At 62.4% G+C, this 52347-nt stretch carries 62 protein-coding genes and 5 pseudogenes (1 of these 67 only partly in view); 25 read left to right on the forward strand and 42 right to left on the reverse strand.

Annotation, left to right across the window (positions count from 1 at the left end; translation table 11 throughout):
* Nucleotides 1-373: glycine--tRNA ligase subunit alpha (locus tag ACQKQA_RS10150; protein ID WP_427556293.1), on the reverse strand; the 373-nt coding region annotated here is incomplete at its 3' end.
* Between the two features lie 81 nt (nucleotides 374-454).
* Here ACQKQA_RS10150 and ACQKQA_RS10155 point away from each other — a divergent pair.
* The 3 genes from ACQKQA_RS10155 (at nucleotide 455) to ACQKQA_RS10165 (ending at nucleotide 2260) form a co-directional block, all read left to right on the forward strand.
* Nucleotides 455-1012: a DNA-3-methyladenine glycosylase I gene (locus tag ACQKQA_RS10155; RefSeq protein ID WP_427556296.1), complete on the forward strand. Its 558-nt coding sequence runs from the start codon at nucleotides 455-457 to the stop codon at nucleotides 1010-1012.
* 49 nt (nucleotides 1013-1061) lie between these two features.
* Nucleotides 1062-1949 (forward strand): lysophospholipid acyltransferase, encoded by an 888-nt coding sequence (locus ACQKQA_RS10160; protein WP_427556299.1) that lies wholly within the window; start codon nucleotides 1062-1064, stop codon nucleotides 1947-1949.
* A gap of 71 nt (nucleotides 1950-2020) precedes the next feature.
* Complete coding sequence (locus ACQKQA_RS10165; RefSeq protein WP_427556302.1) at nucleotides 2021-2260, forward strand: PilZ domain-containing protein; 240 nt, start codon at nucleotides 2021-2023, stop codon at nucleotides 2258-2260.
* A gap of 136 nt (nucleotides 2261-2396) precedes the next feature.
* On the opposite strand, the gene ACQKQA_RS10170 is transcribed toward ACQKQA_RS10165, so the two are convergent.
* From ACQKQA_RS10170 to ACQKQA_RS10185, 4 genes are all read right to left on the reverse strand, one after another.
* Nucleotides 2397-2714: a tetratricopeptide repeat protein gene (locus ACQKQA_RS10170; RefSeq protein ID WP_427556305.1), complete on the reverse strand. Its 318-nt coding sequence runs from the start codon at nucleotides 2712-2714 to the stop codon at nucleotides 2397-2399.
* Nucleotides 2715-2850: 136 nt separating this feature from the next.
* Nucleotides 2851-4308 carry a Trk system potassium transporter TrkA gene (gene trkA, locus ACQKQA_RS10175; protein ID WP_427556308.1) on the reverse strand — a complete coding sequence of 486 codons (1458 nt, stop codon included), beginning with the start codon at nucleotides 4306-4308 and terminating at the stop codon, nucleotides 2851-2853.
* A 30-nt stretch (nucleotides 4309-4338) separates the two neighbouring features.
* On the reverse strand, nucleotides 4339-5316 hold the full coding sequence (locus ACQKQA_RS10180; RefSeq protein WP_427556311.1) for a thiamine pyrophosphate-dependent dehydrogenase E1 component subunit alpha: 978 nt from the start codon (nucleotides 5314-5316) through the stop codon (nucleotides 4339-4341).
* On the reverse strand, nucleotides 5294-6394 hold the full coding sequence (locus ACQKQA_RS10185; protein WP_427556314.1) for an ATP-NAD kinase family protein: 1101 nt from the start codon (nucleotides 6392-6394) through the stop codon (nucleotides 5294-5296). The genes ACQKQA_RS10180 and ACQKQA_RS10185 overlap by 23 nt, the downstream gene beginning before the upstream one ends.
* A gap of 341 nt (nucleotides 6395-6735) precedes the next feature.
* On the opposite strand from ACQKQA_RS10185, the gene ACQKQA_RS10190 reads away from it, so the two are divergent.
* Nucleotides 6736-8604: a sigma-54-dependent Fis family transcriptional regulator gene (locus ACQKQA_RS10190; protein WP_427556316.1), complete on the forward strand. Its 1869-nt coding sequence runs from the start codon at nucleotides 6736-6738 to the stop codon at nucleotides 8602-8604.
* 28 nt (nucleotides 8605-8632) lie between these two features.
* On the opposite strand, the gene ACQKQA_RS10195 is transcribed toward ACQKQA_RS10190, so the two are convergent.
* Nucleotides 8633-9649 (reverse strand): AraC family transcriptional regulator, encoded by a 1017-nt coding sequence (locus ACQKQA_RS10195; protein WP_427556319.1) that lies wholly within the window; start codon nucleotides 9647-9649, stop codon nucleotides 8633-8635.
* Nucleotides 9650-9819: 170 nt separating this feature from the next.
* Between ACQKQA_RS10195 and ACQKQA_RS10200 the strand changes: the two genes are divergently transcribed.
* From ACQKQA_RS10200 to ACQKQA_RS10230, 7 genes are all read left to right on the forward strand, one after another.
* Complete coding sequence (locus ACQKQA_RS10200) at nucleotides 9820-10671, forward strand: 3-hydroxybutyryl-CoA dehydrogenase (protein WP_427556322.1); 852 nt, start codon at nucleotides 9820-9822, stop codon at nucleotides 10669-10671.
* Nucleotides 10664-11260 carry a TetR/AcrR family transcriptional regulator gene (locus ACQKQA_RS10205; protein WP_427556554.1) on the forward strand — a complete coding sequence of 199 codons (597 nt, stop codon included), beginning with the start codon at nucleotides 10664-10666 and terminating at the stop codon, nucleotides 11258-11260. The genes ACQKQA_RS10200 and ACQKQA_RS10205 overlap by 8 nt, the downstream gene beginning before the upstream one ends.
* A gap of 396 nt (nucleotides 11261-11656) precedes the next feature.
* A complete protein-coding gene (locus ACQKQA_RS10210) occupies nucleotides 11657-11845 on the forward strand; it encodes a DUF1843 domain-containing protein (protein WP_427556325.1) in 189 nt (62 codons plus the stop codon).
* Between the two features lie 35 nt (nucleotides 11846-11880).
* A complete protein-coding gene (locus ACQKQA_RS10215) occupies nucleotides 11881-12516 on the forward strand; it encodes a DUF1842 domain-containing protein (protein WP_427556328.1) in 636 nt (211 codons plus the stop codon).
* Between the two features lie 53 nt (nucleotides 12517-12569).
* Nucleotides 12570-13151, forward strand: coding sequence for a DUF1842 domain-containing protein (locus tag ACQKQA_RS10220; protein WP_427556331.1), 582 nt, complete (start codon nucleotides 12570-12572; stop codon nucleotides 13149-13151).
* Between the two features lie 143 nt (nucleotides 13152-13294).
* On the forward strand, nucleotides 13295-14758 hold the full coding sequence (locus ACQKQA_RS10225) for a GDL motif peptide-associated radical SAM/SPASM maturase (RefSeq protein WP_427556334.1): 1464 nt from the start codon (nucleotides 13295-13297) through the stop codon (nucleotides 14756-14758).
* A 217-nt stretch (nucleotides 14759-14975) separates the two neighbouring features.
* Entirely contained in the window at nucleotides 14976-15389 is a 414-nt protein-coding gene (locus ACQKQA_RS10230) for a VOC family protein (protein WP_427556337.1), read from the forward strand.
* A gap of 47 nt (nucleotides 15390-15436) precedes the next feature.
* Here ACQKQA_RS10230 and ACQKQA_RS10235 read toward each other — a convergent pair whose 3' ends face one another.
* Nucleotides 15437-15931, reverse strand: a complete 495-nt coding sequence (locus ACQKQA_RS10235) for a winged helix-turn-helix transcriptional regulator (RefSeq protein WP_427556339.1) — start codon at nucleotides 15929-15931, stop codon at nucleotides 15437-15439.
* A gap of 116 nt (nucleotides 15932-16047) precedes the next feature.
* Here ACQKQA_RS10235 and fabF point away from each other — a divergent pair, with 116 nt between their 5' ends.
* Nucleotides 16048-17316 (forward strand): beta-ketoacyl-ACP synthase II, encoded by a 1269-nt coding sequence (fabF, locus tag ACQKQA_RS10240; RefSeq protein ID WP_427556342.1) that lies wholly within the window; start codon nucleotides 16048-16050, stop codon nucleotides 17314-17316.
* A 353-nt stretch (nucleotides 17317-17669) separates the two neighbouring features.
* Nucleotides 17670-19478 carry a calcium-binding protein gene (locus tag ACQKQA_RS10245; protein WP_427556344.1) on the forward strand — a complete coding sequence of 603 codons (1809 nt, stop codon included), beginning with the start codon at nucleotides 17670-17672 and terminating at the stop codon, nucleotides 19476-19478.
* A gap of 338 nt (nucleotides 19479-19816) precedes the next feature.
* On the opposite strand, the gene ACQKQA_RS10250 is transcribed toward ACQKQA_RS10245, so the two are convergent.
* The 30 genes from ACQKQA_RS10250 to sctW form a co-directional block, all read right to left on the reverse strand.
* The gene (locus tag ACQKQA_RS10250) at nucleotides 19817-20227 is read right to left on the reverse strand and encodes a CesT family type III secretion system chaperone (protein WP_427556347.1); all 411 of its coding nucleotides are present in this window, start codon (nucleotides 20225-20227) and stop codon (nucleotides 19817-19819) included.
* Nucleotides 20228-20232: 5 nt separating this feature from the next.
* Entirely contained in the window at nucleotides 20233-22272 is a 2040-nt protein-coding gene (locus ACQKQA_RS10255) for a patatin-like phospholipase family protein (protein WP_427556350.1), read from the reverse strand.
* A gap of 110 nt (nucleotides 22273-22382) precedes the next feature.
* Nucleotides 22383-23045, reverse strand: a complete 663-nt coding sequence (locus ACQKQA_RS10260) for an HrpE/YscL family type III secretion apparatus protein (protein WP_427556352.1) — start codon at nucleotides 23043-23045, stop codon at nucleotides 22383-22385.
* Nucleotides 23024-23665: a Yop proteins translocation protein K gene (locus ACQKQA_RS10265; RefSeq protein WP_427556355.1), complete on the reverse strand. Its 642-nt coding sequence runs from the start codon at nucleotides 23663-23665 to the stop codon at nucleotides 23024-23026. Before ACQKQA_RS10265 ends, ACQKQA_RS10260 begins: the two co-directional genes overlap by 22 nt.
* Nucleotides 23665-24414 (reverse strand): type III secretion system inner membrane ring lipoprotein SctJ, encoded by a 750-nt coding sequence (sctJ, locus tag ACQKQA_RS10270; protein WP_427556557.1) that lies wholly within the window; start codon nucleotides 24412-24414, stop codon nucleotides 23665-23667. Before sctJ ends, ACQKQA_RS10265 begins: the two co-directional genes overlap by 1 nt.
* Nucleotides 24411-24749 carry a type III secretion system inner rod subunit SctI gene (gene sctI, locus ACQKQA_RS10275; protein ID WP_427556357.1) on the reverse strand — a complete coding sequence of 113 codons (339 nt, stop codon included), beginning with the start codon at nucleotides 24747-24749 and terminating at the stop codon, nucleotides 24411-24413. Before sctI ends, sctJ begins: the two co-directional genes overlap by 4 nt.
* Nucleotides 24749-25330 carry a YopR family T3SS polymerization control protein gene (locus tag ACQKQA_RS10280; RefSeq protein WP_427556360.1) on the reverse strand — a complete coding sequence of 194 codons (582 nt, stop codon included), beginning with the start codon at nucleotides 25328-25330 and terminating at the stop codon, nucleotides 24749-24751. The genes sctI and ACQKQA_RS10280 overlap by 1 nt, the downstream gene beginning before the upstream one ends.
* Nucleotides 25327-25680, reverse strand: coding sequence for a YscG family type III secretion system chaperone (locus tag ACQKQA_RS10285; protein ID WP_427556363.1), 354 nt, complete (start codon nucleotides 25678-25680; stop codon nucleotides 25327-25329). The genes ACQKQA_RS10280 and ACQKQA_RS10285 overlap by 4 nt, the downstream gene beginning before the upstream one ends.
* On the reverse strand, nucleotides 25680-25934 hold the full coding sequence (sctF, locus tag ACQKQA_RS10290) for a type III secretion system needle filament subunit SctF (RefSeq protein ID WP_427556366.1): 255 nt from the start codon (nucleotides 25932-25934) through the stop codon (nucleotides 25680-25682). The genes ACQKQA_RS10285 and sctF overlap by 1 nt, the downstream gene beginning before the upstream one ends.
* The gene (locus ACQKQA_RS10295; RefSeq protein WP_427556369.1) at nucleotides 25934-26140 is read right to left on the reverse strand and encodes an EscE/YscE/SsaE family type III secretion system needle protein co-chaperone; all 207 of its coding nucleotides are present in this window, start codon (nucleotides 26138-26140) and stop codon (nucleotides 25934-25936) included. Before ACQKQA_RS10295 ends, sctF begins: the two co-directional genes overlap by 1 nt.
* Nucleotides 26103-27407 carry a type III secretion system inner membrane ring subunit SctD gene (gene sctD, locus ACQKQA_RS10300; protein WP_427556372.1) on the reverse strand — a complete coding sequence of 435 codons (1305 nt, stop codon included), beginning with the start codon at nucleotides 27405-27407 and terminating at the stop codon, nucleotides 26103-26105. Before sctD ends, ACQKQA_RS10295 begins: the two co-directional genes overlap by 38 nt.
* Nucleotide 27408: 1 nt before the next feature.
* Nucleotides 27409-29235 (reverse strand): type III secretion system outer membrane ring subunit SctC, encoded by a 1827-nt coding sequence (sctC, locus tag ACQKQA_RS10305; protein ID WP_427556375.1) that lies wholly within the window; start codon nucleotides 29233-29235, stop codon nucleotides 27409-27411.
* A complete protein-coding gene (locus ACQKQA_RS10310) occupies nucleotides 29223-29645 on the reverse strand; it encodes a YscB family type III secretion system chaperone (protein WP_427556378.1) in 423 nt (140 codons plus the stop codon). The genes sctC and ACQKQA_RS10310 overlap by 13 nt, the downstream gene beginning before the upstream one ends.
* A 22-nt stretch (nucleotides 29646-29667) precedes the next feature.
* Nucleotides 29668-30501 carry a T3SS regulon anti-activator ExsD domain-containing protein gene (locus ACQKQA_RS10315; protein ID WP_427556381.1) on the reverse strand — a complete coding sequence of 278 codons (834 nt, stop codon included), beginning with the start codon at nucleotides 30499-30501 and terminating at the stop codon, nucleotides 29668-29670.
* Between the two features lie 118 nt (nucleotides 30502-30619).
* Nucleotides 30620-31435, reverse strand: a complete 816-nt coding sequence (locus ACQKQA_RS10320; RefSeq protein WP_427556384.1) for a helix-turn-helix transcriptional regulator — start codon at nucleotides 31433-31435, stop codon at nucleotides 30620-30622.
* Between the two features lie 256 nt (nucleotides 31436-31691).
* A complete protein-coding gene (locus tag ACQKQA_RS10325) occupies nucleotides 31692-32108 on the reverse strand; it encodes a YscW family type III secretion system pilotin (RefSeq protein ID WP_427556386.1) in 417 nt (138 codons plus the stop codon).
* Complete coding sequence (locus ACQKQA_RS10330; protein WP_427556389.1) at nucleotides 32105-32350, reverse strand: T3SS regulon translocated regulator ExsE family protein; 246 nt, start codon at nucleotides 32348-32350, stop codon at nucleotides 32105-32107. The genes ACQKQA_RS10325 and ACQKQA_RS10330 overlap by 4 nt, the downstream gene beginning before the upstream one ends.
* An 8-nt stretch (nucleotides 32351-32358) precedes the next feature.
* Nucleotides 32359-32802 (reverse strand): type III secretion system chaperone, encoded by a 444-nt coding sequence (locus ACQKQA_RS10335; RefSeq protein WP_427556392.1) that lies wholly within the window; start codon nucleotides 32800-32802, stop codon nucleotides 32359-32361.
* A gap of 123 nt (nucleotides 32803-32925) precedes the next feature.
* A complete protein-coding gene (locus ACQKQA_RS10340; RefSeq protein ID WP_427556394.1) occupies nucleotides 32926-33816 on the reverse strand; it encodes a YopD family type III secretion system translocon subunit in 891 nt (296 codons plus the stop codon).
* Between the two features lie 11 nt (nucleotides 33817-33827).
* On the reverse strand, nucleotides 33828-34994 hold the full coding sequence (gene sctE / locus ACQKQA_RS10345) for a type III secretion system translocon subunit SctE (RefSeq protein ID WP_427556396.1): 1167 nt from the start codon (nucleotides 34992-34994) through the stop codon (nucleotides 33828-33830).
* Nucleotides 34975-35481 (reverse strand): SycD/LcrH family type III secretion system chaperone, encoded by a 507-nt coding sequence (locus ACQKQA_RS10350; protein WP_427556399.1) that lies wholly within the window; start codon nucleotides 35479-35481, stop codon nucleotides 34975-34977. The genes sctE and ACQKQA_RS10350 overlap by 20 nt, the downstream gene beginning before the upstream one ends.
* 9 nt (nucleotides 35482-35490) lie before the next feature.
* Nucleotides 35491-36423 carry a virulence-associated V antigen gene (locus tag ACQKQA_RS10355; RefSeq protein WP_427556402.1) on the reverse strand — a complete coding sequence of 311 codons (933 nt, stop codon included), beginning with the start codon at nucleotides 36421-36423 and terminating at the stop codon, nucleotides 35491-35493.
* 9 nt (nucleotides 36424-36432) lie between these two features.
* Nucleotides 36433-36711 carry an LcrG family type III secretion system chaperone gene (locus ACQKQA_RS10360; RefSeq protein WP_427556405.1) on the reverse strand — a complete coding sequence of 93 codons (279 nt, stop codon included), beginning with the start codon at nucleotides 36709-36711 and terminating at the stop codon, nucleotides 36433-36435.
* 42 nt (nucleotides 36712-36753) lie between these two features.
* Nucleotides 36754-37188 carry an LcrR family type III secretion system chaperone gene (locus ACQKQA_RS10365; RefSeq protein ID WP_427556408.1) on the reverse strand — a complete coding sequence of 145 codons (435 nt, stop codon included), beginning with the start codon at nucleotides 37186-37188 and terminating at the stop codon, nucleotides 36754-36756.
* Entirely contained in the window at nucleotides 37185-39311 is a 2127-nt protein-coding gene (gene sctV / locus ACQKQA_RS10370) for a type III secretion system export apparatus subunit SctV (protein WP_427556410.1), read from the reverse strand. Before sctV ends, ACQKQA_RS10365 begins: the two co-directional genes overlap by 4 nt.
* Nucleotides 39295-39636, reverse strand: a complete 342-nt coding sequence (locus tag ACQKQA_RS10375) for a type III secretion protein (protein ID WP_427556413.1) — start codon at nucleotides 39634-39636, stop codon at nucleotides 39295-39297. The genes sctV and ACQKQA_RS10375 overlap by 17 nt, the downstream gene beginning before the upstream one ends.
* A gap of 5 nt (nucleotides 39637-39641) precedes the next feature.
* Nucleotides 39642-40007, reverse strand: coding sequence for a YscX family type III secretion protein (locus ACQKQA_RS10380; RefSeq protein ID WP_427556415.1), 366 nt, complete (start codon nucleotides 40005-40007; stop codon nucleotides 39642-39644).
* Nucleotides 40004-40375, reverse strand: a complete 372-nt coding sequence (gene sycN, locus ACQKQA_RS10385) for a type III secretion chaperone SycN (RefSeq protein ID WP_427556418.1) — start codon at nucleotides 40373-40375, stop codon at nucleotides 40004-40006. The genes ACQKQA_RS10380 and sycN overlap by 4 nt, the downstream gene beginning before the upstream one ends.
* 9 nt (nucleotides 40376-40384) lie before the next feature.
* A complete protein-coding gene (locus tag ACQKQA_RS10390) occupies nucleotides 40385-40660 on the reverse strand; it encodes a TyeA family type III secretion system gatekeeper subunit (protein WP_427556420.1) in 276 nt (91 codons plus the stop codon).
* Nucleotides 40641-41516: a type III secretion system gatekeeper subunit SctW gene (gene sctW / locus ACQKQA_RS10395; protein ID WP_427556423.1), complete on the reverse strand. Its 876-nt coding sequence runs from the start codon at nucleotides 41514-41516 to the stop codon at nucleotides 40641-40643. The genes ACQKQA_RS10390 and sctW overlap by 20 nt, the downstream gene beginning before the upstream one ends.
* Before the next feature lie 192 nt (nucleotides 41517-41708).
* On the opposite strand from sctW, the gene sctN reads away from it, so the two are divergent.
* The 9 genes and pseudogenes from sctN to ACQKQA_RS10440 all read left to right on the forward strand — a co-directional run.
* Nucleotides 41709-43031, forward strand: coding sequence for a type III secretion system ATPase SctN (sctN, locus tag ACQKQA_RS10400; RefSeq protein WP_427556426.1), 1323 nt, complete (start codon nucleotides 41709-41711; stop codon nucleotides 43029-43031).
* Complete coding sequence (sctO, locus tag ACQKQA_RS10405; protein ID WP_427556428.1) at nucleotides 43028-43495, forward strand: type III secretion system stalk subunit SctO; 468 nt, start codon at nucleotides 43028-43030, stop codon at nucleotides 43493-43495. The genes sctN and sctO overlap by 4 nt, the downstream gene beginning before the upstream one ends.
* The gene (locus ACQKQA_RS10410) at nucleotides 43492-44553 is read left to right on the forward strand and encodes a type III secretion system needle length determinant (protein ID WP_427556431.1); all 1062 of its coding nucleotides are present in this window, start codon (nucleotides 43492-43494) and stop codon (nucleotides 44551-44553) included. The genes sctO and ACQKQA_RS10410 overlap by 4 nt, the downstream gene beginning before the upstream one ends.
* Complete coding sequence (sctQ, locus tag ACQKQA_RS10415) at nucleotides 44550-45482, forward strand: type III secretion system cytoplasmic ring protein SctQ (protein WP_427556433.1); 933 nt, start codon at nucleotides 44550-44552, stop codon at nucleotides 45480-45482. Before ACQKQA_RS10410 ends, sctQ begins: the two co-directional genes overlap by 4 nt.
* On the forward strand, nucleotides 45479-46132 hold the full coding sequence (gene sctR, locus ACQKQA_RS10420; protein WP_094949080.1) for a type III secretion system export apparatus subunit SctR: 654 nt from the start codon (nucleotides 45479-45481) through the stop codon (nucleotides 46130-46132). The genes sctQ and sctR overlap by 4 nt, the downstream gene beginning before the upstream one ends.
* A 2-nt stretch (nucleotides 46133-46134) precedes the next feature.
* A complete protein-coding gene (gene sctS / locus ACQKQA_RS10425) occupies nucleotides 46135-46401 on the forward strand; it encodes a type III secretion system export apparatus subunit SctS (RefSeq protein WP_427556436.1) in 267 nt (88 codons plus the stop codon).
* Nucleotides 46398-47186: a type III secretion system export apparatus subunit SctT gene (gene sctT / locus ACQKQA_RS10430; protein WP_427556439.1), complete on the forward strand. Its 789-nt coding sequence runs from the start codon at nucleotides 46398-46400 to the stop codon at nucleotides 47184-47186. Before sctS ends, sctT begins: the two co-directional genes overlap by 4 nt.
* Entirely contained in the window at nucleotides 47183-48241 is a 1059-nt protein-coding gene (gene sctU, locus ACQKQA_RS10435) for a type III secretion system export apparatus subunit SctU (RefSeq protein WP_427556442.1), read from the forward strand. Before sctT ends, sctU begins: the two co-directional genes overlap by 4 nt.
* A gap of 102 nt (nucleotides 48242-48343) precedes the next feature.
* Nucleotides 48344-48445 (forward strand): annotated as a pseudogene (locus ACQKQA_RS10440) (integrase); the annotation flags it as partial.
* Nucleotides 48446-48734: 289 nt separating this feature from the next.
* On the opposite strand, the gene ACQKQA_RS10445 reads toward ACQKQA_RS10440, so the two are convergent.
* Entirely contained in the window at nucleotides 48735-49067 is a 333-nt protein-coding gene (locus ACQKQA_RS10445) for a hypothetical protein (protein WP_427556444.1), read from the reverse strand.
* Between ACQKQA_RS10445 and ACQKQA_RS10450 the strand changes: the two are divergent.
* Nucleotides 49023-49494, forward strand: a pseudogene (locus tag ACQKQA_RS10450) (SOS response-associated peptidase family protein); the annotation flags it as partial. The gene ACQKQA_RS10445 and the pseudogene ACQKQA_RS10450 overlap by 45 nt on opposite strands.
* Before the next feature lie 287 nt (nucleotides 49495-49781).
* Nucleotides 49782-50114 carry a hypothetical protein gene (locus ACQKQA_RS10455; protein WP_427556447.1) on the forward strand — a complete coding sequence of 111 codons (333 nt, stop codon included), beginning with the start codon at nucleotides 49782-49784 and terminating at the stop codon, nucleotides 50112-50114.
* Nucleotides 50115-50430: 316 nt separating this feature from the next.
* Here the strand turns inward: ACQKQA_RS10455 and ACQKQA_RS10460 are convergent.
* Nucleotides 50431-50679 (reverse strand): annotated as a pseudogene (locus tag ACQKQA_RS10460) (lysis protein); the annotation flags it as partial.
* 225 nt (nucleotides 50680-50904) lie between these two features.
* Between ACQKQA_RS10460 and ACQKQA_RS10465 the strand changes: the two are divergent.
* The gene (locus ACQKQA_RS10465; protein WP_427556449.1) at nucleotides 50905-51168 is read left to right on the forward strand and encodes a hypothetical protein; all 264 of its coding nucleotides are present in this window, start codon (nucleotides 50905-50907) and stop codon (nucleotides 51166-51168) included.
* A 68-nt stretch (nucleotides 51169-51236) separates the two neighbouring features.
* Here the strand turns inward: ACQKQA_RS10465 and ACQKQA_RS10470 are convergent.
* The 3 genes and pseudogenes from ACQKQA_RS10470 to ACQKQA_RS10480 form a co-directional block, all read right to left on the reverse strand.
* A pseudogene (locus tag ACQKQA_RS10470) lies at nucleotides 51237-51748 on the reverse strand (lysis protein).
* Nucleotides 51745-52171, reverse strand: a pseudogene (locus ACQKQA_RS10475) (structural protein). The pseudogenes ACQKQA_RS10470 and ACQKQA_RS10475 overlap by 4 nt, the downstream one beginning before the upstream one ends.
* A gap of 58 nt (nucleotides 52172-52229) precedes the next feature.
* Nucleotides 52230-52347, reverse strand: the 3' end of a protein-coding gene (locus ACQKQA_RS10480) for a phage tail protein (protein ID WP_427556452.1). 239 nt of this gene lie beyond the right edge of the window; only the last 118 of its 357 coding nucleotides appear in the window; its start codon lies off the right edge, out of view; its stop codon occupies nucleotides 52230-52232.

Raw genomic sequence — 52347 nt, forward strand, 5'->3', positions numbered from 1 at the left:
GTACGCCGAACGCCGGGAAGCGGTCCGCCTGTACAACGCCAACAGCCCGATCCTGAAAAAGGGCCTGGCGCTGACCCCGCTCCTGGAAGTTTTCCGGGTTCGGCTTCAAGACCACCTGGAACTGGTAGTAGTGCTGCAGACGGTTCGGGTTTTCGCCGTAGCGGCCGTCAGTCGGGCGGCGACTGGGCTGCACATAAGCGGCGTTCCAGGTTTCCGGGCCGATGGCACGGAGGAATGTAGCGGTGTGGAAAGTGCCGGCGCCTACTTCCATATCGTAGGGCTGAAGTACCACACAACCTTGCTCGGCCCAGTATTGCTGGAGGGCGAGGATCAAGTCTTGGAAGGTACGCACGGCTGGCGTAGGCTGGCTCACGAAATTCACCTGTTACTTGGGCTGCGATTTAAAGAGCGGGAGTATACCCGATTCAGTTGTGCGCACGCCCACTGGAGCCTTATGCCACGCTGCTTTTGGTGCAACGAAGATCCCCTGTACATGGCTTACCACGATCAGGAGTGGGGCGTGCCGCTACGCGATGCGCAACGCTTGTTCGAGTTGTTATTGCTCGAAGGGTTCCAGGCGGGCCTGTCGTGGATCACCGTCCTGAAGAAGCGCGAGCGTTATCGCCAGGTGCTGTTCGGCTTCGATGTGCAGCGCGTGGCGCAGATGAGCGACGCAGAAATCGACGAGTTGATGCTCGATCCCGGCATCATCCGCAACCGCCTGAAACTCAATGCCGCCCGGCGCAACGCCCGGGCCTGGATGGCGCTGGAGGACCCGGTGGGGTTCCTCTGGTCGTTCGTCGGCGGGGTGCCCAGGGTCAATCATTTCAAGGACCGCAGCGAGGTCCCGGCGGTAACCCCGCAGGCCGAGGCGATGAGCAAGGGGTTGAAAAAGGCCGGCTTCACCTTTGTCGGGCCGACCATCTGCTACGCGCTGATGCAGGCTGCGGGCATGGTCATGGATCACACCCGCGACTGTGATCGCTACGCCATCCTGGCGAACGCCCGCTAGAATAGCCGCCTTGCGACTAGGTTCATGACCCAGAGATCAGGAGTCACCTGTGGATAAGTTTAAAGGCGCCCTGCTGGTAGGCGCTCTGCGATTGTTTGCCCTGCTGCCCTGGCGCGCGGTGCAGGCGGTCGGTTCGGCCATCGGCTGGATCATGTGGAAGACCCCCAACCGTTCCCGCGACGTGGTGCGGATCAACCTGGCCAAGTGTTTTCCACAGATGGACGCCGCCGAACGCGAGCGTTTAGTGGGACAGAGCCTGAAAGACATCGGCAAATCCCTGACCGAGAGCGCCTGCGCCTGGATCTGGCCGGCCGAGCGTTCCATCGCCCTGGTGCGTGAAGTCCAGGGCCTCGAGGTGCTGCACGAAGCGCTGGCCTCGGGCAAGGGCGTGGTCGGCATCACCAGCCACCTGGGCAACTGGGAAGTGCTCAACCACTTCTATTGCAGCCAGTGCAAACCGATCATTTTCTACCGCCCGCCGAAACTCAAAGCGGTGGACGACCTGCTGCAGAAGCAGCGGGTACAGCTGGGCAACCGCGTGGCGCCGTCCACCAAGGAAGGCATCCTCAGCGTCATCAAGGAAGTGCGCAAAGGCGGTGCGGTGGGCATTCCCGCCGACCCGGAACCGGCCGAATCCGCCGGGATCTTCGTGCCCTTCTTCGCCACCCAGGCGCTGACCAGCAAGTTCGTGCCGAACATGCTCGCCGGCGGCAAGGCGGTCGGGGTGTTCCTGCATGCGCTGCGCCTGCCCGATGGCTCGGGCTACAAGGTGATCCTGGAAGCCGCGCCCGATGCGATGTACAGCACCGATACCGAAACCTCCTGCGCGGCGATGAGCCAGGTGGTGGAGCGGTATGTGCGGGCTTATCCGAGCCAGTACATGTGGAGCATGAAGCGTTTCAAGAAACGTCCGGCCGGCGAAGAGCGCTGGTACTGACCCGCCTGGCACGATCTGTGGATAACCCATCGTCCGAGGTTATCCACAGAGCCTGAAGCAGAGCCCTGCCTATGTCCGACTCGCGCCAATCCCTGAGGATCAAGATCCAGCACGACAGCTTCGGCGAGTGCCTGGGGCAGACGCGCAACCTGTCCGCCAGCGGGGTGTACGTCAAGCACCCGACGCTGGCGACGCTGCCCAAGGGCGCGGTGGTCTACGGCCAGGTGCAAGGCCTGCCGATGATCGCGCCGCGGGTGAAGATGGAAGTGGTGCTGGTGGATGCCGAAGGTATCGGCCTGCGTTATCTCTGATCCCGATCCCGATCCCGATCCTGTAGCCACTGCCGAGCTGGCGAGGCTGCGATCGACCGCGAAGCGGTCGTAAACCAGGCGCCGCCATCTGCCAGACAATCCTGGCGTGCAGGTCCAGCGAGGACTGCGGCTACGGTCAGCCTTTGGCCTGGCGTTCCAGCTTCTTGAGGAACACCGTCATTTCCTTTTCCGCCTGCTTGTCGCCATGCCCGCGGGCTGCTTCCAGGCCCTGCTCCCAGGCCTGGCGCGCCGCCGGATAGTCCTGCAGCCCCTGGTAGGCCTTGCCCAGCAGCTTCCACGCTGCCGAGTACTTCGGGTCGAAACCGACGCAGCGTTGCAGATGCTCGGCGGCCTTGGCGTATTCGTGCAGGTCCAGGTAACCCTTGCCGAGGCCGAAGCGCAGCAGGGCGTTATCCACACCCTTGGCGAGCATTTTTTCCAGGGATTCGAGCATCGTTGTCACTCCTGTGGACTCTTGTAGCCTCTGCCGTAGGCTGCGATAGGTCCGCAGGAGCTCCTGCGGGTCGGAGATCGCCGCGCCCCTTCGGGGCGATCGCAGCCTGCGGCAGCGGCTACGGGACGGCGCTGGATCAGAAGAAGCTCAACCCCACGTGGAACAGCTTCTCCACATCGCGGATATGTTTTTTATCCACAAGGAACAGAATCACGCGGTCGCCGGCCTCGATCACCGTGTCGTCGTGGGCGATCAGCACTTCCTCGTCGCGGATGATCGCGCCGATGGTGGTGCCCGGCGGCAGCGCGATCTGCTCGATGGCGCGGCCAATCACCTTGCTCGACTTGGCATCGCCGTGGGCAATCGCCTCGATGGCTTCCGCCGCGCCGCGGCGCAGCGAGTGCACGCTGACGATATCGCCCCGGCGCACGTGGGCCAGCAGCGTACCGATGGTGGCCAGCTGCGGGCTGATGGCGATGTCGATGTCGCCGCCCTGGATCAGGTCGACATAGGCCGGGTTGTTGATGATGGTCATCACCTTCTTCGCCCCCAGGCGCTTGGCCAGGAGCGAGGACATGATGTTGGCCTCGTCGTCGTTGGTCAGGGCCAGGAAGATATCGGCGTCGGCGATGTTCTCTTCCATCAGCAGGTCGCGGTCCGAGGCGCTGCCCTGCAGGACCACGGTGCTGTCGAGGTGGTCCGAGAGATGCCGGCAACGGGCCGGGTTCATCTCGATGATCTTCACCTGGTAACGGCTTTCGATGGCTTCGGCCAGGCGTTCGCCGATCTGTCCGCCGCCGGCGATGACGATGCGCTTGTAGGACTCGTCGAGGCGGCGCATCTCGCTCATCACTGCGCGGATGTTGGCCTTGGCGGCGATGAAGAACACTTCGTCGTCGGCTTCGATCACCGTGGTGCCCTGGGGCAGGATCGGCCGGTCGCGGCGGAAGATCGCCGCGACGCGGGTGTCGACATTGGGCATGTGCTCGCGCAGCTGGCGCAGTTGCTGGCCCACCAGCGGTCCGCCGTAATAGGCCTTGACCGCCACCAGCTGGGCCTTGCCTTCGGCGAAGTCGATCACCTGCAGGGCGCCGGGGTGTTCGATCAGGCGCTTGATGTAGTGGGTCACCACCTGTTCCGGGCTGATCAGCACGTCGACCGGGATGGCATCGTTGTCGAACAGGCCGGCGCGGGTCAGGTAGGCCGCTTCCCGTACCCGGGCGATCTTGGTGGGGGTGTGGAACACGCCGAACATGTAGCGGAACTTGGCCGCCTGGTTGAGGATCTGGTCCAGGCAGCAGCCGGCGAAGTCGACGAACATCAATTCGCACACCGGGCGCATGCCGCGGGTCGCCGCGCCCACGGCGGCGCCGACGTAGCCGATTTCCGACAGCGGCGTGTCCAGCACCCGCCCGGGGAATTGGTGGTAGAGGCCCTTGGTCACCCCGAGCACGCCGCCCCAGGCGTCGTTGTCGCCGGGGGCGCCGGCACCGCCGGCAACGTCTTCGCCCATGATGAACACGCTGGGGTCGCGGCGCATTTCCTGGGCCAGGGCTTCATTGATGGCCTGCTGGTAACTGATTTTTCTCGCCATGATGATGATCTCTTGTTATTCCAGGGGGCGTTAGGGATAGGCGACATAGACGTCGCTGAGCAGGTCGGCGGGGCTCGGCTTGGGGTCGGACTTGGCCTTGCGCACCGCGTCCTCGATCAGCGCGTCCACCTCCTGGTCGATCCGCTCCAGCTGGCTGGCCTGGACCCATCCCGAGCGGGTGGTGCGTTCGCGAAACTGCATCAGGCAGTCGTTGTGCTCGCGGTAATGCTTGACCTCGTCGGGGGCGCGGTAGGTCTGGGCATCGCCCTCGAAGTGGCCGTAGTAGCGGGTCAGCTTGACCTCGATCAGCGACGGCCCCTCCCCGGCCCGGGCCCGCTCCACCGCGGCGCCGGCGGCTTCGTGCACGGCGAAGAAATCGAAGCCGTCCACCGTCACCCCGGGCATGCCGAAGCCGGCGGCACGGTCGGCGATGTGATCGCAGGCCACCGACCAGTTGGACGCCGTGGCTTCGGCGTAGCCGTTGTTCTCGGCGACGAACAGGCACGGCAGGTTCCACACCGAGGCCATGTTCATCGCCTCGAACACCGCGCCTTCGTTGGAGCCGCCGTCGCCGAAGAACACCACGGACACCCCGTCGGTGCCTTGCAGCCGCGCCGCCAGGGCCGCGCCCACCACCAGCGGCGCGCCGGCGCCGACGATGCCGTTGGCGCCGAGCATGCCCTTCTCGTAATCGGCGATGTGCATGGAGCCGCCCTTGCCCTGGCAGACCCCGGTCTTCTTGCCGTAGATCTCCGCCATCATCCCGTAGACGTCCACGCCCTTGGCGATGCAATGGCCGTGGCCACGGTGGTTGGAGGCGATGCAGTCATCGTCCCGCAGGTGGGCCATGACCCCGGCGGCCGAGGCTTCTTCGCCGGCGTACAGGTGGACGAAACCGGGGATCTCGCCGGTGGCGAACTCCACGTGCAGGCGCTCTTCGAAGGCGCGGATGGTGCGCATCACCCGGTAGGCATGCAGCAACTGCTCAGTGGTCAAGGGTGTCGACATTTTTATTCTCCTGGGGGGCTTCGGACTGAAGGTTCACGGGGTGTTGCCGGTGCTGGCGGTCGATGGCCAGCAGGCGCTGGCGCGCCGCGTGGGCCAGGACCGCATTGACGTCGATGCTCAGCGGGCCGCCGCCATCGAGGGTGACCGTGGGCCGGTCATGGGCGTTGAATTCGATTTCCCGCTCGCCGTCCAGGGCCAGGGTGCCGGCCCTCAGGCACAGCGGCTGGGGCACGTCGGGCAGCAGGTAGCCGGCGTCCCGCACGCCGCAGCCCTGCAACAGGCCCGGGGCCAGGGGCACCAGCAGCGCCTCGGGGGCTTGCGCATCCAGGCGCATCCAGGCACCGTGGGGTTCCTTGCGGGTGACCGGCAGCCACAGCCCGCACAGGGCGGAAATGCCGATCGACTGGGGCTCGGCGAAGGTCACGAAGACCTCGGCCAGATCGCTGGCGCGGCTGATGGCGCGGGCGCCGACAAAGGCCAGGGGCGACACCGCCACGTCCACCAGGGCCACCTCGCAGAGGCCTCGGGACGGCTCGCGCACCAGCAAGCGCTTGTTACGCCGCAGGGCGATTTCGCCGGGTACCCGGCCGCTGGCGTAAAGGCCGCCGGCCAGCCCGGCGCTGGTGGCTTCGCGCAGCTCCGGGAAGGCGTTGTTGGTGCCGGTGGACAGGGTCAGCAGCGGGATATCGCCGACCTCGGCGGCCACCGCCTTGTGGGTGCCGTCGCCGCCGAGCACGGCAATCAGCGCTACCTCGCGCCGGACCATCCAGCGCGCCGCCTGGCGGGTGTCCTCGACGCTCTGGCGCAGGGGCAGGTCGAGGAACTCCAGGGCCGGCCAGCGATGGTCCCGGGCCTGGCGGCTGCGGCTGTTCTTCTGCACCGCGGCGGCGATCCCGGTCATGTCGGTGGGCATCAGCACCTGCTCGATGCCGGTGGCGCCGAAGGCTGCCAGCAGACGCTGGATCACCGAGACCTTGTCGGTGCTGGAAAACAACCCGGCGTTGGCGGTGAGGCGGCGCACATCGCGGCCCGAGGCCGGGTTGGCGATGATGCCCACGCTCAGGGGACGGCGACTCATAAGGTCACCGCGGGCGGATCACAGGCAGGACACGACATGGAGTACCTCGTTCTTGTTTCTGGATGGGCCAGTCAGGGCTGGTTACCTAGGAATAGAGCAAGGCCGGGGCCAATTGCCCTGGAAAACCCGGACAAGGCCGATCCAGAGCCGTTGCTCGAGTGTCCGGACGGCTTGCCCGACCCCGCCGATGAGACGTCGCATGTCAGCCTGCACGGGGTCTCGGCGAGACCTTGAGACGTTGCGTCTCACGCCCGCCGCCGGTGCAGCCGGCGCTTGTCGCGGCAGGCGGATCGGCGCCTAATTGCGCCCACAATGATAAGAAGCTGCAACCGGAGGCCTTCATGCTTTCCGCACATTCAAGAGCCCACGTGGACTGCGTCAGCCGGGTCCTGAAAAACGCCGCGCACCTGCCCCAGGCGCCGGTCCCGAGCCTGATCCTCGACTCCTGGCGCCGTTCCATGGAGCAGCACCACCTGGACCCCGGTTCGCTGCAGGGGCCACGCATCCTGTCCCAGGACGTGCTCAAGGAATGCCGCGAGCGCTCCGACCTGTTCCTGCGCATTGCCAGCGAAGAAGTGGCCCGCCTCCACGGCCGGGTGCGCGACGCCGACTACTGCGTGCTGCTCACCGACGCCCAGGGCCGGACCATCGACTACCGGGTGGAATCGACCATTCGCAACGACTGCCGCAAGGCCGGCCTGTACCTGGGCACCTGCTGGTCGGAGGGCGAGGAAGGCACCTGTGGCGTGGCCGCGGTGCTCACCGCCCGGGCGCCGATCACGGTGCACAAGCGCGACCACTTTCGCGCGGCCTTCATCGGCCTGACCTGCTCCGCCGCCCCGGTGTTCGATCCCCAGGGCGAGCTGCTGGGGGTGCTCGACGTTTCGGCGGTGCGCTCGCCGGACGAGCGCCGTTCCCAGCACCTGATCCGGCAGCTGGTGGTGCAGAGCGCCCGGGAGATCGAACAGGCGTTCTTCATGAGCAGCGCCCAGGGTTACTGGGTGCTGCGGGCCCACGCCAGCCCGGGCTATGTCGACAGCCAGCCCGACTACCTGCTGGCCTGGGACGACGACGGCTGCCTGCGCGCGCTGAACCCGGCGGCCCGGGCCTACCTGCTGCAACGTTATGGCCAACTGCCCCAGCACATCGCCCAGGTGTTCGACCCGCAACGGCTGCAGCGCGCCCGGGACGAAGCGTTGTGCCCGCTGTCCGCCGAACTGCATGGACGGCTGCGGGCGCCGCGACGGCCCCTGAGCCGCCCGCGCCTGAGCCTGGCCGGCGAGCCACTGGACCCTCGGGTGGAACAGAATCTGCGCCTGGCGGTACGGGTCAAGGACCGCCATCTGCCAGTGCTGATCCAGGGCGAAACCGGTTCCGGCAAGGAGGTCTTCGCCCGCCAGCTGCACCAGGCCAGCCAGCGCCGCGAGCGGCCGTTCGTGGCGGTGAACTGCGCGGCGATCCCGGAAAGCCTGATCGAGAGCGAACTGTTCGGTTATGTCGCCGGGGCCTTTACCGGGGCCTCCGGCAAGGGCATGCAAGGTCTGTTGCAACAGGCCGATGGCGGGACCCTGTTTCTCGACGAGATCGGCGACATGCCCCTGGCCTTGCAGACCCGCTTGCTGCGGGTGCTGGCCGAAGGCGAAGTGGCGCCCCTGGGGGCGTCGCAACGCCGGTCGGTGGATATCCAGGTGATCTGCGCCACGCACCGCGACCTGGAAGGCCTGGTGGCCGAGGGGAGTTTTCGCGAGGATCTGTATTTCCGCCTGGGTGGGGCGCGCTTTCAGTTGCCGCCGCTGCGCGAACGCAGCGACCGGCTGGCGCTGATCACGCGGATTGTCGAGGAGGAGTCCCAGCGCTGCGAGGCGCCGGTGCAGTTGGGCAACGCGGCCCTGGAATGCCTGTTGGGCTATCGCTGGCCGGGCAATGTGCGGCAATTGCGGCATGTCCTGCGCTATGCCTGCGCGGTGTGCGAGGGGCCGTTGATCCAGCTGCATGACCTGCCGGAGTCAGTGCGCGGCGTCGAGCCCGCGGGCGCCCTGCCCGTCCAGGAAACCGGCGGCAGCCCGGAACGCCAGGCATTGCTCGATGCCCTGGTGCGCCACCGCTGGAAGCCGCTGGCGGCGGCCAAGGCCCTGGGTATTTCCCGCGCCACCCTGTACCGCCGCGTGCAACGGCACGGCATCCAGATGCCCGGCCGCAGCCCGGCCTGAGCTGAGTTGGCTACACAGTCGGCAGCGGCTACGGGGTCGGGGGCTGGAAGCGCGCGCGGTAGCGGCCGGGGCTTTCGCCGGTCCATTTCTTGAAGGCGCGGTGGAAGGCGCTGGGTTCCTGGAAGCCGGTGCGTTCGGCGATTTCGCCGATGCTGGCGCGGCTCTCGCGCAGCAGTTCGACGGCCATGGCGCGCCGCACTTCGTCCTTGATTTCCTGGTAGGAAATGCCCTCGCGCTCCAGGCGCCGGCGCAGGGTGCTGGGGCTGATCCCGGCTTCGCCGGCGAAGGCCTCCAGGGTCGGCCACTGGCTGTAATCACTGCGCCGCAGGCGTTGATAGACCTGGGTCGCGGCGCCGTGCTGGTTGCGGAAACGGATCACCAGCCACTGCGGCGCGCTGCGCAAAAACACCTTGAGCGCCGCCAGGTCCTGGACCACCGGCAGGCGCAGGAAGCGGCTGGCGAATTCGATTTCGGTGCGCTCGGCGCCGAAGGTCAGGTTCGGCCCCCAGAGCAAGGCGTCGTCGCTCAGAGGCAGGCGCGGATAGCGAAAGTCGGCGCGGTCGATGGGGATGCGCCGCCCACCGAGCCAACACAGCAGGCTGATCATCAGCACCAGGAAGGTCTCTTCGCCGAAACGCCCGGTGGCCTCGTCGCGGGGCTGGCTGTCGAGGCTCAGCACCGCGCGCTTGCCGCGCACGCTGAGGCTGCCGCGAAAGTCCCGCAGGAACAGGGCGAAGCTGGTCAGGCATTGGCGCAGGGCCTTTTCCAGGGTCGGCTCCTGGATCAGCCCGCGGCAGATCAGGGCGAACGCCCCCGGCGGCAGGCCGTGGGAGTCGAGCTGGAAAAACTCGTCCCGCAGTTCGCGGATCTGGATCAGCCACAGGGCGGCGAAGGCACTGGCCGGGACCCGCTCCTCGGGGTGGGCGAGCACGGCCGGGTCGATGCCCGCCTCGGCCAGCACCGCGGCCAGGCGCTCGGGACGGTCGCGCCAGGCGTGGACCATCACCTGCACGAAGTAGACCGCGACCGAATCCTTTTCCCGCATCGAATGACTGCTCCCTGTGGCTGTGGACATGGCAAAAAACGCCAGCGCGGCTGAACGCTTTTGGCATAGGCCGGGGTCGGCGCGGGCACTAGACTCGCGCCTCGAAGGTTGCATTGCAAGACGCTCCCGCGCCGCTCTGCGACACGCCCGGACGAAGGAAGAGTAGCCAAATGAATCTGCACAACATCGGTGTGATCGGCGCCGGCACCATGGGTAACGGTATCGCGCAGGTCTGTGCCCTGGCCGGGTTCGAAGTGACCTTGCTCGACATCAGCGACAGCGCCCTGCAAAAGGCCGTGGCCACCGTGGGCAAGAACCTCGACCGGCAGATCGCCAAGGACAGCCTGAGCGAAGCGCAAAAACTCGCAGCCCTGGGGCGCATCCGCACCAGCACCGACTACGCCAGCCTTGCCGACGCACAACTGGTGATCGAGGCGGCCACAGAAAACCTCGACCTGAAACTGCGGGTGCTGCAGCAGATCGCCGCCCAGGTCAGCACCCAATGCGTGATCGCCTCCAACACCTCGTCGCTGTCGATTACCCAGCTGGCCGCCAGCGTCAGCGCCCCCGAGCGTTTTATCGGCCTGCACTTCTTCAACCCGGTGCCGCTGATGGGCCTGATCGAAGTGATCCGTGGCCTGCAGACCAGCGACGCGACCCACGCCCTGGCCCTGGACCTGGCCACCCGCCTGGGCAAGACCGCGATCACCGCCGGCAACCGCCCGGGCTTCGTGGTCAACCGCATCCTGGTGCCGATGATCAACGAGGCGATCCTGGTCTTGCAGGAAGGCCTGGCCAGCGCCGAGGACATCGACGCCGGCATGCGCCTGGGCTGCAACCAGCCGATCGGCCCGCTGGCCCTGGCCGACCTGATCGGCCTGGACACCCTGCTGGCGATCCTTGCGGCCTTCTACGACGGCTTCAACGACAGCAAATACCGCCCCGCGCCGCTGCTCAAGGAAATGGTCGCGGCCGGTTACCTGGGGCGCAAAAGCGGTCGTGGGTTCCATGCCTATGGCTGAGCGTTGCTCGAACTTCGCCGAGAGCCGCGACAAGGCCCTGGAGCTGTTCGCCAGCAAGGGCTTCGGCCAGGTCGGCATGCGCGAGTTGGCGAGCCACCTGGGGCTGGCCCCGGGCTCGCTGTACCACCATTACCCGAGCAAGCAGCACCTGCTGCTGGACTTGATCGAAGAGTTTTTCGATGAGCTGTGCTGCACCCTCAAGCGCCTGCAAAAGCGCAAGCTCCAGGGCGACTGCCTGCCGGCGCTGATTCGTGCCCACCTGAAACTGCACCGGGAGCTGCCGCGGCATTTTCGCCTGGTGGAGCGCGACAGCGGCTGCCTGAGCCCCGAGCAGCAACAGCGGGTCGGGCACCTGCACGAACGTTACGAGCTGCAACTGTTGCAACTGCTGGGCACCCCGCCCGGCCTCGGCGAAGCGGCGCAACGGGCCACGGCCCATGCGGTGGCCAGCCTGCTGAACAGCGCCCCCAGCTGGTTCAACGAACAGTCCCTGGGCGAGCGTGAACGGGAAGCCCTCCTGGAAAACCTGTTGAGCGGGGCCATCGAGCGCCTGCTGGGCGGCGCAGCGCCCTGTAGCGCGGTGGCCTGAGCCTCGCAACCGTCCCCTGTAGCCGCTGTCGAGCCTGCGAGGCTGCGATCGCCCCCGCAGGGCGCGCAGGGATATTGAGACCGCTGGAGGACCTTCGGTCCTATCGCAGCCTGCGGCAGCGGCTACAGAGGCGGCAGTTCTGGCCTCGATCAGCAGCAACGTCCAGACAGCAAAGGGCAGCGCCTGCTTGTACCCATTCCTGTTAAGCGCCGTATCGCTGATCGCCAAACGCACTATGTCGGCGCACAGTGCCTTGTTCCGCCTGGATATATTTTTTCCCGATAACGGCTATTCAAAGTTAGTCGTTCACCCCCGTGCCTGCTCCGTGGCCCGCCTGCTTAACTGCAAAAGCTGCCGGATAGCGCAGTCTCTACAACCCCCACGGAAGGCAACGCCATGAGTTCAACCTCGCAACATGTCATTCCGCCCTATGGAGTGGCGATTCAGAAAGCAATCTCCCTCGGCAACCTGCCGCAGATGAAGTCCCTGCTCAAACAGCGCGATTCATCCCAGAAAGAATCCAAAGAATTGAGCAGTGCCTACGAGCAGTTGGCACAGGAAGTCGCCCGTCTGGAGCGGCGCTAACGCTGTTTCCATTTTCTAATGCATTGGAGGCAATCATGTCCGGTTCCACTTCGTCCCCTACTGGCCTGTTTCCCCTCAGCTACCGGATCGGCACTCAGATCCCGGGCGCGCCGAGCCTTGCTCTCAACCTGCTGGTCTACACCCCCGACCAGACCGTGCGCGGCACCTCGCTCATCACCCAGGCCGTCAGCCCGCCCCTGGAATTGCAGTCCGATGTATGGGGGCAATACACCTACCTGACCGTCATGCCGCCCAGCACCAGCAAGATCCTGGTGACCGCCCAGGGCAATCAGGGCGGACCGAGCTCCAACTCGATCGTCACCTTCAAGATCCAGCTGGTGGTGGACGAAGACTGGCAGAGCGGTGTCGCCAACTACCAGTACTACAACGGCAATCAGTGGGTCTCGGTGGAAAACGCTCCGGCCCATCTGGTCGGGCCGGTGCCCTCCTACACCCTGCAAACGCACCAGGAAACCGCTCCGGCCCTGCAGGCGTATCCACCGATCCATCCGCTGTACGCCGCGCCTATCCATGGCGCCATCGCCAGCGGCGACCTGACCCAGATGAAAACCCTGGCCAGCCAGGCCACGCAGCAACTGGAGCAGTTGCCCCAACTGCGCAACGCGCTGGATGCAGCCAAGGACGAAATCGGCAAGCTCGAGCGCCGCTGATCGGCGCGCGCCCCCTGACCCGACTTCCCTGAATACGAACAAGGAGTTGCACCATGCAAACTGGACTGTTCCACACCCGCCTCCACGTCACCACAGCGCTGGTGGGCGCCCCGGTTCTGACCCTCGACCTTCTGGTCAACACCCCACAGAAAAAAGTCAGCGGCGTGGCCCGCGTGTTCAAGAGCACTTATCCGCCGGTGAACTTCTTCGCCGACGTGTGGGGTGAGTATTCCCAGCTCCACCTGCACCCCTCGACCGAAGGCCACATCATCCTGAAGCTCGACGGCAACCCCAGCGGCCCGACCAGCCAGCTCGCCGAGACCTTCCACCTGCAAGGGATTCTCGGGCTCGACTGGGCCAGCGGTTCCGCCAGCTACCGGTACTACTACCAGGGCAGCTGGCAGGACGTGCAGCACGGCACCGTCAGCCAGGCGTCGATCCCGCACCCGGAACCCGTGCCGCATCACCCCATCCCGCTGTATGCCGTGGCGGTGCAGCATGCCCAGGCCAGCGGTGACCTGGCGCAACTCAAGGCGGTGGTCCGCCAGGGCGAACAGCAGCTGGCCAGCAGCGATGCGCTGCGCAGCGCCTTGCAGCAGCTGAACGCCGAGATCGCCCGCCTCGAAGCGCGCTGAGCCGTGGCGTCCGGGCCTGGCTGCCTGCCGCCAGGCCCGGTGCTCCACGGGAACACCCGGTGTCCGCCCGGGCCGGCATCGCCAGGGACGGCGCGGACCTTCACCAGGCTTGTGCCGCGCCTGTGGGCGCCCAAGGACTGTCCATGTCAGCCAATCGCCCCGCCCGCTACCTCAGCGAAACCGATCTCAAGCGTTATGTACCGGTGCACGTGGTCTGGGAAATCACCCTCGCCTGCGACCTCAAGTGCCTGCATTGCGGCTCGCGCGCCGGCCACCGACGCCCCGATGAATTGAACACCCAGGAATGCCTGGAGGTGATCGACGCCCTCGCCGCCCTCGGCACCCGGGAAATTACCCTGATCGGCGGCGAAGCCTACCTGCGCAAGGACTGGACCCGCCTGATCCAGGCCATCCACGACCACGGCATCTACTGCGCGATCCAGACCGGCGGGCGCAACCTCACCCCGGCGAAGATGCAGGCCGCGGTGGACGCCGGGCTCAACGGCGTGGGGGTGTCGCTGGACGGCCTGGCGCCCTTGCATGACGCCGTGCGCAATGTTCCCGGCTCCTTCGACAAGGCCGTGGACACCCTGCGCCGGGCCAAGCAGGCCGGGCTTGCGGTCAGCGTCAACACGCAGATCGGCGCGGCCACCCTGCCCGACCTCGAGGAGCTGATGAACCTGATCATCGAACTGGGCGCCAGCCACTGGCAGATCCAGCTGACGGTGGCCATGGGCAACGCGGTGGATCACCCGGAACTGCTGCTGCAACCCTATCGACTGCTGGAGGTCATGCCGTTGCTGGCCCGCCTCTACCGCGAAGGCCTGGAACGCGGGCTGCTGATGAACATCGGCAACAACATCGGTTATTACGGCCCTTACGAACACATGTGGCGCGGCTTCGGCGACGAGCGCGTGCACTGGAGCGGCTGCGCCGCCGGGCAGACGGTGCTGGCCCTGGAGGCCGACGGCACGGTGAAGGGTTGCCCGTCGCTGGCGACGGTGGGGTTCTCCGGCGGCAATGTGCGCGACATGAGCCTGCACGACATCTGGCACTACAGCGAAGGCATGCATTTCGGCCGCCTGCGCTCGGTGGACGACCTCTGGGGGTATTGCCGCACCTGCTACTACAACGACGTGTGCCGCGGCGGCTGCACCTGGACCTCGCACTCGCTGCTGGGCAAGCCCGGCAACAACCCGTACTGCCACTACCGCGCCCTGGACCTGCAGAAAAAAGGCCTGCGCGAACGCATCGTGAAACTCGAGGACGCCGCCAAGGCCTCGTTCGCGGTCGGCCGTTTCGACCTGATCACCGAACGCATCGACACCGGCGAAACCATCAGCAGCGTCAGCGACAGCGGCCAGGTGATCAAGCTGGCGTGGATCAACCAGGGGCAGAAATCCCCCGAGGAAGGACGCCTGCCCACCCAGCTCGCGCTGTGCCGCAGTTGCCTGCAGTACATCCATGCCCACGAAGTCATCTGCCCGCACTGCTCGGCCGACGTGGCCAGCGCCCAGGCCGACTACCAGGCCGACCGGGCCCGGCAACAGGCGATCATGGACCGCCTGACGAGCCTGCTGGGCATGCCCCAGAGCCGGCTGATGTAGCGCCACTCGGGACCCGTCGCCGCTCTAGCGGCGGGTCCGCCGGGGCTTGTATCAATGGCGATAACCCGCGCCGGGTCCATGAGAAAACCGTCTAAAGACAAGCCCACTGCCACGCCGGTTTGCGGCTTTGCTAGGAGGGTCGTAATCCATCTGGTTGCAGGCGTGGGCACGCTTATCCGGCATGTCCGCCGCCTCTTCGTCCACCCGGGAGTCCAGCATGAAAATCAATCCCTACCTGATCTTCAACGGCGATTGCGCCGCCGCTTTCAAGTTCTACGCCCAGAGCCTGCAAGGCACCCTGGAAATGATGATGACCTTCGGCGAAAGCCCCATCCGCGACCATGTTCCCGCCGCCTGCCACGACCTGATCATGCACACCCGCCTGGTGGTGGGCGACCAGGCCATCATGGGTTCGGACAGCACCCCCGACCGGCCTTACGCGGGTATCCACGGCTGCTCGATCTCGCTGAATGTCGACAGCATCGCCGAGGCCGAACGGGTGTTCGCCGCGCTGGCGGACCAGGGCACGGTCCTGATGCCCCTGGAGGCCACCTTTTGGGCGGCACGCTTCGGCATGTTGATGGACCGCTTCGGCGCTTCGTGGATGGTCAACTGCGAAAAGGATCAGTGACCGACGCCCGCCCTTGACCCAGCGGTGCCCCGCAGCCCCGCGGCGCCTCAGGCCTGGCGCGTTTGCAGGACTGCCAGGCGCTGGCGGATGCCTTCGCTGGCCATCGGCCCGGCCTGGACCGTGCACTGCTCCAGCGGCACCGGGCGGCCATCGGCGACGTCCGCCATCATCGGCCGCACCGGCCGCCCCGTGGCGCGCTCGACAATCTGCACGCTTTCCCCTTCCGGCGCGTAATGGCGATTGCCCCAGGCGACAAAGGCCATCAGCACCACCCGGAAATCCTCGCCCCGGGCGGTCGGCACATATTGGTAGCGCAGCGGCCGCTGGCTGTAGGGCTCGCGCTCCAGCAACCCGGCCTCGACCAGGGAATTCAAGCGCCGGGTGAGCATGTTGGGGGCGATCTCCAGGCTGCGGGAAAACTCCTCGAAACGCCGCAGGCCATGCAGGGCGTCGCGCATGATCAGGATGCTCCACCACTCGCCCACCCGCTCCAGGCTGCGGGCGATCGGGCATTCTTCGTGAAGGAGGGTCTTGCGTTGCATGGCGGTTCCTCGGCTTGCGCTGTTGCGTACTTGTCGTTCGGGCATGTTACTTTCATGATGATAGTGACGTCCATAGAGCGAATTACCCCCACACGAGTTGAAGGAGCTGAAAGGTCATGAACAAACGCATTGTCGTCACCGGCATGGGCGCACTGACCCCGCTGGGCTGCGGCGTCGAGCAGATCTGGCAACGCCTGCTGGCCGGGCAGTCGGGCATCCGCCGGCTGCCGGAAGCGCTGGTCGGCGACCTGCCGATCAGCATCGGCGGCCAGGTTCCCGACCGCCTCGAGGACCCGCAGGCCGGCTTCGATCCGGACGCGCTGCTGGCGCCCAAGGAGCAGCGCAAGATGGACCGCTTCATCCTCTTCGCCCTGGCCGCCGCGCAAGAAGCCCTGGCCCAGGCCGGCTGGGCGCCGCGGACCGCCGAGGAGCAGGAGCGTACCGCCACCATCATCGCCTCGGGCGTGGGCGGCTTCCCGGCCATCGCCGAGGCGGTGCGCACCACCGACAGCAAGGGGCCGCGCCGGCTTTCGCCATTCACCATTCCGTCCTTTCTCAGCAATATGGCCGCCGGCCATGTGTCGATCCAGCACGGTCTCAAGGGGCCGCTGGGGGCGCCGGTCACCGCCTGCGCCGCGGGCGTGCAGGCCATCGGTGACGCCGCGCGGATGATTCGGGCCGGGGAAATCGACGTCGCCGTCTGCGGTGGCACGGAGGCCACGATTCACCGGGTCAGCCTCGCCGGCTTCGCCGCCGCGCGCGCCCTGTCCAGCGATTTCAACGACACCCCGGAACGCGCTTCGCGGCCCTTCGACCAGGCCCGCGACGGTTTCGTGATGGGCGAAGGCGCCGGCCTGCTGGTCATCGAGGAGCTGGAACACGCCCTGGCCCGGGGCGCCACGCCGATCGCCGAACTGGTGGGCTACGGCACCAGCGCCGATGCCTATCACATGACCGCCGGCCCCGAAGACGGCGACGGCGCCCGCCGGGCCATGCAGCAGGCGTTGCGCCAGGCCGGCGTCGATCCGTCCCAGGTGCAGCACCTGAATGCCCACGCCACCTCCACTCCGGTGGGCGACAAAGGCGAGCTGGCGGCGATCAAGCGCGTGTTCGGCAGTGACAGCAAACTGGCCATCGCCTCGACCAAGTCGGCCACCGGCCACCTGCTGGGCGCCGCTGGCGGCATCGAAGCGATCTTCACCGTCCTGGCGCTGCGCGACCAGATCGCCCCCGCCACCCTCAACCTGGAAACCCCCGATGCCAGCGCAGAGGGTCTCAACCTGATTCGTGGCCAGGCACAACCCTTGGCGATGGAATATGCCTTGTCCAATGGCTTCGGCTTTGGCGGGGTGAATGCCAGCGTGCTGTTCCGCCGCTGGGGGTAAGGCGGGGTTGTCATGCCCGGGCGAGTCGAGGCGAGCGCGGCCCCGCCTTGCCTTTGTCCCGGGCTCTTTTTTACCCGCCCGCCCAAGGCCCTGACGCAACTGAATAACGCCCTGGGCACCGCTAACCGAATCGAAATAACGCCGGAATCCATAGCGGACAGATCGGGCTTTTCCCAGGACGATCGTGCCAACTTTTTCTGACGCTACCCACACCCTCCGCCTGAATCGGTAGCTTGAGCGCAGATTTCGGAGCGCGTATTAACCAGGCCCTGGAATCCGAGCGAAGAAGAACAAGAAGACTTCAGCTCTTGTTTTTTTTTCATGACTTTTCAGTTTGTGAGGGAAAACGAACCATGGCGATTTTCGACTACAAAGGCCAAGACGGCCGCGTCCTGATTTCAGATGCCTGGAACCTGGCCACCTATACCAGCGGCGTAGCGACGGTAGGCGCGCTCTACCATTTGCCCGGGGCGGTCCTGGGCGAAGGCAACACCTTTGTCCTGCCCAAGGGCTGGCGCGAGATCAGCGCCAGCGACCTGGGCATCGACGGCAGCCACCTCGACCTGACAGGCAGCTTCAAGGGCGAAAACGTATCCGGCTCCCAGGCCAAGGTATTTGGCCAATACGACGAGAGCGGCAAGCTGGTCAAAATGGGCTTTTCGATTGCCGGCACCAACTCGCCGATGGACTTGCTGGGATACCCGGCCATGATCGACAACTCCTATATCCACGGCTATGACTACCTGCTCGACTCGATCAAGAACTACGCCACCGGCCATAACCTGACGGGCAAGGATGTGCTGGTCACCGGCTACAGCCAGGGCGGCTCCGTGACCAACAGCATGTACCTGGGCAGGGAAAACCTGGCCGGCGGCTTTTTCAAGGATTCGGACTACTTCGGCATGGCATCGCCCAAGGCCAGCAACAGCGATGGCATCTTCAACTTCGGCTTTGAAAACGACATCGTGCACCGGCTCATCGGCGAGCAGACCGACCTGAGCGGCGCCATTCTCGCAGCCCTCAAAGGCAGTGATGCCAGCTACACCTCGACCACCGACAACATTGTGCTATTCGACACGGTCTACTCCCTGCCCACCTGGCCCAACGGCCCCTTCTCCGTGGTCAATCCCAACGGCTGGGTGGCGCACCTGGAAGGCATCTTCATCAACCCTATCCAGCGCATCGGCCAATCGACCTTCTACGACTACATCGAGCGCGACAGCACCATCGTCATCAGCAACCTCGACCCGGTCAGCCGCGGCTTTACCTGGGTCAGCGACAAATACTCCCCCACCTCCAACCACTTCGGCACTCCGGCCTTTCTCCTCGGCACGGACAGCGCGGACAAGCTGCAGGACGGCAGGAACGACGACTTCCTCGACGGATTTGCCGGCAACGACAGCTTCAAGCTCAGCACCGGCACCGACATCGTCGCCGGCGGCGTGGGCGACGACAAAGTCTTCCTGCAGGGGACGGTCACCAGCTACGAAGCCGTGCGCCTGAGCGATGGCAGCCTGTTTCTCAACGACACCACCGGACGTTATGGCCTCAAGGAACTGCATGACGTCGAGCATGTCGAGTTCGAAAGCCTCCTGGGCCAGACCTTGACCCCGGCCTTTACCGTGACCAGCAGCAAGCTCGATTTCGAAGGCCTGTTCGGCTCGGACAAGAGCTACGCCAAAGCCACCGAAGGCACGCAACAGGCAGACACCCTGAAAGGCACCGCCGCCCGCGACCTGATCTTCGGCCAGGGCGGCAACGACCTGATTGACGGGGGCGCCGGCAACGATCTGCTGCACGGCGGAGACGGCAATGACGTCCTGCTCGGCGGCGCTGGCAACGACGCACTCTACGGCGGCGCGCACAACGATATCCTGGTGGGCGGCCAGGGCAACGACACCCTCAGTGGTGGCGTCGGCAGCGATCTGTTCGTCTTCGACCAGGGCGGCTTCGGCCATGACCGGATCACCGACTTCAACGTTCACCAGAACGGATTCGATCAGTTGGTGTTTTCCAAATCCCTGTTCGCCTCCGCGGCTGCCGTCATCAGCGCCACCAGCCAACAAGGCAGCGACAGCCTGATCGTCGCGGGCGACAGCAGCATCACCCTGGTCGGGTTCAACGCCGCGCAGCTGAGCGCGGACATGATCAGCCTGGTCTGATGTTCGATGGCAACACCCTCCTCCAAGGGTGTTGCTCCAGCAGGAAACAAAAAGGGCCCACCTTACGGTGGGCCCTTCCTGATCATCCATTCTTCTGTCTCTCTTCAACCCACGCCAACTACTTAGTTTGATTTTAGAATAAGCGCTATTCACTTTAATAATGTTGGCTTTCATGACAACGGCGCTGTTTTTCATCTACCCGCAACAAAGCCACGGCGTCGCAGCGCCCGCCTCGAAGTAAAGCCACCTGCGTCCTGCCGAAGCCTCGACATGACACCGCCCCCCTCAGGGGGCCTGGTGCGTTTTACTGGCAACCGCGATCACTCGGTGCTGTGCGTTCAGACAAAAATCCCAGCGCGCATAGGCGCATCGGACAGGGTCGCCCCCTGCGCCGTCAACGAGTTGAACAAGGCATGGCCCTGAAGCAACTTGCCGTACCAGGCGTTCAAGGTCTCGACATCCGCCTGCCCTTCACCTGCCTCGACCCACAACACCAGATCGCCCGCGACGTCAGCCGTCAGCCGCACGGGGGCGAGCGGCGAGAACGGGCTGTTGACTTGCAACAACTGCAGCACCACGCCTTGAAGCAGGGTCTTGGGCAACGCGCCCAGGCGCAAGGCGATCAACCAGCCGTCCGGCATCCGCTCCAGCAGCAGTTCCGGCCCCTCGCCAATGCGCAGGCGACAGGTGTGCTGATCCTCGGATGGCAACGCCAGGTCCCATTGGTCCAGCCAGCTCTTCAACGTCATGGGGCTTACTCCGCGATTCGCCAGGCCTTGGCCATCTCGATGGTGGTGGAGCTCAGCGGCTTGCTCCAGGGTTTGTTACGGGCGCCATAGTTGTCGGCAAGGTCGTCCAGCGCCTGATTGATCTGGGCCGGGGTGGTGGCACGCATCAGGCTGTGCTCGACGCGACGCAGCAATGCCAGGTTGGAGTCCGGCTGCCCGACCCGGTAGAGGGACGGCAGAATCACTTCCTTGCGGATGTTGTCGGCGATCACCGCCACATCACGCTTGCGCATCTCGTCGAGCGCCGCCTTCAACACCGGCGACTCCACGGGCGTGCTGCGCAGGGCGCCCAGCAAGCGTTGATGATCGACGTTATCCGTGTTGTTCAGCGTGTTGGTCAGCCATGCCTGACGGTCCGGGGTCGATGCCAGAGCATCCAGGCGCGCGAAGGCCGAATTCATGTCGCCCGTCAGCTTCATCTCGTCGGCCGAAACGATGGCCACCGTCAGCTCGGACAACGCCTCGGCCGCCGCTCGCCGAAACTGCACCACGTCCGCCGTGCGAACCGGGTCCTGCGCCGCGACGCCGGCCAGCATTTCGTCGTCCAGCGCCAGCAGCGCGCCTTCCATCGTGGCAAACGTGTGGGCCTCGCGGGCCTGCAAACGGTTGTCGAGGTGGTTGCCGACTTCATCCTGCAACAGCGATTGCAGCTCGTTCTTGACGTTATCGGGCATGGTGAAATTCAGGGTTCCGCTGAGCATGCCACTGTAATCGCCCGACTCGGTCTTGAGCGGCACCACCACCGTCTGGTCTTCGAACGCGGCAAGCCCCCGTTCCTGCAAGGCCGCTTGCGCTCCCAACGGCGCCCCCACGACCCATTCCTTCAAGTTCAAGGAGCCTTTGCCGGGACCCTGCTCGGCGACCGCCTCCTCGGGAAACTTGAGAATGAGGTTGTCGGCCTGACGCAACGGGCTGCTCGCGAACTGCCGATTGATCATCTCCGGTACCGGGACGTTGAGCATGACGCCGCCATCCTGGAAGAACGTACGCTCGCCCTGTTCCTGGAACGGATGGCTAGTTTCCCCCATCTGCTTGAACACAATCGGGAACGAGCCGGAGATGTGTGCGGCGCGGGCGATGTCCATGTCGGGAGTCAGTTCGCTATTGAACACGACCAACTGCGGACGCCCTTCAAACATTGCCGTGGCGGTGATGTTCAGTTCCTTGATCTGCGGGATCTGCTTGCTGAGCACAGCCAGGTCGCCGAAGGTCACCACGCCGCCCTTCTCCAGTTTTTGCGAAATGGCGCTGACGGCGGGTTGCCGGGCGACCTCGGGATGCGCCGCGATCTGGTTCAGCACAGACTTGCTGGACTCCGTGCGCAGGACTTTCTCCAACGGCGCGGCTTCGGAGCCCAGGCGAGGAAGGATGTTGTAGAGCAAGCGAATGATGCTGCCGACCACCCCCAGCTTGCCCCCGGTCATCAGGGTTCCGGTGGCGGAAACCGCATGCTGGATTTTCTTCTGGAAGCTGTTGCCGCTGTCGAGCAGGGAAATCAGGTCCATGCCGTCCGACAGATTCTTGAACGAACTGGCGTTCATGCCGGACGACAACAATGCAGCAGTGATGGCCCCGGCAGAAGAGCCGGAAATGCTCTTGATACCTTCCAGAGCCCCCTTGTTTTCAAGCGCCGAAATCGCCCCCGGATACGCCGCGCCTTTGGCTCCCCCGCCACTGAGGACCAGGCTGGTCAGGGGTGGCCGGCTCAGCTGCACCTCGGTGACGCCGTTCTCGAAACTGCGCAGCGTGACGTGCCGCTGTCCCGCGCCTTCGGCGATCAGTTGCGACGCGCCTTCAGGCTGCGGTTTCACCAGGCTCGCACGGCCGATATCCGGCAGTTGCGCGCTGACCGCGACGCCGATCGTGCTCTTGAGCGCCGCCGTCAGGCCTTGCCCCACAGGGTCCGTGGACAACGTAGCCTTGGCCGGTTGTTGATCCTTTGGTGGTGTGACTTCCTGCGGCTGGCTGGCACCTGCAAGCGGGTTGACTGACGACTGAATGTGCATAAAAGGCTCCTGTAGAACGTAGGTTCTTTCCTGGAGCAAATACTAAGTGAATGGTTTTTTTGCTTTTTCCAATATCGGGCGCATTTTTATCAATTTAGAACTTCACGCAATCACTCCTCGATCGGGCCGCCAATCGATGACGCAGAAGCTCGGCCGCCCTGCATCCAGGTTTGCTTCAAGGCCGCTTCCAGGGCAGCCAACTGGCCGTCGACACTCGCATCGATGATGCCGATCTCGGTCTCCAGGATGCTGCCGCCCTGGTCCAGCCGCGCGTCGGCGATGACCTCGACATAGCCCACCTCCGGGAAGTCCTTGAGCACCCGGGAAATCTGCTCGCGCACCTCAGGCACCTGATCCGGATGCACATGCAGGATCACCTGCTTCTGGTTGCTGACCAACGACAGCGCCTGTTGCGTCACCTGTAACGTCAGCTCGATGTTGTCGTAGTCCTGGAGAATTTTGCGCACCGCTTGCAGCACCACGTCGCCCATCTGCCGCTCGACCTCGCGGTAGTAGTGATGACACTGCAACAGCGTCTCCTGAATCAGCGTGGCCTGACACTTGCGCGCTTCTTCGACACCGGCCTGCCAGCCCAGCGCCTTCTGTTGCTCGTAGACGTCGTGGGCCGCCTGCTCGATGTCCTCGGCACGCTTGCGGGCGACTTCGACCAGTTCGCCCGCCGTCAGGTAGTCCTGATAGTCGGCACTGCGCAGCAGGACCTGATCCGGCGCCAGTCGGACTTCAGAGGCTTTTATTTCAATAAATGGAAGCATTGCGGGCTCACTTGTCGGGCGATTTTCAGGCACAACGCCTGGGCCAACGGGCGCTGGCTGCGGCTCACCGTCCACTGCATCGCAGGCTCGGATAACCGGGATTCGGAATGCGTCAGGCGCAAGGTGAGGCGGCGGGCAAATCCTGGCTGCACGTCACCGCAGGCCAGCAGCCAGAACGCCAGTGCGCGCTGGCGAAAGCAATCACCGAGCTCGCCTTCAGGCAACGGTTGCTGCCAGCCGTCCGGCCAGGGGCCGATGCTCAGTTCCAGTTGCTCCAGGCAGTAACGATGCCCGGCCTCGCCAATCGCGGCGTGAACCCGTCGCAGGCTGGTTGCGTCCAGCACCTGGCGAATGGCGTGGCCATGCAGCAGCGCGCCCAGATAACCGAGTGTCTTCTCCAGCGCGGCCTGCTCAAAGAACGCCAGGCCACCGAGTGTCGGCGGCAACTCATACTCGATGTCCAGCTGGCACTCAGCCAACAGCCAGGCATTGATCCTGCTGTGTCGACGCCAATGGCCGAGCGTGTCGGCCAGCCTCGTCAACGCAGGCGGAACGTGCGTGAGGTGGATGTAACGGGCCGGGCAAAACCTCAATTGGTAGGGCGTCAGCAACAGCGTCATCACGAAAACCTGCCGCGCTGCCACAAGTACTGGCCGAGGTTGCTGACCAACAGCAGCGCGATCAGCAACCCGAACAACCCCAGCAACCGACCGCGGGACTCCTCTGTCACCTGAATCGAGAACACCGTGTCATAACGCGGGGCGAGCGGGACCTGCCGGACATCGGCCGAAGGCACCAGCACCACGCTGATACGGTCGTAACTCAGGCCTTCGATGCCGTTATTCACCAGTTGCTTGATTTGCGGAATGTAAGCGTCGAGCTGGATGTCCGCCGCGTGCTTGATGAACACCGACGCCGAGGCCGGCGAAGACTTCTTGCCCAGACCGTCGCGCTCTTCGGGCAGCACCACATGAACCCGGGCCACCAATACGCCGTCGATTTCCGACAGGGTCCGGGAGATTTCCTGAGCCTTCGCGTAATTGAGCCTGGCTCGCTCCTCGACCGGCGAAGAGATCAACCCCTCTTTGGGGAACACATCCTTGAGCGTGGAAAAGCTCTCGCGCGGATACCCCTTGCGCTTGAGCGCATCGATGGCCTCGGCGATATCGGACTCCTCGACCAGTAATTTGATCTTGCCGTCCTTGTCGGGTTGCTTCATCGCCCAGATCCCTTCCGTGCGCAGCAACGCGAGCATTTCGTTGCCTTCTTTCTGGCTGATGCCGGCATAGAGTTCGACCTTGCAACCGGCGAGCAGCAATACGGTCAACACCATCAGGATTCGATTGAGTCTCTTCACGCAACACCTTATTGGGTTTTCATCAGCGTTTCGACGTTCTGACTCATGCGCCCGACCGTCTTGGCTATCAGCTCCTCCTGCATGCTGATGCGCATCAACGACCACTGCATCTGCATCAGGCTGCTGGGGTCATCGCCGGGGGTCGAGAGCTCGACCTCAAGGTCATGCTTGGCCTGGGAAAAACGTTCTTTGATTTGTCCGATTTCATTGAGCAGGTTGCCGCCCAGGCTCTCGGCGCCCTTGCCCATCGCTTGCTCGAAATCGGCGATTTGCCCGGCACTGGCCTGGGGTGCCTTGAGCTCATCGAGACTGGTGACAGCGGCCTGACTTATCTGATTAACGTCCATCACGACTCCAGGTCGGGTGAGTGGGTGAAGCGCATCAAGTTTTCGATCATTGCGTTCGTGGGAATCAGGATCTGCAACTCGCGGCGCACGAGGGTCGCCAGGTAATCACTGCCCTCGACCCCCTTGATCTCGCCCAGCACGTTGAGCAATAGCGTTTCCTGCTGCTTGCCAAACGGCGCCTGCTCCTTGAGCAGGTCCTTGAGCGCCAGACGGTCCTGCTCGAGCCCCAGCTGTTGCTCCGGGAAACGCACCAGCAAACGGTCCGACAGGCCTTGCATCAACCAGTTGCGCAGCTCGTCACGACGCCCCTCAGCCGAGGCCGGCAGGTCCTGGCGATACCATTTCCAGACGGTTTCGCGCTGTTGCCGAGGGTCCATGCCCGCCAGCGCCGTCGTCAGGTCCGCACCTTGCAACCAGAGCTGCAAGGGGGCATCGGTGGGTGCCGATTTGGGCGACACCGGTGGGCTTTTCATCGCCGCCTCGAAGGCATGCGCCTGACCGGGCTCGACTGGCGCCCCGGGCCGTGCATCCGGCCCATGGTGTGGCGGCAGTTGCGAAAGCGACGAGTCGATCCGGTTCATGGTCCCTCCGGATCACGCATACCGAGGGCGAACTGCACCAGCCGAGGGTCGTCGCTCGCCGCCAGCTCGGCCAGGCGCCGGTCCAGTGCCGTACCCAACCCCAGCCGCCACTCACACAACGCCAGCCACGGCGCCAGTGCCGGCCAGGGCTGGCCTTCGCCCAGTGCCAGTGCCTGTTGATAGTGCCCCTGGTTCATCAGGCTGGAGAGACGGATCAGGCACGCGGCCTCCTCCTGCCCCTCGACCTGCTCCAGCCAGCTCGCAATCTGCTGGGCTTCTTCGTGGCAGTGATGGCCGCTACCGGCCAGGGCTAGTTCTGCCATCAGCCCTTTCAATGAACTGTCCATCATCAGATTTTCTGCAGGATGCCCTGCATCAGGTCTCTCATCGAACGGGTGACAGTCGAGTTGATGTTGTAGATCACCGACCACTTGTTGAGCTTGTGCTGCAGTTCGGCCAACAGCGCCGGGTTGTCTGCGGAATCCTTGAGGGCGGCGATGGCATCGCCGACTTCCTTGTTGGCTTTGTTGGCCTGTTCCTTGAGGTTTTCCGCGACTTTGTCGAGGGTGTTGACGCTGCTGTCATTGGTAAAGATCGATGCCATCACGAAGCTCCCTTGAGGGTGTTGAGAATGCTGATGGCGGCCTCGACTGCCTGGGCTTCCATCTGCCATTGCCGGTATTGCTGCGGATCGCCGCCGCCCATCAAGCGGCGCTTGCTGCTGGCCTGGGCCTGTTCCAGTTGCGCGCGCACCTGCCGTTCAAAGTCCACGTCAGCGGCGCACAGACGCTCCTCCAAAGCCGTCATCATTGAGTGGCTCTCCCTTGAGATTGATGATGAATTGTTGTTTGCCGCGGCTGACGATCACGGCGTCGGCATTGATTGCCAGCACCCTCACGCCTTGCGGAGTCGACGCATCGACCGGGTATTTCTGACCGTCACCCAGCACCACATACGGCACTTTTCCGAAGGACACCGAACGCACCATGAACTCCAGCTCATCGGTGCTGCCGCGCTTGTTGCGGCTCACCAGATCCAGCGTCGGACGCGTGCCGAACTCCTGACGGAATTCGCGCTGTAACTTGTAGAACTCATTGAGCTGAGCCTCATCCAGTTGCCCGCGCAACTCGATGCGCTCGCCTTTGTCCTGGTAGGCCAGCGCCGCTTCGAGCCCGAAATCGGCGAGCATCCGGTCGAGCCGCTTGAGGTGCGAGCCCGCCAGCCGAACGCGATTCTCCACGCCCAGCAACCCCGGCACGTCGGCCTTGAGCAGGCTTTCGATCTGCAACCAGTGCTCGTCCTCCAGCGCCAGTTCGCCGGTCAGACGAATCCAGCCGGGCTGATCCCCATTGGCGGTGCGCACCTGGCGGTAACCGAATTTCTGCAGGATGAATTCCACCCCCTGACGAATCTCTTCCATGCTGCGAACGTCGAGCCGATAGGTCAGGCCGCTGTGCTCCAGGTACTGCTGTAACGCCAGCCGCGCGCGGTTGTCTTCCAGGTAACCGGTGAGCGGAACATTGCCGCTGCCCTGCCGCTCGCCGACCTGCACATGCTGAAACTGGCGTTCACGCAGAAAACCGCGCAAGGCCACGACCGGGTCCTCGCCGGTCATGCCGCCGCTGCCCGCCGACCACGGGGCGCCGAGCAAACCGACCACACCGACCAGCAACACCACGCTGACCCCAAGCATCAGTCGCCCGCCCCAATGGGCCCGGGGCACCACCGCGCGGCGCTCCTGAGGGCTGGCGGCCAGGGGCAATTGTTCGGAAAACTGTCGCTCCTGGGCACAATAGGCCCACAGCAACGGCCCGCAGGCCTGCCGGACCAGCGCCTGCAACGCGCTGCCGCCGGCCAACGGCTGGCCCTCCTGAAGCGGCTGATTACCCTCGGCCCACTCCAACAGGCGCACGCCTTGCGGGTCGACATCCAGCACCAGATGGACCGGCGCAATGCCCTCGTCGACCAACACCAGATCGGCTTGCAACGGGTCGGAACCGATCACCACCCGGCCTTCGGCCAGCGGCACTTCGACCCCTTGATTGAGGCCACTGTAAAAGCGGATTTTCCAGCTCATGTCAGGGCTTCTTCGGCGCGCGGACGCACTGGTCAACGCCTTCGACGCAGGCACCTTCGGCAATGCGCCAACCGGTGGTGTCGTTGCCCAGGCTGCACGCAGACAGCGACGAATCCTTACCGTTCAACGCCAGTATCTGCTGGAGCTCGCGGGCCTGGCTCAGCCCCTGGCACTGCGACGTGCCGAGCAGTTTCTGCAACGACAGACTCTGGTTCGACAGCTCATCCACCTGGAGCAACCCATCCAGGTAGCCACGCTTGCTGCCCAACGCCACGAAATGGCCGACACCGTTGTCGATCAGCCGCGGCTCAATCAAAAACAGCCGTACCGAACGACGGGTGAAGTTGGACTTGAAACGAAACAACGCTCCCAGGTAGGGAATGTCGCCGAGCAACGGCACCTTGCGCATGGATTCGTTGAGTTCGTCGCGGTAGATACCGCCGATCAACAGGCTCTGGCCATGCCCCACCCGCGCTACGGTATCGACCACGGTGCGGGCAATGGTGGGAATGCCGTCCACCCCGGTGCTGTTGGGTTTCTGATTGCCGTCTTCGATGTGCAGGCTGAGGCTGATTTCCGGTTTGTCACCCAACTGGATGACGCGCGGCGTCAGCTTCAGCATGGTGCCGTAGGTGATGGGTTTGAGCTCAGCCACCCGCTCGCCGACGACTTTGACGTAGTAGGTCTCGCTGTGGTCGATCACCGCCAGGGTATTTTCCTGGGTCAGCACGGTCGGCCGCGAGCCGACCTGGGCGCGACCCTGGCTCTGCAACAAGGTGATTCGGGCCAACAGGTAATCCAGACCGCGACTGTCGACCAGGCTGGCGCCGGCCTCTCGCGTGGTGCCCTGGCCCTGGCCCTGACCGCCGAGGTTCTGGCTGGTGGTGCGGATGTCGATCAACTGGCGCTGGCCAACGCTGATGCCGACGCGCCAGTCCACCCCCAGTTCGGCGAGGTTTTCCGCGTTGATGTCGACAATCGACAACCCGACCTCGATCCGTGCCGACGGACGATCCAGCGCTTCGATCAAGCGCCGGTACATCGGCATGCGGTCCTTGGTATCGCGCACGACGATGGCATTGAGCGAGGGCTCGGCCTGCACCACCGCGCGCCCGGACTGTGCCGGCAACTGCGGGCTGTCCTGCCCGCCGTCGACCGACACCACATTGGCGTCACCCAGCACCCGGGCCAGGATCGTCGCCACGCCCGGCGCGTCGATGTCGTCTTCGCGGTACTTGATCCGTCGATCCTCGGCGACCGCGTACTTGAGCGGAAAGACTTCCACGGCCAGGTCGCCGGTCTTCTCAGTGCGCAGCGCATGCTGCTGTTCCAGGGCCATGGCGGTTTGCTCCACCAGGTCCAGGTAACGCGAAGGGCCGGAGACATACACCAGCCGCCCGCTTGTGTCCGGTCGCCAGCCAAAACGCGGTTCCCAGACACCCGCCGCTTCCAGCGCCTGCCTCAACTCGGTTTCGCTGACCTGTTCCAGCTTGACCAGCCGCGACTGCATTTCGGTGGATTTGAATACATACAGAACAGCCCCGTCGTAGTACCAGATGAGGTTGTAGAGCGAGGCCATCAGCTGCAGAAAGGACTGCGGGTCCTTGAGGTCGAAGCGCCCGCTGACCTGATCGTTGACCTTGTCGCTGACAATCACCGAGCCGTCGTAGTTGGCGCCGAAATTGGCCAGCACATCCCGCAGGTTTTCGCCCTGGGCGACGTAGTTGTAGGGGATGGCGGGCCAGTCCAGATCCTGACCTTGAACCGTCCCGGTCAGGGCCAATGCAAAGACCAGGCACAAGCACCGCGAGACTCTCAGGGACGCCATAAAGTTTGTTTCCACTGAGGTTCCAGGCCTGCACGCAGCAGCTGCGGCTTGATCGTTTCCAGAATCCCGACCTGAGCCGCCAGCGCCCGCTCAAGTTCGTCGAGTTCAAGGACGCCCAGCTCCAGGCGCGCCTCAAGCATCAGGTTTGACTGTTCGTCCGTCGCCAACGCCTGGGGATGACGTCGGCTCCAACGGGTGACCTGGCCCAGCAGGTTCAACAACACCTCGCGATCCGCCGGAGATTGGCCCTGAACCTGCCAGTTCAACGGGCTGGATAGCACAAGGTCAGCACCCTGACACTGCAAAAACAGGCTATGGCCGTCGATCCGCAAGTGGTAGCGACCTGTTTCATCGGCCACAAAAGGCCCTTGGCCCGTTCGTGCGGCCAATCCAGTCAGTAAATGTTCCATGGTTCCTCGGCGTGTCCGGCAGTCAGGGGCTCTGCCAGTAAAAGTGGTCGTGGGCCTGGCACAGGCTGCGTTCATGCAACCAGTGCTGTACGGAGTCCGCGGCGTGCGCGTCCTCGTCAAGTTTGGCCAGCGGCTCCCACAGGGAGGCCAGCACCACCGGCACGGGCGCGAAGCCGTCGAGCTTGCCATCGGCCAGCAACACGGCCATGCCCTGATGCCAGTTGGGCCAGGCTTCTCTGGCACGCTCGGAGATGGCGCTCAGCGTGCGGACCATGTTCGCGGTGTCCGCTTCAGTCTTGGCCTGGCAGCGGGCAATGTTGGCCAACTCTTGCTGCACCAGCTGCGAATCGGCTTCGCCCACCTGACGCCAGAACTCAGCCTTGATCCGCAATTGGCGGGCCTGGGTTTCGTACTCGATCAGCGCAGAGCGCCAATGGGGGATCGCTTCGTCGAACAGGCTTTCCCACCAGCCGTATACGGGTAGCAGGACCCAGTCGATCATGGCCTGGGGCGAGGCCAGGTTGATTCGGTCGCCCAGCCGGCTACACCAGTCGTTACCTTGGGCGGCGGCCTGGCGCAGCACCAGGTGAAGGTCCCCGCGCTCAAGCGCCATTCCGCGAGCCAGGCGCTGTTGCAGCCAGCTGGACTGGAACAGCTGCTCCAGCTGCACACGCGACAGCAGGCGCTGCAACAAGGTCAACTGTCGCGCGCTGATGATTCCCGATTCACGATACACACTGCCTGATATACAACCTGCGGTTCTGCCCCGAGAGCGGGCATCCTGACCCACTACGGACACCCGACGACCAGCAAAAATGCCTGCTTGGGAGGTTTGATTATGGTCTTCCTGGCTCATTCTCTGCCTTGACTATCTTGTTTCGTAGCACACCCGTCAGCGTCTTTCCCTGCGACCAATCTTACTGAGGGGCAACGGACCAAACTTGCAAAAAACGTCATTTTTTTTTAGTCCGGCGCTATTCTTTTCCCTGCCTCGAACGGCTGGGTGTACACCCGAAACGGCGACGATAGCTCTGGGTAAAGTAGGACTGACTGGAAAAGCCGCTTTCCATCGCGATGTCCACGATACTCATCTCACTGTTGAGCAGTAAATGGTGGGCGTACAGGATACGCCGCTCGCTGATCCACGCCCGAGGAGAGACCCCATAGACCGAACCAAACAACTCTTTGAACGTCGTCAACCCCATGCCGAACTCCCGAGAAAACTCGTTGAGCCGCCATTCCTTGAGATAGTGCTGTTCCATGAAGGCCTGCAATCTTTCGACGTGCCGACTGCTCTGCTGGCGCAACACCGACATCAGCGCCGGCCCCTGGGGGCTGAAGGCAAACAACATCAACAACTCTTCAACCCGCAACAACTCCAGCATGGTCGGATGCTCATGCACCAGCAGCCCTTCAAGCCCCTTGACGCAATTGGCCAACAACGGCGTACTGGCGAACGCGATGAGACTGACCCCCGGCCCCTCCCAACGCTCTACCTCGCTCAATAGAGCACCGAAACGCTGAATGAAGTTCTGCAGAAAATCAACCGACAACGGGATCCAGAGCAAGCGACAATCATGGTCGCCCGTACTCACGACATAGTTACCTCTGCGAGCAAAAACTAGTTCGCCCGGCATGAGACAAAGTGTCACATTACAGTCCTGAACCATGAGCTGTCCCTCGACAAGGATATAAATCCCCTCTTCGCAGTTCGATACAAACTCAAACGTTGGGATAGACCATCGGCACAGCTTTATCTGTTTCCAGCCAAGTGTGCTGGCACCTTGCATATAATAGTGACCCCGAACCTGCATATACCGTTTGTACGCCGCCCAGGCAGACGCCGTACGAAAACGCCCCTCTACGCACTACTGCGTGACGCTATGAACGATGATGAATTAAACGACAGTTACCATTAACGAGAATGACTCACCTTAAATTAGGCTAATTACTCTTATTTAATGAAAACCTCGCTATTTTTATATAGCCGTCGAATTATCAGAGTACTCACCGGCTTCAATAAGATAAATATTGATACAAAGTATTTTAGAGGCGTTCCGGCACCACCGAAACAGCGCACTTCGGATAACAAGGCAACGGCCCAAGACGCACATCCATATCGTTACCGGGCACCGCAGGTTGCCAAGTTCGAGCCTGGACAGGCCCCTCATCGGACCAGGTCAGTTCGCTGCGCAGCAACAGTCCATCACCGGCCACCTGTTCCGGCGCCAAACGAAAAGCAAAGCGCAGTGGCAGCGCCGTCACCCGGTAGCGGGTCTGCGCAATCAGCCGCGGTTGCCCTGCGCTCAAGACATAGAGCCGCACACTCACATAGGCCGGGCGCGTGACCGGCGATGGTGCGCGCACCTGCCCCCCGATATCGATCTTGTTCACGGCCATTGGCGGCACACTGACACAGCCGCCCAAGGCCAAAAAAACGCTGCATAGCAGCGCCCTCATCATGGTTGACGAACCCGACGCTCATAAAGAGGGACGGTATCGCCATCGACCAATCGCTGCAGCTGTCGCTCACTCTGTTGATCCGCACCTACCTGCGTCGCCAACCAACGCCCCAGCTCAGCGACACTGGCAACCCCCTCCTGACGGCTGGACACCTGACTGAGCGAGCGTCCGGCAAAGCTTCCAGGCACCTGTGCACGGTCGATCGTGGCTGCTGGTGGAATGCCAGCGCTGTCTATCTTCATGGCTCTGCTTAAACCCTCATACCGGCGGGTCTGGATATCGCCTGGGCGGCACTGTCATGTCCAGGCAGCAATTGCTGCCAGAACTCGGCGTGATCGAGCAAATTGGCCAAGGTGGTCTCGAAGCTTTCCAGGGTCAATTCGACCGCTGGAATCTGGGCGTACAACTGCACCATGCCCGACTCCTCGTCAAAACCAAAATGCAGGTCGAAGCGATACCAGCGTCGATTGAAACTCGCCAGCTGACGGAAGATTTTGTCGCCGAAGGTTTCGATTCCCGCCACATCCGCTTCCATGACCAGTCGCTCACGTCCGGCCAGCAATACCAGCGTCACGCCCAACTGATCATCAAACAGCAGGCTTGCTACCCCTTCTTCATCCAGTGACAAAGCGGGAAGGCCACTGCGATTGGCAAACTCGGCAAGCAGTCGATTGACCCTGATACTCAAATCCATGCAATGTCTCCTCGAGCCGGGCAAATGCTAGCACCCGGCCATACCGGGTTTTTGTCACTGACGGGCTTTTCTTTTAAGAAAAAAGCCACATCACTGCGGCTTTTTTCCTACAACAAAATCACATCAGGCGACGCCTGCGGCAGCACGCCACGCCTGGTTGTGGTTCTGGGTGTACTGCTGGAGCAACTGCAGCATCTCTTTCATGAAGTTGGCGTTGTAGCTCAACTGGTCTTCGACCTTCTGCTTTTCGCTCTGGCCAACCGACGCTTTGACTTCATCTTCCTTGGCATTGGCCTGGATATCGGTTTGCTCGACTTGCACCGAGGTGCTGGCCATCTGCCCGAGCGCCTGATTCACGCTATTGATGCTTTGCAGCTTGGCATTGCGATTATCCACACCCTGCCCGACCAGCTTGAGCGTACTGGTGTCCGCCGCCTGGTCCTTGGCCCAGATCTTGCCGATTTCGGTGCGATCGGCGTCCGAAGTCTTGCCCAGCGATTGCATCTTCGCGTCGATCAGTTCGTTGCGCCCGGCGATGTTTTTCTCCAGCATTTTTTCCTGGCTGATCGCCTTACCGTTCTTGATCGCACCAATGGCACCGGTAATCGCCGACCCTACGGCCATCACCCCGGAGATCACCGCCATGGCGATCATCAGCTTGGAACCGCTGCGCATTTCGTCCACCTGGGATTTCTGCGCATTGATGATCGAAGTGTTCTCGCTGTCACGCTGCATGATCCCCAGCTCGCGGGCCTTCTGCGCGATGCGAAACAGCAGCACCATCAACTCCACGCTGCCATCGAGTTCACTGCTGACCTTGCCCAGACCGCCAGCGTTGAGCCTCTGGCGCGGCTCAGGCAGGTCGACACCCTGCCCCTTCTTCGGTTCGCCAACCGGGGTCATGCCCGGGCTGTGGACCGTTTCGCCCTTTGCTGCCGGCTGTTTTTCTTCCAATGGCTGGGGGTTGCCGATCGGGTTTGTCCCTTGAGCGGCATAACCTTTGTCAATGTTCATTGATGTGCTCCTCAGATAGCCGCAGGACGGCTGGATAGGTTATGCAGGCTGTCGCCCTTTGCATTGATCATCTGGAAAATCAACTCCATGACCTGCAAAAAGGACTCGACCATGCGGCTGAGTTCTTCCTTGAGTTTGTCCAGGACCGTCTGGAACTGGGTGAGCTGGGAACGCGCCTCCAGGGCATCGGCCTGTTTGTCCGCGGCCTTGGCTTGCAGCGCCGAGTTGGTGGTTTGCGCCACACCGTTGGCGACATCCAGGGTCACATCGGAAATCTGCACGCCAAGCTTGGCGCCATGAGAAATCGACTGGCTCGCGACATTGCCGAACTTGCTCCCCAAATCCGCCACTTTACTGGCGAGGCTGGCAGTGAGTTCGGCAGCCTTGCCACCGATCTTCGCCCCCAACTTGGCGACTGCCCCAGCGGCAGCCCCCCCAAAACTGGCTACCGCAGCGATCACGGCGACGGCGATTTCAATCCCCATCAGAGCCGGTCCGAGCTTTTCCATCACTTCTTTGCTGATCAATCCGTCTTTTGCCGCTTGCTGTACCGACTGGGAAACGACGCCCATGACGCCACCCGCGATCATCAGTGCACCAGCGGCCGCGCCGACGCCCGTCGCGACCATGATTGCACCGACGATGATCGAGGCAATGGCGCTGATCCAGCCAAAAATCTTGCTCACCAGACCCGACTTCTGGGCTTCTTTCGCAGCCTCGGTCGACTCTTTGATCTTCTTCTGGTTTTCTTCCATCTTTTGCAGGTTCTGCTCACGCGCCTGCTTGATTTCTTCAAGCTTGAGCTTCTTCTGCGTGGACTCCAGCTCACCGGTCAGCTTGGCCAGTTCAATCTCGAAATCCTCCACCGAGCTGAGCCGCGCCACCCCAAGCCGTGCGGTTTCGGCGATAAACCGCTGGGCCAGCCCAGTGTCCTGACGCACGGACTGCACCAGGCGGTTGATGTCCGCCCGGGTGCTGGCCTCCAGACGCTGCTGACTGGCCGCCAACGGCGCTGTCAGTTGTACACCTTGAGACGGAGCAGCCGGGCGGCCATCCGCCTCGACCCGGGTGACCGTGAGCGCATCCCCCCCTCGGTCATTGCGCGGCGGGACCACCGGGTCGTTCGCAAAAACGCTCCCCGTGGCCAGCGCAACGCGATCAAACGCTATCGGATTCATGGTGTTGATCCTTTCTCGCTAATACGGCTTCCAACATGGCGCCGGCACGTTCGGCCAAAACCGAATGCGCCGGCTGTGCTGCGGCCAAGGCCTGAGCCGAGTAGAAGCCACTCTCGGCCCCGTCGAGGTCACCCAGTTGCAGGTGACACTCGCCAGCATGAAACGGGAATCTGGGCTCGTTGATGTCGATCAGCGCGCCATAACTGAAGCTCTGCAATGCCTGCTCAAACTGCCCCATGGCCTGCCGGCATGCCCCCAGGCCCAGGAAGAACCGGACGTCGTAGTGATCGAGCATGCACAGCGATTGAAAGATCTTGTGGGCGTCGTCCCACTTGCCGGCCTGGTATTGATTGAACGCCAGGGAATAGAGCTGCTCCAGGCTGTCGCTGGAGATGTTCTTGAGCATGGCCAGCGTGCCGCCATCGCGCAAAAACGCCTCCAGCTCCTTCTCGTATTCCTCAGACACATCGTGTTCTTGCTGGCTCATCAACCGTTCCTATATGGCATTTAAAATGTCGCGCATCATGCTGTCGTACTTCTGAACGAAGCGATTCAAGGCCTCGATGGCCGAGTTGTAGCGAGAGCTGACATCGTTCAACAGCGTGGTTTTTTCACTGACTTTGTCGTTGATCGGTCGGGAGCGGTCGCCCACCGTCGTGGCGAAGTTGGCGATGGGGTTGTTCTCGTCCTTGAACTCATACTTGTTGAGCAAGTCACCAGGCTTCATCGCACCGCTTTCCTTCGGTGAGCCACTGAGGAAACTCTTGATGCTCAGCGGGTTGCCGGCACGGTAGGTATCGAGCCCCGTCAGCAGTGCGTGTTCCGCGCTGTCCTGCCAGGTCTTGTCGTCGGGGTAACCGTACAGGGTGCGATCGAACAGGTTGAGTCCAGGCTCGATTTCGATCTCTTTTTTGGCGGCCAGATTCGCGTTGATCTGCGACTGGATCTTGCTGTAGATGTTGAGTTCGGCAGTCAGCAGCTTGAGGTCATCGCGTAGCGCGGTGCGCTTGCCGTCCTGTATCAGCAGGACCTCTTCGTAAACGCCCCGGACGTCATCGTCGATCCGGTCACCAGTCAGCCCGAAATGCGCCTTGGCCAGGAACTCTTTCAACGGCCAAGGCTGTCCCGGTTTCGCATCGGCGTACTGGTTGATCAGTTGCTTGACCGAGTCGACCCCAGACTTGACCTGCAGCTCGTACAGCCCGCCCGTGGTGTTCGGCTTGGGCGGCAGAAAGTAAGCCAACAGCTTTTCGACCTGGGCTTGCGACAAGGTCCGCCCGTCATGGGTAAAGGTGACATTGCGACTGCCGAGCAGCTCCTTGAGCGCCTTGAGGGCTTCGGTGTCGCGCCCGCGCAGTTGGTCGTCGGGAGCTTTCTGCAATTCGCCCAGAAAAGCCGACAGGTCTTGCCGGTAAAGCCTGATATCCATAAGGGTTCCTTACACCAGAAGTCCACGCATCGATGCGGGACGACGCAGTCGTTTTCCTTCATCGGCAACCGGTGGACGGTTGATCCGCATCCGTTGCACTTCCTGCAACAGTTCCTGTTCCGCTATCTGGACCAGCGCCTGATCCCGTGACCGAAAGACCCGGCCACAGACCTCGTCGGGCAACCCGAGCCCCTCCCACATTTCCGTGAGCAAGCGCGCACGATGTTCGTTGTCCTCGATGGCCTGCTCGGCAGCCTGTAGGGTTTTGGCGTAGGTTTCATCGTGCATATCCATGGCTCCTATAGTAGGGACAGGGCGCCTGGCTTCCTGTCAGGCACGGTCGATTTTTTGTCGTTTTCTCATTGATTGCAGCGAACACACTCGCCCGGCCGCCAATTCGAACCAACCGGGCTGCGGTTCGGCGGCACCGGTCCAATGGCGATAGAAACGCGCCATCCGCGCCCCCTCCAACGGGCTGCCCGCCATCGCCTGCACCTGGCCGTACAGGCACGCCTGCGGCCCCAGCACCGCGAGGACCGCATCGGCCAGCACATACAGCGCCGCAAAGGAATTGCCCAGGCCATGGCGCCCCTCGGTACGGCGCAGCATGACGATCCAGACCCGCGAGCCTTCACAGCGCCAGGCCAGTTCGCATCCGCCATGCACAAACTTCCAGCCCAGCGGCAGTGCGCTCTGGCGCAGAAAGTGCGGATGGATGTCATGACCCCGCGCCTGCAGCCAGTCGGTCAGCGGGTCGCGGGTCATAACGAAACCCGGCCCAACGGCTGGATGTTGATCTGCTGGGTCAGCTCCTGATACGAGAGCACCGGCAAGCCGTAGTAGTCGCCTTCGATCAGCTTGCGCACGTAGCGGCGGATGTCCATCGAAACGATCAGCACCGGCTTGCTCTGCATCTGCGAGAGGTCGCCGACGGTCTGCCGGACTTGTTCGAGGAAGGATTGGGTGACGGCCGGGTCCAGCGCCAGATAGCTGCCGGCACTGGTCTGGCGGATACCTCCGCGGATCTGCTCTTCCACCAGTTGGTCCAGCAGATAGGCCGGCAGGATGTTGTTGCCGCTCGAATATTTGTAGCAGATGTAGCGCTTGAGGCTGCTGCGGATGTACTCGGTCAGTTGCACCACATCCTTCTCTTTCTGACCCCATTCCACCATGGCCTCCAGAATCGCCCGCAGATTGCGGATCGAGATGTCCTCGCCCACCAGGCGCTGGAGAATTTCGGTCATGCGCTGCAAGGGAATGATGCGCTGGGCCTCCTTCACCAGCTCCGAATAGCTGTGCTCCATCTGCTCCAGCAGGTAACGGGTTTCCTGGATACCGATGAAGTCTTCAGCGTACTCGCGCAACACGTGGGACAGGTGCCAGGTCAGTACCTGGTCCATGCTCAGAAACGCGCAACCGGAACGCTGCAGCCGCCCCTCATGCTCGGCTCCGACCCACAACGTCGGCTGGCCCGGCAGCACCGGTTCGCCCTCTTCGAACGGCACGCCAATCAGTTCCAACTGGCTGGCCCGTTCCTGCACCAGCAACCGCGCACTGCGCAAGCGTCCACGGGCCACCGGCACCTCTTGCAGCTGAATCAGGTACTCGCCGTCCTTCAAGCCTTCATTGAAGCGCAGGTGGATACCCGGAAACGGCACGCCAAAATCCAGGTAGAGCGCACGCCGCACCCGCACCAGCTCGTCATTGAGGGCGAACGCTTCCAGCTCCTGCTGCATGCTCGCATCCACATCGATCAACAGAGGCACGGTCATGGCGAACTCTTCCTTGTCCCCCAGCCGCGAGCCCTTGGGTTTGCTGCCCGACGGCTTGGCTTTGGGCTTGGCCGACGATGCAGCGCCCGCGCCTTGCGCCAACAAGGTCGGCAAGTCCCTGGGATTGTCCTCGGCCGCCAGCCCGCGCTGACGCAACAGCATGAAGTAACCGCCCCCACCCACCAGTGCCGCCAGCAGCAGGAAGGTCACGGTCGGAAACCCCGGAATCAGCCCGAACAACACCAGCAGCACACAGCCGATCAGCAGTGCCTTGGGCTGTGCCACGACCTGGTTGCCGATGTCATTGCCCAGGTCCGAGGTGCCGTCCGACGAGTCCCGGGTCACGATGATCCCGGCCGTGATGGCGATCAACAGGGCCGGCACCTGGCTGACCATGCCATCGCCGATGGTCAGCACCGAATAGAGCTGCAACGCATCGCCTGCGCTCAAGCCCTTCTGGGTCACGCCGATGGTGATACCCGCCAGTATGTTGATGAAGATGATGATCAGGCCGGCAATCGCATCGCCTTTGACGAACTTCATCGCGCCGTCCATCGAGCCGAACATCTGGCTCTCTTTCTCGATCACCGCCCGCCGGTCACGCGCCTCGTTGACGTCGATGACGCCAGCCCGCATGTCGCCGTCGATACTCATCTGCTTGCCGGGCATGGCATCCAGGGAGAACCGCGCACTCACTTCGGCGACGCGTTCGGCGCCTTTGGTGATCACCAGGAACTGCACAATGGTGATGATCAGAAAGATGATGCCGCCCACCACCAGGTTGCCGCCCACGACAAAGTTGCCGAACGTGTAGACGATCTGGCCGGCGTCGGCCTCCAGCAGAATCATCCGCGTGGTACTGACCGACAACGCCAGCCGGAACAACGTGGTAATCAACAACACCGCCGGGAACACCGAGAACTGCAACGGGGAGCTGATGTAGACCGACATCATCAGCAACACCACGGACACCGTGATGTTGATCGCGATCAGGATGTCCAGCAGGAAAGGCGGCAGCGGCAGGATCATCATGAACACGACGGCCAGCAGCATCACCGCCAGCATGATGTCCTGGCGCTCGCCCACCCGCCTCAGAAATTCAGAGAGCTCCTTCATGGGACTCCCGCTGGCTCAAGAACCGTTCGAAAGCGACGCGTGCATCGGCGATTCGCCCCTGTAGCTGGCAGGCACGACTGACACAGCCCCACAGCGCCAGGTCGTCCTCGCCCTCGGCCAGCAAGCGGTCGCACTGACGCTCGGCCAGCTCGCCCTCTTCCAGTTGCAACAACGCCACCACCAACGCCCGACGCGCCTGGCGGTGAGCCGGTTCAGCGACCAGCAAGGCCTCGAGGAATATCCGCGCACGACCTGGCTGGCCGCACTGCAGCTGTAGCCAGCCAAGCAGTAGCAGCAGGTTGTGCTGTACCGGTTTCAACATCATGGGGGTCATACCTTGTGCAGCAAATGGAGAGCCATCTGCAGCAAGTACTCATCTTCGCTGCGCGCTTGCAACAGCGCCGACACCGCCTGAAACTCGGGCGCATCGGATGAAGAGACCTGCTGCCTGAGGCCTGTCAGGGCCTGGCGAAACGCCTGTGGCCGGAGCAACTCGTGAAAGCCCTCGTGGGGACAGGCGAACGCCAGCAAGCGACGCCCAGCGAGGTCCGCCGGGTAGAGATTGTCGAGGTGGGCCTCGATGGAGTGCCCGTCGGGCGGCAGCACATAGCGCTCGGGCAAGCCCGATGCCTGATGCTGATCGCCAACTTCGGTCAGGTGCTCGATGCCGATGTGCGGGGCGCTGATCCGACTCACTGCTCAAGCACCGCGTGGCGCGCCGAACTCAAGGTGCGGAACGCCTGATGCAACACCGGGGCAGTGACGCGGCGCTCATCCAGGGTAATCAGCAACAACAGGCGTGTGTCGGCCGCCCACCCGCAACGCAACGGCAACTCCGGCCCGGTACGGCTGAACGTCAACGCCAGGGCACGGATCATGCCCTGGTGAACCTGATGCCATTCCAGGTCCACGGCCAGCCACAGGGTCAGCTTGCGATCATGCTGTTCGAGTTGCAGCGTGCCGGTTTCCTCGAACTCCAGCTGGATCAGTGCCCCCGCCAGAGCCGGCACGGCTACTCCCAGGTCCTGACAAAACTGCGCCAGTGCTTGGTCAATCCAGTGCATGTCGTTTACTCATTGTGCTCGCCATTCGTCTTCTTCCTGGTCGATGGCCAGGTCCAGCGCGAGCTGACAGGCATTGAGCAGGTTCTGACGCTGCTCCTCATCGGTAAAAATTTCCGTGGGGATCAGTCGGATCAGACGCTTGATCTCGCGAAAGAAATGGATCTGGCGCGCAGCGTCCTTGATCGCCAGCGGCACGATCAGTCGCTGCACGTCCTGAACATTGGCCCAGCGCTTGTCGATCAGGCCGATCAACCCGCCCATCAGCTCAGAAGGCCCGTATGCCATGGCCTCGCTCCCCCGTCACCAGCGCCTGCCACAGTGCCTTGACCTGATCCGACATGCCCGCCAGCACCCGTAGCTTGTGCATGTCGCTCATCACCCGTTCGAGCTTGATCGGGTCGAGCCGGGTCTGCTGACGGTCGAGGTCGGCGCTCAAGGCTTTCATCAGGAACCCCGTCACGCCTTCGAGCGTTGAACTGCCAAAGCGCGCATGAATGTCGTTCCAGGCCGCGGCCAGGCCGCGATAGTCCATGACGGCATCGCGGTAGGTGTCGCGCAGTGACTGGATATCGCCGACCCCCTGCTCTGCCGCTTCCTTGGCCAGCGGCCCGATCTGCAAGCCCAATTCAATGGCATGGCCGTGCTCCTGGGCCATTTCCAGCAGCGCCTGGTCAATCAGCTCGACCATCGCCCGGGCGTCGGTCTTGCCGGCCAGTTCCTGACGCGCATGGGACAGGGCGACGAACTGATGACTGATCTCGCGGGAGAACCCCTTGAGGTAAGCCTTGAGCTGCGCCAGGTTGCTCAACTGCCCGCTGCCGAGGTGCGCGACCAGGGCTTCGAGTTTTTGCTGGGACTCCAGGTCCGGGACTTTCTTGAGGTACTCCTCGAGCATCTCGAGGATTTCACTCAGCCGCGCCTGGCCATCGCTGACGCTGCGCTTGGCCAGCGACTTCTCGACCCGCTCGGAGAACGCGAATGTCAGCTCTTCCGCGGAGTCGGCCATGGACTGACTGGTGGAAATGTAATGCACACTTTCGCCCTGGAAACTGCCGGCCGGCCGGCTGTCGCGCGCAATGGTCGGTTCGGTCTGTCGATCCGGCAACGACGCGGCAGGGACGACACTCTGAATATTGGCCATAGGGGCACTCACTTGGAGACAACGGTGGTGTGGGTTCCATTGTAGAAATTCGGCCACCGGGGCCTCTGCCAAAATCGGTCGCATTTTTTTAGGCCTTGCGCCAACCAATTTCTAAAAACTTGCGACCGGGACTGAAATTACCGAAGCGGCCCTTTATCTATAGTGGCCACCAGTCCTACACCCAGACCGACCATGCACCTCTCACTCGAACACATCACCGGCCAGATACAGCAGGCCATCGATAAATGTCGGCTGATTCAAATTCGCGGCCGGGTCACCCAGGTCACCGGCACACTGCTCAAAGCGGTGGTGCCGGGCGTGCGCGTGGGTGAACTGTGCCAACTGCGCAACCCGGATCACTCGCTGTCGCTGATGGCTGAAGTCATTGGTTTCCAACAGCACCAGGCACTCTTGACCCCGTTGGGGGAAATGCTCGGCATCTCCTCGAACACTGAAGTCAGCCCGACCGGCACCATGCACCAGGTCGGCGTGGGCGATCACTTGCTGGGCCAGGTGCTTGATGGCCTCGGCCAACCGCTCGATGGGATCAGCCTGGGCGAACCCAGCGCCTGGTATCCGGTGTACCGCGATGCGCCCGACCCCATGAGCCGCAACCTGATCGAGCGACCGATCTCCCTCGGCGTGCGCACCATCGACGGCCTGCTGACCTGCGGCGAAGGCCAGCGCATGGGGATTTTCGCGGCGGCCGGCGGCGGCAAAAGTACCTTGCTGGCGACCTTGATGCGCAGCGCGGACGTCGACGTCATCGTGCTGGCGCTGGTCGGTGAGCGGGGGCGTGAAGTCCGCGAATTCATCGAGTCCGACCTCGGGGAACAAGGCCTCAAACGCTCGGTACTGGTGGTTGCCACCTCTGACCGGCCTGCCATGGAGCGCGCCAAGGCCGGCTTTGTCGCCACCACGATTGCCGAGTACTTCCGCGACCAGGGCAAACGCGTCCTGCTGCTGATGGACTCGGTCACGCGGTTTGCCAGGGCTCAGCGCGAGATCGGCCTGGCTGCGGGCGAACCACCGACCCGGCGCGGCTATCCGCCCTCCGTATTCGCCGCCCTGCCCCGGTTGATGGAGCGCGCCGGCCAATCGGACAAAGGCTCCATCACTGCGCTGTACACGGTGCTGGTCGAAGGCGACGACATGACCGAGCCGGTGGCGGATGAAACCCGTTCGATTCTCGACGGGCACATCGTCCTGTCGCGCAAGCTGGCCGCGTCCAACCATTACCCGGCCATCGACGTGCTGCGTTCGGTCAGCCGGGTGATGAACCAGATTGTGACCCCTGAACACCGCAGCGCCGCCAGCCAGTTGCGCGAGTGGTTGGCCCGGTATGAAGAAGTCGAGTTGCTGCTGAAAATCGGCGAATACCAGAAAGGCCAGGACCCCGTGGCCGACCGCGCCATCGAAAAAATGGACGCGATCCGTGCCTGGTTGCGCCAGGGCACCCACGAACCCAGTGACCTGCCGCACTGCCTTGAACAGCTCGCGAGCCTGACTCGATGACCCTGCCCACCTTGCTGCGCATCAAGCGCCTGCGTGTCGAGCGCGCCGAACAGGAACTGCTACGCCAGGAGCTGCGGGTTGCCGAGGCACACCGTGCCCGGGAGTCCGCGAAAGCTGAACACCTGGAGTACCGGCAGTGGCGCCAGGCGGAAGAAAGCCGTTTGTTCGACCTCTGCAAGGCTGAGCCCATGAACCGTAAACAGCTTGAGCAGTGGCAGCAACAGGTTGCCCGCCTGCGCGAAAAGGAAGCGGCGCTGGAACAGACCATTGCCGAGCACGCCCAAAACCTGACCCAGGAACGCGAGCGCCTGCGCCTGAGCCGGCGTCAGTTGCTGGAAGCTCAGCAACAGGTCGAAAAATTCAACGAGTTGAACCGTCACGCCCTCGCCGAGGAGCGGATGTTGCTTGAGTTCAAAGAAGAACAGGAGCTCGAAGAGTTCCGTCGTGTCGAGGCCGTTTCATGAGCAGAATTTCCCCACCGGACATCACGCAGGATGCCCTTGCCCGTTCACCGGCCCCGGCACCCGTGGCAGCCGACAGGAACCGCCAGGCCGAGTTCGAACGGGCGCTGAACAGCAAACCTGATGCGAGCGACAAGCGCCGTGCCGAGGTTCCGCGCAAATTCGACATCCGCGCCCCGGGCAAAACGCCTCAGGACGCTTCACGCCCACTGGACGATGAGGCCCAACAGGCTGAGCCAGCCACAGCCACCGACCGCGAACCTATCCGCCAACCGCACCTCCCGGGCACCGCGCCGGAAACCGCCGCGCCTGATGAAAAGGCCACACAGGAAGAGCCCGTCGAAAGGCCCGAGACCGACCAACTCGATAAACCTGTCGCGCATCCCGAGCCCGAACAACCGCCCACGCCCCAGCCTCCCGCGGGCATTGTCACGGCGCCACCGCCATCGACGGACCGTCCCAAACCCGGAACCAACCACCGCGACAGCGCCACGACGGCCGTGAAAAATCCGGAACAGTCGCTGCCCGTGATGCCGGGCGTGCACGCCACCAGTTCAGCCCCCGAGGCGCCCTCGGACCCACACGACACCTCCGACGGGCGTGACGAGCAGCCGCCCTTCGACTCACTGCCCGAGGACCCGAAACCCTCTTCGAGCAGCGGCCAGACCCCAGGCGACAAGCTGCTGGCACGCCTGCTGAACGCCACCGAGCAACCACCGTTCAGCAAAGACCTCGGCACACTGGTGCAGACGCTGCAACTGCACATCCAGGCCGGCATTTCCCGCGATGGCAGCACCACGCTGCTTCAGGTGAACCTGGCGCAACTGGGGCAGGTCGATGTCCAGCTCGCCCATTCACGCGGGCAGCTGCACGTCGAAATCCAGGCCAGCCCCGGCAGCCTGCTGCAACTGCAACTCGCCCGTGGCGACCTGATGGAACGCCTGCAACGGCTGAACCCCGGACAACCGATCCAGTTGACCTTTACCCAGCATCAACACGGGGGCGACCAGGGTTCACGACAGCGGCGGCACGTGTATGACGAGTGGAAGCAAGACTCATGAGCCGCTTGACGCTTCCTCGCGCTGAAGCCTCGGAACTGGCCCTGCAACAAAAAGTCAGTCGTTGCCGCAGTCGCTACCCGCTCACGAAGGGTGAAGCCCGGCTGACGATCCTGCCGCAACCCGACGAACCGGACGTGCTGCTGAAGGTTCACTGGCAAGGCCTGGCGCTACGCTGGCGGTGCCACAGTGCAACCCTGGCCGGATGGCTTGAACCCCACCTGCAAGAAGCGGCGTTCGGCAGCCTGCCGGCGCCGCTGCAACTGGCCTTGCTGGAACTGGAAAGTGCGGTGTTGCCGGGGCTGGTCTGGAACAGCATTCAAGCGTGCCACCCCGAGCCTGGCGCGGGGACGCCCACGCTGGCGTTGACGCTGTCACGCGGCGCGCAACGACTGGTCCTCTGGCTCGACGGTGACCCAAGCGCGCTGCTGGCTTTCCTGCCCGCTCGCCCCTTGGCGGAGCTGACGGCGGTTGTGCTGCAGCTTTCGCTGCAATGGGGCCCGGTCTGCCTGCTCCCTGCACAGCTGCACTCACTGGCCACGGGTGACCTTCTATTACTGCCGGCACGCCACGATGCCGCCAGCCACTTGCTCGGCGTGGTCGAAAACCGCCCCTGGGCACAATTCCGCCACCACGACTCTCAACTGGAACTGCTTGCCATGCACAACGATGCGCCCCTCGAAATCCCCCACGATCTGGCCAGTCTTGATCAGCTCCCGGTCCAGGTCAGCTTCGAAGTGGGACGTCAGACACTCGACCTGCACACCCTCGCCGCCCTGCAACCGGGGTCACTGATCGACCTGGCCGCCCCGCTCGAAGGCGAGGTGCGAATCCTGGTCAACCAGCGCTGCCTGGGCGTGGGCGAGCTGGTGAGTATTCAGGACCGCCTCGGCGTACGCGTCACCCGCCTGCTGCAGGACCTGCCCGCATGATTCAACTGCCTGACGAACTCAGCCTGATCTTCGGGCTGGCGCTGCTGGCGTTGCTGCCGTTCATTGCGGTCATGGCCACGTCATTCATCAAGATGACCGTGGTGTTCTCGCTGCTGCGCAACGCCTTGGGCGTGCAGCAGATCCCGCCGAACATGGCGATGTACGGGCTGGCGATCATCTTGAGTCTGTACGTGATGGCGCCCGTCGGTTTTGCCACCCGCGACTACCTGCGCACCCATGACGTCAGCCTGAGCAAGACCGAATCCGTGGAGCAGTTCCTCGACGAGGGCATGGAACCGTACCGGGCTTTTCTGAAGAAACAGATCCAGGCCCGTGAACACGCTTTCTTCGTCGACAGCACCCGGCAGGTCTGGCCGAGCGAATACGCGGACCGGCTCGAACCCGACAGCCTGCTGATCCTGTTGCCTGCCTTCACGGTCAGTGAACTGACTCGCGCCTTCGAAATCGGCTTTCTGATCTACCTGCCCTTCATCGCCATCGACCTGATCATTTCCAACATCCTGCTGGCGATGGGGATGATGATGGTCTCGCCGATGACCATTTCCCTGCCGTTCAAACTGCTGCTCTTTGTCTTGCTCGATGGCTGGGCGCGGCTGACCCACGGCCTTGTCATCAGTTACGGAGGCTGAGGGTGAGCAACGCCGATATCCTCCACTTCACCAGCCAGAGCCTGTGGCTGGTGCTGATCCTGTCCATGCCCACCGTGCTCATGGCCGCCGCCGTTGGAACCCTGGTGTCGCTGGTGCAGGCACTGACCCAGATTCAGGAACAGACCCTGGGCTTTGTCGCCAAACTGATCGCCGTGGTCGTCACTCTGTTTGCCACCGCTGGATGGATGGGTAACGAGCTCTATGCCTTCGCCGAACTGACCCTGCTCAAGATCCCCCTCGTGCGATGAGCATCCAGGACCTGCAACAGCTCATGCTGGCGTACACCCTGCTGCTACCCAGAATCATCAGCTGCTTTGTGGTCATGCCGATCCTGAGCAAACAAATGCTCGGCGGTGGCCTGATTCGTAACGGCGTGGCCTGCTCGCTGGCGCTGTTTGCCTACCCGACTGTCGCCGGCACGCTGCCCATGACGCTCGACGGCATCGACCTGGCCATGCTGATCGGCAAGGAAGTGTTGCTCGGCCTGTTGATCGGGTTTGTCGCCACGATTCCGTTCTGGGCCATCGAAGCGACCGGTTTCATCATCGACAACCAGCGCGGCGCGTCCATCGCGTCCACGCTCAACCCGACCCTGGGCAGCCAGACCAGCCCCACCGGCCTGTTGCTGACGCAAACCCTGATCACCCTGTTTTTCTCCGGGGGCGCGTTCCTGACGCTGATCGGCGCGCTGTTCCAGAGCTTTGTCAGTTGGCCGGTCGCGACCTTCTTCCCCTACTTCGGCAGCCAATGGGTGGACTTTTTCTACGGCCAGTTCGGGCAACTGCTACGCCTGTGCCTGCTGCTGGCGGCGCCCCTGCTGATCGCCATGTTCCTGGCCGAATTCGGCCTGGCCCTGATCAGCCGCTTCGCCCCGTCCCTGAACGTGTTCATCCTCGCGATGCCGATCAAGAGCATCGTCGCCAGCCTGCTGTTGGTGATTTACCTGAACGTGTTGATGGAACACGCCTATGACAGCCTGCTGCTCGCACTCGACCCGCTGAACCAACTGCGCCCGGTACTGGAGACACCATGAGCGCCGAAAAAACCGAACAGCCCACGCCAAAGAAACTCCGCGATGCGCGCACCAAGGGCCAGGTAGTCAAAAGCAAGGAAGTGGTGTCCACCGCACTGATCCTGTCGTTGATCGCCACGCTAATGAGCTTTTCCGAGTACTACATGGAACACTTGGGGCAACTGACGCTGATGCCCGAGACCTACCTGAACCTGCCTTTCGGGCTGGCGTTGCAACTGATGGTGGAAAACCTGTTCCAGGAGATGGTCTACCTTTGCCTGCCGCTGTTGGCCGTCGCGGCACTGGTGGTCATCGCGGCGCACCTGGCGCAGTACGGCTTCCTGCTCAGCGGCGAGTCGATCAAGCCCGACCTGAACAAGATCAACCCGGTGGAAGGTGCCAAGAAGATTTTCTCGATCCGCAGCCTGGTGGACTTCCTCAAGTCGATCATCAAAGTGGCCCTGTTGTCGTTGCTGGTATGGACCACCCTGGCCGGTAACCTCGATTCCCTGATCAGGCTGCCCGGCTGCGGCATGGGCTGCATCGCCCCGGTGATAGGCCTGCTGCTTGAGCAATTGCTGCTGGTCTGCGGCGTAGGGTTCGTGCTGATCTCGGCGCTCGACTATGCCTTCGAGCGTTACCAGCACAACAAGCAATTGCGCATGAGCAAGGACGAGATCAAACGCGAATACAAAGAGATGGAAGGAAGCCCGGAGATCAAAAGTAAACGGCGTCAGTTTCACCAGGAGTTGCAGTCGAGCAACCTGCGTGCCGACGTCAAGCGCTCCTCGGTGATTGTCGCCAACCCCACCCACATAGCCATTGGCGTCCGTTACGTGAAGGGCGAGACGCCGCTACCGGTCGTCACGCTGAAACACACCGAGGCACTGGCCCTGCAAGTGCGGCGCATCGCCGAGGAAGAGGGCATTCCCGTGTTACAACGCGTGCCCCTGGCCCGGGCCCTGTATCAGGACAGCCATGTCGACCAGTACATTCCCGCCGACCTGATCCAGCCCACCGCCGAAGTCCTGCGCTGGCTCGACAGCCAGCAACAGACACCGCCCCCGGCCCAGTGAAACACCTTCGGCTTTCTCGGACTTGTTGCGCATCATGCCGATCCTGCAGTCATCGCTGGCGGCCTCACAGGGCAGATGGGTCAAGCACGTGATCCAGAACGATCCGGCGCTGAGCTTGGGAAGCTGATTGACACTGCAAAGAGGGTATCAGCCACGGACTCTCGCGGCCCGGCACTGACTATTTCGAAGAGGAGACAGGCATGAAAAATCGAGAAGTCACACAAAAGTCACGCACATGAAAAAGCCCAATGCTGCGAACATTGGGCTAAGTCATTGAAAAATATGGTCGGGACGGAGTGATTCGAACACTCGACCCCTAGCACCCCATGCCGGGGCCTGAATCTTCATAAAATATTGATACAAAACGAATTTTAATGATTTCATTGGCAACAAAACACCATCATTTTTGTGATTTCGCAAACGATAACTCGCGGCTTGTGGCGAGGGTTTTGCGCACAACCATTCCGGCGTTCTGCCGACCGAACACAATCCACTACCCAGGCCTGCAGTACCACGACTGCGCATACAGGCGTCCGTCGATCTCCTCAATCCCGCTCAGCGTGAAGGCGTTGGTTGCCATCCCGGACAAGAACGCATCAATCAACGGAGGAAGCAACTCAGGATCAAGCGGCATTGCCGGTCGGATCCTCGCTATGTTGCTGTCACGATTCATGGTCTTGCACGTCTCATGGCGAATATTCACGTCGCCGCGGATCGGCTTCTCTCTGCCGATCTGCTCCCATGATTTACCAACCCCTCTATCTCGCATCGGGACAATACAGATCGTGCGGCACCGATAAATGCACGCGTCGAGAAGGTCGCTCATAGCCCATTCTTCCGGCAGATATGGCCGCATCGGGCTATCAGCCCTATTGATAGTTGGTTCGAGTGGGTCGACGAAGGCGGCCCGAGGAAGCAGCCCTATTTGATCAAGCACCGGAACGGCTCCCCCATCCTCTGCGCTTCAATCGGACAACTGCCTGGTCAGGACAGAAGCGAGCACGAAGGTTTTGTCATCATCACGGCAGATAACGAAGGGGGAATGGTCGACATTCACGACCGCAGGCCGGTAGTCCTGGCGCCGGAGTTAGCTCGTGAGTGGCTGGACCTGGCCACGCACGCCCAAGGAGCAAGCGGAGGAAATGATGGTGAGCCAGGGAGAGCCGCCCGAGGTTTTCGAGTGGTTTCGGGTCGGGTTGGAGGTGGGTAATGTGCGGAATCAAGGAGGGAAATTGATTCAGCCTGTAACCTGACTTCCAGCAAGCAGCACCGACTGAAGAAGGACGGCTCGTTCATGGCCCTAGGAGTCCGACCAGCGGTCATCATTATTCCGGCTCATTTTTCTTAACGCTACTTCACTCTAGATGCGCAGTCTAGAGGCCTTGCGCGCGCCAGAGCAGGTTAGATATTTATAAGGCATCCAATATCTGCACCGCACTTCAATCTAAAAACTGCACCTATAAAGTAGAGAAATAATGATTAGACTCGAAGGCGAATCAGACATTTGATTCACAATCAACTACTCGAGAAGGAATTCGACATGGCCACCAAATCAATTAGCGACACTACAAGTCTATCCCCAAGCTTTACCGTAGAAAGTACATATAATGCGTCCGTAGACTCTGCCACCAGAAAAACCGCGATCGTATTTTCTTTATTCGGTCTAACCAGCACAACTGCAAACCTAACGTTAGACGACCCCATATACGAACCAGTAACAGGAGCTGGTAGCGTAACGGTAACTAATGGAACAGTTCGACTCATGGGTCAAAAAGACTATTTCACCATTGTATTTAATGGCACAGTCAAAGAGGGAGCAGCAGATGGCGTCAAGTATACTGACCAAATCATTGCAACTTTCTCTTCAAACTGATCCAGCTTAATCATATTTAATCCCCCCAAGCCGCCAGGGTTTTCTGGGGGGAATTATTTCAAACATAGTCAGCCTGTACGATCACCCAATGGTTAATACCTAATTCCACCGCACACAAAACTATAGTGCAATCAATCCCTCTAGGTCGCCGATGTCGGTGATTCCGATAATGAGATTGTTTGCCACGAGATTTCAGATAACGGAACACGTCCCGAACAGGCCGAGACGACTGCCACTAAATCACGCTCGCGCCTGATAGACTGCCGACGCCTGACCAGCGCCGCCCTCCCCGTGTCCTGTCTAACGAACACGATCCCTATTTTTGAAGCCCCCTCACATAAGCCTGACAGGCTTGCAATGCGATCAGTCCTTGGTCGCCGGAATCGGTGATACCGACAATTCGTTGAGCATGCGCCGGGTCAAGTCGGGCTCGCGGGGCTCCATGAACCAGGCCGCCGGAGGCGGCGGTGGCAGGCACGTTGCAGTTACTGGCTGCATCCGCGGCGTCGACAAGGACTGACAGCCGCAAGTCAGCAGTAGCTAGCTGACCGCGCAGGTGAGCCTGTTTCGCTTGTTCATCACGCAGCACGATACTGTCTGGCAGCCTGTGATAATCGCTCAACCCCTTAAAAATTCTTGCTACTGACAATATTGTGGCTACGCTTACGAGTGCGTTACCTTTTCCTACTGGAAGCTCTAACGGCGCTACATACAGCTACATACTGCTTATGGTGATTAGAGAGCATGAGGTAACGAACTCTATAACTCACAGTCTAAAAGGAATATAGGCATGGGCATTAGTGTTAAAAATAGGACCTCAAATAAAATTGAAGTTGCAATTAACCAATGGGGCAACGACGGCCAAACTGGTTACTTCGCTATCGCCGTGGAACAATCAGATAGCTGGAATAGGACCGACAGCCGTGGTTTTGTGCTCTCGCTAAGAAAGGGCGGCACAGAAAAGCCATACTACGTACAGTCTGACAGTTCAATTGTGGTTGGAAACTCTGACGTTAAAGATAACGGCCGAGTTATTTCTCCTCTCAGCAACTAGTTCGAAAGCATAATTCAAGGTGCCTATCGGGCACCTTGTCTTTAGAAAACTAAAAACCCAACCAATAGTTATCGTTGATTATTCTCACGTATATACGCCTGACACGCCCGCAAAGCGATCAGTCCTTGATCGCCTTCACCGATAATTCGTTGAGCATACGCTGGGTCAAGTTCGGCTCTCGTCGCTCCATGAACCACGCCGCAGGCGCCGGCGGCGGCTGGCAACCCACCGCTACCAGTCGAGGCGGCGGTGTTGAGTAGGACCGACAGCCGCAGGTAGCAGTAGCAAGGCGGTCACACAGGCGGCTTTGATCACGTTGGGCATCGCTCAGGGCTCGGTGGTGGGTTTGATCGCTGGCCTGCAACTGCTGCTCCAGGGCTAGGCGTTTGTTCTGCTCGACCTGCTGCTGGGCGGAAGCCGCGTTGCTGATGACGGACAGGTCGTCCTGATGGGTTCGCGCCTGCTCGGCAAGCTGCCGGCCATATCGCCAGTCCTGCACCTGCCATGCACCTCCCGCGCCGGCTGCGATTAGCAGGACGGCCAGCACCAGCACGCCGAGCAGCTTCTGAACCGGCGTCATGCAAGTGCCCGCCGCACACCTTCAGTCAGAACCGCCTCCGGATATGCATACCCGGAATTTTCGTGATGAATGATCGCCTTGACGAAGCCTGCCATTACCGACGGCTGGGCCAGGCCCACCTCGGCGCCAGGCCAGGTGCCTGTGTTCGCCTCAACCGCGCGCACATATGTGGCCGTGTCGTTCTCCACTGCCGGCGCCCAGCGACTGATGATCGCCTTCACCGTCCTGAGCCCGTGCTTGCGCTGGTAGGTCAGCAGCACCTTCCCCAGGGCGCGGATACCATTCTCTGGTGTGTCGAACCGTGTAAATCGCTTCTCAAGCGGGGGGGGGTGGCGGGAGCTGACCTTGCCACTTGTTGGCTGAGTTGTAGTCGATGTTGCTGGGGTTGCGGTTGCGCACCCCGCGGGTTTCAGTCGTCGACATGATTTTCTCCAGGCATAAAAAAACCGCCTCATGGGCGGCATTGGTGTTAGGGCTGAGGTCAGGCTTCGGCGCGTTGTTTTTCGTCGGCCCGCAGCATCTGAGGCATCTCTACTTCTGGAGCATCCGGGACGAGGATGTGCAGCGTGATCATGTGCTTAAGGTCGTAGGGCTGACCG

The organism is Pseudomonas sp. NPDC089530, from assembly GCF_050280705.1.
Classification (GTDB): Bacteria; Pseudomonadota; Gammaproteobacteria; order Pseudomonadales; family Pseudomonadaceae; genus Aquipseudomonas.

Excerpts from the sequence above, each read along its gene's own strand:
- ACQKQA_RS10245 (WP_427556344.1), top strand. The coding sequence starts at position 17,670 with ATGGCGATTTTCGACTACAAAGGCCAAGACGGCCGCGTCCTGATTTCA.
- ACQKQA_RS10235 (WP_427556339.1), bottom strand. The coding sequence starts at position 15,931 with ATGCAACGCAAGACCCTCCTTCACGAAGAATGCCCGATCGCCCGCAGC.
- sctC (WP_427556375.1), bottom strand. The coding sequence starts at position 29,235 with ATGGCGTCCCTGAGAGTCTCGCGGTGCTTGTGCCTGGTCTTTGCATTG.
- ACQKQA_RS10315 (WP_427556381.1), bottom strand. The coding sequence starts at position 30,501 with ATGAGCCAGGAAGACCATAATCAAACCTCCCAAGCAGGCATTTTTGCT.
- sctO (WP_427556428.1), top strand. The coding sequence starts at position 43,028 with ATGACCCTGCCCACCTTGCTGCGCATCAAGCGCCTGCGTGTCGAGCGC.
- ACQKQA_RS10280 (WP_427556360.1), bottom strand. The coding sequence starts at position 25,330 with ATGAACCGGATCGACTCGTCGCTTTCGCAACTGCCGCCACACCATGGG.
- ACQKQA_RS10390 (WP_427556420.1), bottom strand. The coding sequence starts at position 40,660 with ATGGCATACGGGCCTTCTGAGCTGATGGGCGGGTTGATCGGCCTGATC.
- ACQKQA_RS10375 (WP_427556413.1), bottom strand. The coding sequence starts at position 39,636 with ATGATGTTGAAACCGGTACAGCACAACCTGCTGCTACTGCTTGGCTGG.
- ACQKQA_RS10210 (WP_427556325.1), top strand. The coding sequence starts at position 11,657 with ATGAGTTCAACCTCGCAACATGTCATTCCGCCCTATGGAGTGGCGATT.
- ACQKQA_RS10330 (WP_427556389.1), bottom strand. The coding sequence starts at position 32,350 with ATGAAGATAGACAGCGCTGGCATTCCACCAGCAGCCACGATCGACCGT.
- ACQKQA_RS10265 (WP_427556355.1), bottom strand. The coding sequence starts at position 23,665 with ATGACGCTGTTGCTGACGCCCTACCAATTGAGGTTTTGCCCGGCCCGT.
- sctN (WP_427556426.1), top strand. The coding sequence starts at position 41,709 with ATGCACCTCTCACTCGAACACATCACCGGCCAGATACAGCAGGCCATC.
- ACQKQA_RS10320 (WP_427556384.1), bottom strand. The coding sequence starts at position 31,435 with ATGCAAGGTGCCAGCACACTTGGCTGGAAACAGATAAAGCTGTGCCGA.
- ACQKQA_RS10335 (WP_427556392.1), bottom strand. The coding sequence starts at position 32,802 with ATGGATTTGAGTATCAGGGTCAATCGACTGCTTGCCGAGTTTGCCAAT.
- ACQKQA_RS10350 (WP_427556399.1), bottom strand. The coding sequence starts at position 35,481 with ATGAGCCAGCAAGAACACGATGTGTCTGAGGAATACGAGAAGGAGCTG.
- ACQKQA_RS10165 (WP_427556302.1), top strand. The coding sequence starts at position 2,021 with ATGTCCGACTCGCGCCAATCCCTGAGGATCAAGATCCAGCACGACAGC.
- ACQKQA_RS10180 (WP_427556311.1), bottom strand. The coding sequence starts at position 5,316 with ATGTCGACACCCTTGACCACTGAGCAGTTGCTGCATGCCTACCGGGTG.
- ACQKQA_RS10185 (WP_427556314.1), bottom strand. The coding sequence starts at position 6,394 with ATGAGTCGCCGTCCCCTGAGCGTGGGCATCATCGCCAACCCGGCCTCG.
- ACQKQA_RS10220 (WP_427556331.1), top strand. The coding sequence starts at position 12,570 with ATGCAAACTGGACTGTTCCACACCCGCCTCCACGTCACCACAGCGCTG.
- ACQKQA_RS10250 (WP_427556347.1), bottom strand. The coding sequence starts at position 20,227 with ATGACGTTGAAGAGCTGGCTGGACCAATGGGACCTGGCGTTGCCATCC.
- ACQKQA_RS10365 (WP_427556408.1), bottom strand. The coding sequence starts at position 37,188 with ATGACCCGCGACCCGCTGACCGACTGGCTGCAGGCGCGGGGTCATGAC.
- fabF (WP_427556342.1), top strand. The coding sequence starts at position 16,048 with ATGAACAAACGCATTGTCGTCACCGGCATGGGCGCACTGACCCCGCTG.
- ACQKQA_RS10195 (WP_427556319.1), bottom strand. The coding sequence starts at position 9,649 with ATGCGGGAAAAGGATTCGGTCGCGGTCTACTTCGTGCAGGTGATGGTC.
- sctE (WP_427556396.1), bottom strand. The coding sequence starts at position 34,994 with ATGAATCCGATAGCGTTTGATCGCGTTGCGCTGGCCACGGGGAGCGTT.
- ACQKQA_RS10295 (WP_427556369.1), bottom strand. The coding sequence starts at position 26,140 with ATGATGACGGCTTTGGAGGAGCGTCTGTGCGCCGCTGACGTGGACTTT.
- ACQKQA_RS10230 (WP_427556337.1), top strand. The coding sequence starts at position 14,976 with ATGAAAATCAATCCCTACCTGATCTTCAACGGCGATTGCGCCGCCGCT.
- ACQKQA_RS10225 (WP_427556334.1), top strand. The coding sequence starts at position 13,295 with ATGTCAGCCAATCGCCCCGCCCGCTACCTCAGCGAAACCGATCTCAAG.
- sctV (WP_427556410.1), bottom strand. The coding sequence starts at position 39,311 with ATGAAGGAGCTCTCTGAATTTCTGAGGCGGGTGGGCGAGCGCCAGGAC.
- ACQKQA_RS10170 (WP_427556305.1), bottom strand. The coding sequence starts at position 2,714 with ATGCTCGAATCCCTGGAAAAAATGCTCGCCAAGGGTGTGGATAACGCC.
- sctF (WP_427556366.1), bottom strand. The coding sequence starts at position 25,934 with ATGGCATCGATCTTTACCAATGACAGCAGCGTCAACACCCTCGACAAA.
- sctW (WP_427556423.1), bottom strand. The coding sequence starts at position 41,516 with ATGGCCAATATTCAGAGTGTCGTCCCTGCCGCGTCGTTGCCGGATCGA.
- ACQKQA_RS10200 (WP_427556322.1), top strand. The coding sequence starts at position 9,820 with ATGAATCTGCACAACATCGGTGTGATCGGCGCCGGCACCATGGGTAAC.
- ACQKQA_RS10340 (WP_427556394.1), bottom strand. The coding sequence starts at position 33,816 with ATGAACATTGACAAAGGTTATGCCGCTCAAGGGACAAACCCGATCGGC.
- ACQKQA_RS10215 (WP_427556328.1), top strand. The coding sequence starts at position 11,881 with ATGTCCGGTTCCACTTCGTCCCCTACTGGCCTGTTTCCCCTCAGCTAC.
- sctR (WP_094949080.1), top strand. The coding sequence starts at position 45,479 with ATGATTCAACTGCCTGACGAACTCAGCCTGATCTTCGGGCTGGCGCTG.
- ACQKQA_RS10445 (WP_427556444.1), bottom strand. The coding sequence starts at position 49,067 with ATGAGCGACCTTCTCGACGCGTGCATTTATCGGTGCCGCACGATCTGT.
- sctQ (WP_427556433.1), top strand. The coding sequence starts at position 44,550 with ATGAGCCGCTTGACGCTTCCTCGCGCTGAAGCCTCGGAACTGGCCCTG.
- ACQKQA_RS10190 (WP_427556316.1), top strand. The coding sequence starts at position 6,736 with ATGCTTTCCGCACATTCAAGAGCCCACGTGGACTGCGTCAGCCGGGTC.
- ACQKQA_RS10465 (WP_427556449.1), top strand. The coding sequence starts at position 50,905 with ATGGGCATTAGTGTTAAAAATAGGACCTCAAATAAAATTGAAGTTGCA.
- ACQKQA_RS10205 (WP_427556554.1), top strand. The coding sequence starts at position 10,664 with ATGGCTGAGCGTTGCTCGAACTTCGCCGAGAGCCGCGACAAGGCCCTG.
- ACQKQA_RS10310 (WP_427556378.1), bottom strand. The coding sequence starts at position 29,645 with ATGGAACATTTACTGACTGGATTGGCCGCACGAACGGGCCAAGGGCCT.
- ACQKQA_RS10360 (WP_427556405.1), bottom strand. The coding sequence starts at position 36,711 with ATGCACGATGAAACCTACGCCAAAACCCTACAGGCTGCCGAGCAGGCC.
- trkA (WP_427556308.1), bottom strand. The coding sequence starts at position 4,308 with ATGGCGAGAAAAATCAGTTACCAGCAGGCCATCAATGAAGCCCTGGCC.
- ACQKQA_RS10260 (WP_427556352.1), bottom strand. The coding sequence starts at position 23,045 with ATGCTTCCATTTATTGAAATAAAAGCCTCTGAAGTCCGACTGGCGCCG.
- ACQKQA_RS10155 (WP_427556296.1), top strand. The coding sequence starts at position 455 with ATGCCACGCTGCTTTTGGTGCAACGAAGATCCCCTGTACATGGCTTAC.
- sctU (WP_427556442.1), top strand. The coding sequence starts at position 47,183 with ATGAGCGCCGAAAAAACCGAACAGCCCACGCCAAAGAAACTCCGCGAT.
- ACQKQA_RS10410 (WP_427556431.1), top strand. The coding sequence starts at position 43,492 with ATGAGCAGAATTTCCCCACCGGACATCACGCAGGATGCCCTTGCCCGT.
- ACQKQA_RS10255 (WP_427556350.1), bottom strand. The coding sequence starts at position 22,272 with ATGCACATTCAGTCGTCAGTCAACCCGCTTGCAGGTGCCAGCCAGCCG.
- sctI (WP_427556357.1), bottom strand. The coding sequence starts at position 24,749 with ATGGACGTTAATCAGATAAGTCAGGCCGCTGTCACCAGTCTCGATGAG.
- sctD (WP_427556372.1), bottom strand. The coding sequence starts at position 27,407 with ATGAGCTGGAAAATCCGCTTTTACAGTGGCCTCAATCAAGGGGTCGAA.
- sycN (WP_427556418.1), bottom strand. The coding sequence starts at position 40,375 with ATGCACTGGATTGACCAAGCACTGGCGCAGTTTTGTCAGGACCTGGGA.
- ACQKQA_RS10285 (WP_427556363.1), bottom strand. The coding sequence starts at position 25,680 with ATGATGGACAGTTCATTGAAAGGGCTGATGGCAGAACTAGCCCTGGCC.
- ACQKQA_RS10455 (WP_427556447.1), top strand. The coding sequence starts at position 49,782 with ATGGCCACCAAATCAATTAGCGACACTACAAGTCTATCCCCAAGCTTT.
- ACQKQA_RS10355 (WP_427556402.1), bottom strand. The coding sequence starts at position 36,423 with ATGGATATCAGGCTTTACCGGCAAGACCTGTCGGCTTTTCTGGGCGAA.
- ACQKQA_RS10325 (WP_427556386.1), bottom strand. The coding sequence starts at position 32,108 with ATGATGAGGGCGCTGCTATGCAGCGTTTTTTTGGCCTTGGGCGGCTGT.
- sctT (WP_427556439.1), top strand. The coding sequence starts at position 46,398 with ATGAGCATCCAGGACCTGCAACAGCTCATGCTGGCGTACACCCTGCTG.